This is a genomic window from Pandoraea sp. NPDC090278, from assembly GCF_044772185.1.
Classification (GTDB): domain Bacteria; phylum Pseudomonadota; class Gammaproteobacteria; order Burkholderiales; family Burkholderiaceae; genus Pandoraea.
The window spans coordinates 57,672-115,342 of record NZ_JBIVYJ010000009.1; the positions used below are offsets into that span (position 1 = coordinate 57,672).

Here is a 57,671-nt window from a genome sequence, read left to right on the forward strand (position 1 = left end):
CCGACGCTCGTCATCAACGCCCGCAACGACCCGTTCCAACCCGCCAGCGCCCTGCCCGGCGAAGGCGACGTCGGCCGCTTCGTCCAACTGCTGCAACCGGCACATGGCGGACACGTCGGCTTCATGAGCGGGCCGTTTCCGGGCGGGCTGACGTGGATGCCGCATACCGTCGTCGACTACTTCCGTCAATTTCTGCCGTCTGCCGCGTAAGGTGTTCGCAAGGCGTCGGCACACATTAAGGGCTCCTAAGCTAATGGATGAGATCGTTCGACAAGCGATGGCCAAATGGCCCAATGTGCCGCACTGCTACGGCTGGCTCGCGCTCGATCGTCGCGGCCAGTGGCGCATGCGCGACGAACAGGCGCAGGCGGAAGGCACGGCTGGCGACCCGATTCGGCACACCGCGCTAATCGCGTTCATCGCCCGCAATTACGCCAGCGACGATGCCGGACGTTGGTACTTCCAGAACGGCCCGCAACGCGTGTACGTCTCGTTGGCTTACGCACCGTTCGTGGTGCGCCTCACGTGGGACACCGCAGCGAACGACGAACGAGGCGCGCCCGTGCTGACGGATCAGTTGGGCAAGACGTTCGTGCCGCAGGCCTGCCTGCTCGACGAGGATGGCAGCGTCGCCTTTGTGGGGACGAAGGGCTTGGGGGACATGGCGGACGCGACCGCGCCGCTGGCGCTGCTGCACGATCACGATATCGATCTGCTCACGCAGGTGTCGGATCTGGCGCAGGCATTCGAAGTGGCTGAGACGGCAGACGACACGGCGGACGCAAAGGCTGCGGTACGTCTGCATTGGCGCAATGGCGATTCGGAAGATTCGCTGCCGCTGTCCATCGTTCACGCGGGCACGTTGCCGCAGACGTATGGCTTCGAGCGTGACCCGCAGGCACCGGCCGCCTGATTTTCGGCCACACCCCGAAAGACTGCGTGACGGGACGCCCTCGGCGCCCGTCAGCCGAACTGCTTGTTGAATTCCTTCTCGTCTTCCTTATCTTCCTTGTACCGGCGCTGGAACTCGTGCAGTTTCGCGTCGATGGTCGACAGCTCGTAGAAGTCGGCATCCCCGGCGTCGCGCGCGAGCTTGAGCTGACTTACCGCCGCCATCCACTGACCTTGCAGGGCATATTGCTCGGCGAGCGCCTCATGCTGACGCGCCCGTTTGCCGCCCGCAGCCCATGCGCCAGCCAATGCGCGCCACCAGATCGGCTCGCTGCGGTAGCGCTCGACCTGCGATTGCAGGAACTTCGTAGCTTCGGGAACGCGCTGGCTAGCGATGAGCGCGTCTGCGTAGGCCATGTCCGCCGCCTGTGACAACGGGAAGGCTGCGCGCGCCTGCGTGGCGATGCGCAGCGCCTCGTCTGGCTTGCCAGACAGCCTTGCGAGATCGGACGCCAGCACCGCCAGACTCGGCGTGCCCGGCCCGGTGCCGCCGAAGGCCGTACGCGCGCGCTCAAGCGCGTCGCGCGCGGGCTCCCAGCGACGCTGCTTCACTTCGGCCAGCGCCACCGCATACCATGCCCCCGCCACGTTCGGTGCGGTCTGCGTCCGGATAGCGGTACGTTGCGCGTCGGCGATGGCGGCAAAATCGCTCGCCGACTTCTGCTGCAAGACCAGCGAGCGCGCACGCACGAACGCGTATTCCGGCGACTGCTCCGGCTGACGATAACCGGCGCTGCGCGAGCGGTTGAGCATATCGGCGATGCGCTCGGTCGTAAGCGGGTGAGTCCGCACGTATTCCGGCACACCGGCCTCGTTGATCGAATCGGCGCGTTGCAGACGCTCGAAGAAGGTCGGCATCGCATACGTGTCGAAACCGGCGGCCTGCAATAACTGGAAGCCGACCCGATCCGCCTCGCGCTCCGCGTCGCGCGAGAACCGCAGTTGCCGGTCGACGGCCAGCCCCTGCCCGCCCATGGCAATGCCCATCCCAAGGTCCGAGCTGCGCGCGCCGATACCGGCCAGCAAGCCGAGCAGCAGACCGCCCAGCGCAATCCACGAGTTCTGCGCCTGCTGGCCGAGCATGCGGGCGATGTGATGCTGAAGGACGTGCCCCGTCTCGTGCCCGACCACGGAGGCGAGTTCCGACTCGGTTCGCGTGGTGACGATCAGCCCGGTGTTAATGCCGATGAAGCCGCCAGGCAGCGAGAAGGCGTTGATCGCGGCGTCGCGCACGACGAAGAACTCGAAGCTCTGGCTCGCGTCGATGCCGATCTTGCGGGTGGCCGAGACAAGCTTGCTGCCCAGCGCATTGACGTAGTCGGAGAGCAGCAGATCGTTGACGTAATCGGGATCGGCGCGGATCTCGCGCATCACGCGCTCGCCCAGCTTGCGCTCCATCGCGGGCGAAAGGTCGGCGGCCGAACTTTGGCCGAGCGTGGGCAAGCCCTGAGCGACCGCTTGCGTCGGAATGATGGCGGTGGCGAACGTCGTCGCCGTCATCACCGGCAGCATCACGGCGGCAACGATGCGCCGCCAGCGGGCGACGCCATATGAACCTGAATCGAGGGAATTGGGATGACGGGCGTGCGTCGGCATGGACGTCATGGGCGTGGGCGCAGCGTGGCGCTGATCATTCGAGGCTGCTGCTATGATAGCAGCCAGACGCGGACGTTCCGCACCGTCGCCCGAACGATAAAAACATTGGCAAATTCACCGACGCGGGCCACATGATCGCGCACGATCCCAGCCCGGACTCAGACTGATTTCCCGCACTTTCTCAGCATCGACTCATGGCAGAACTCACCCACTTCGACACCGCCGGACAGGCCCACATGGTTGACGTCGGCGGCAAGGACAGCACGCACCGCATCGCGGTCGCGCGCGGCACCATCCGCATGAAGCCGGAAACGCTGGCGCTCATTCGCACCGGCACGGCCAAGAAAGGCGACGTGCTGGGCATCGCCCGCATCGCCGCCATTCAGGGTGCCAAGCGCACAGCCGATCTGATTCCGCTGTGCCATCCGCTCGCTCTCACGCGTGTGACGGTAGAGTTTCTCGTCGACGACGGCGCGAACGCCGTGCACTGTCGCGCGCAGGTCGAGACCATCGGGCGCACCGGCGTCGAAATGGAAGCGCTTACCGCAGTGCAAGTCGGTCTGCTGACGATTTACGACATGTGCAAAGCTGTGGATCGCGGCATGACGATGACCGACGTTCGCGTGCTGGAGAAGCACGGCGGCAAGTCGGGGGATTGGGTCGCGGCGGAGTAATCACGTCCGCGACGCCGTCCACTGCACCGCCAGAATGCTCGCGAAGACCATCGCAAGTCCCACAAATGCCAGTCCTTTGATGGTCTGACCGAGCAGCACCCAGCCGAGCACGACAGCCGTCAACGGACTAAGCAATCCCAGTGACGACACCGCCACCGGCGCAAGACGCGCGATGCCGCGAAACCACAACGCATACGCCAGCAAAGCCCCCGCCATCGAGAGATAGACATACCCTGCCGTCTGCCACCATGTGAGCGATGGCAGCGGGGGATCGGCCAGCAACGCCACCGGCGTCAGCATCAATCCACCCAACAGCAGTTGCCAACCGGTGAGCGCCAGCACCGGCATGCTCAGTCGCCAGCGACGCGTCAGATAGGTGCCTGCCGCCATGCATGCCGCGCCAGCAAGCGCCGCTGCAATGCCGACCGGCTCGAACACCGTCCCCGGCGAAAGCAGCAACACCCCCATCCCGACGACACCGGCAATTGCCGCCCACACCGTCGCCATCAGCGGCCGCCGCTGATCCACGCCCCACGCCAGCCCCATGACCAGCAACGGCTGAATCGCGCCGACGACCGCCGCCAGACCACCCGGTAACCGGTACGCCGCGACGAACAGCAGCGCCTGAAATGCGCCGATGTTCAGTGCGGAGAGCGTCAGCAATCGCGCCCAGTCGCTGCGCGCAGGCCAGCGTCGCGCGTAGAGCAAGAGCAGCAATCCCGAGGGCAGCACGCGAATCAGCGCCGCCGTGAATGGCCGGTCGGGGGGCAACACCTGCGTCGTCACGATGTAGGTCGATCCCCAGATCATCGGGGCGAGTGCCGTGAAGAGCACATCCAGCCACGCGGTGCTCGTCGTCTGTGCAGAAATTCGGGTCATCGCAATTTATCTTCAATTCAAGATAAATCGAAGTTTGGTATCATTTTGTCTTGATGTCAAGATAAAAGGAGTTAGCAACATGACGAAGCGATCACCGGGGAATGCGGGGAATGAGATTAACGGCGACGCGGTCGACAGCATCCTCGCGCAGTGGCATCGCGAGCGTCCGGATCTGGACGTGTCGCCCATGGGCGTGATTGGCCGCCTCAAACGGTGCGCGGCGCTCGTTCAACAGCAGCTCGACGCCACGTTTGCCGAGTTCGATATGAGCGGGTGGGAGTTCGATATGCTGGCGACGCTGCGTCGCTCCGGTGCACCTTACCGGCTCGCGCCGACGGCGCTCTTCTCCACGCTAATGGTGACGTCGGGCACCATGACGCATCGGTTGCAGCGTCTCGAAGCGCGCGGCTGGATCGCGCGCGTGCCGAACCCGGACGATGCGCGCAGCACGCTCGTCCAACTGACCGGCGACGGCTTCGCCCTGATCGAACGTGCGGTCGAAGCGCACGTGGCCAACGAACACCGCATGCTCGCACCGCTCACCAAAGCGACGCTGATCAACGTTGAGTCCGGGCTGAGCGACTGGCTAAAGGCGCTGGAAGGCGTGAAGTGAGCTGCTAAGTCAGGTTGTCTCGACGTCAAGAAAAAGGCTCGCGATGGCGAGCCTTTCGAGTTGTAGCGTATCGCTCGGATCAGGCCGTTGCGACCTTGCCGACGCTCTGGCGTTGCGGCCAGAAGTACCACACCGCACCGACCACTTGCAGCACGATCAGTACCGTCCACGCCGAGAAGTGACCCTCCGGGCTATGCGCCGCGTACGCGCCGAGTACCGCGCCGACGCCGACCTGACACAGGAAGATCAGCAGGAAGATGACGAGGGTGAGCGACGTGTTGACGCGTCCGATCAGCGTGCCGTGGAAGTACTCCGCGAGCACAGCGTAAGACAGAATGCCCGTACCGCCGAAGATGCCGTAAGCGGCCCACAGCCAGACCGGCGGAATCGGCGTGCGCAGCATCAGCAACAACTGCACCACGACGAACAGCACCATGCCGACGCCGGAGAAAGCGAACACGCTCACCCCCCGACGCTCCAGCGAGCGAGCAGCCGCCCCGAACACCACGCTGCCCGCCATCATCGCCAGCCCCACGACCGACACGAGCGACGCCGCTTCCGCCGCCGACAACCCCTCGACGTCACGCATGAACGGCGCCATCCACAGCGACTGCATTGCGTAGAACACGCCCTGCGTGATACCCGAGAGCGACGTCACTTTCCAGAACATCGCGCTGCCGAGCACCTGACGCACGCCCTGCAACGCCTCCGACAAGCCGCCCTGCGCATGCGAACCGGGCTTCTCCGGCGCACCGAACCATAGTGCGACAGACATGAACACCGTGAGCGCGGCCAGTCCGAACGACACCACGCGCCAGTCCGTCAGCCCGAGCAGCCAGTTCAAAGGCGTGCCGACGACCACACCGCCCAGACCACCTACGGCCATCACCAGCCCGTTAAGCAACGGCAGACGCGCCACCGGAAACCACTGCGCCAGCGCCTTGAACGCGCTGCCCAGACACACCGACACGCCCACACCAATGAGCAGACGACCGACCATCAGCGCGCCAACGCCGTGTGCCAGTCCGAACAACGCCGCACCGGCCGCCGCGAGCAGCAACACCAGCGACGACACCCGGCGCGGCCCGAACTTGTCGAGCAGCACGCCCGCGGGCAATTGCGCACCGGCAAAACCGAGGAAATAGAGGCTCGTGAGCAGGCCGAGATCGGCAGACGAGAGACCGAGGTCGCGCGTCATGAACGGCGCAAACCCGATGTTCACACCGCGGTACACGTATGAGACGAAGTATCCGCAGGCGAACAGCACGAAAATTCGAAGTGCTTTCGACATGGAGTAAACCCTAGTGAATTGCTTGGGTATCGATTGTCGGTGCAAGCGCGATGTGAAGCCAACGAAACCTTTGTGCTCGCATTGTGAGTAAAATTTGACATCATGTTCCAACACCTCCCTCCCCTCCAATCCCTGCGTGCGCTTGAGGCCGCCGTGCGTCACCGGAGCTTTACCCGCGCCGCCGAGGAATTGAATTTGACGCACAGTGCTGTCAGCCACCACATGCGCTCGCTGGAGCAGCAATTGGGCACGGCGCTGTTCCGGCGGGTGGGCGCGCGAATGATTCCGACGAGCGTCGGGGCGCGTCTGGCCGAGCGGGTGCGCATCGGCATGACGGAACTGGACGAGGCGATGAACGAAGCCAAAGCGGGCATTACGCCAGACGCCACGCCCGCCATCGTCCGTCTGGAAATCAGCGTGATGACCGATCTGGCTGCGCAATGGCTGATTCCCCGGCTCGACCGCTTCAGCAAACTTCACCCGGGCATCGATCTGGTCGTGCGCATTCACGCGGACATCTCGGCCCCGGATCCTTATTCCGTCGACGTCGGCATCTGGCATCAACGCGTGGAAACGCCGGGGTTCGTCACCCGAAAATTGCTCGACGACTTCGTCATTGCCGTGTGCAGCCCGGAACTGATCGCCAGTGTCCCGGGTTTCACGGTCGCCGATACGCCCAAGCTGCCGATGCTGCGCTTCGCCTACCGATCCTGGCGCGACTGGCAAGTGGCTGCCGGATTACCGCCGCATGAGCCGACGCGCGGACCGATCTTCGACGATTCGGGGCTGCTGTTGCGCGCAGCGCTCGCAGGACATGGCGTGGCCACGGCGCGCAGCTTACTGGTGCGCGACACGCTGGCGTCGGGGGAGCTGGTGCAGATCGGCGACGTGCGGATTCCGCCGAGTCTGGAGTACCACGTGAGCTGGCGGGAGAATCATCCTCGCGAGCGGGCGATTCACGCCTTCTGGGACTGGATGCAGGACGAGATCGCGGCCACGGTGCCGTTGATGCCGTCGCCGATCAAATCCGCGTAAATCAACACGTCTGAAGCGCGCATAAAAAAACGGCAACGAATTCCGAGGAGTTCGTTGCCGTTTCAGGCGTAGGCTTCGGTGCGCGGATCGAGATCCTTGCGCGAAGCCCGACAGCCGGGCATTCGGGGCGCCTTGCGGCACCCCGGTCATGCAGTCTCTTGCGAGACTTACATGCCCATGCCCATGCCGCCCATACCGCCCATGTCGCCCATACCGCCGGCCATCGGAGCATCTTCCTTCGGCAGTTCGGCAACGGCGCAGTCGGTCGTCAGGAGCAGGCCCGACACCGAAGCGGCGTTTTGCAGTGCGGTGCGGGTGACCTTGGTCGGGTCCACAACGCCCATTTCCACCAGATCGCCGTACTCACCCGACGATGCGTTGTAGCCGTAGTTGCCCTTGCCTGCAACAACGTTAGCCACGACGACGCTGGCTTCTTCGCCACCGTTGGTGACGATCTGACGCAGCGGCTCTTCCATCGCGCGCAGCACGATCTTGATACCGGCGTCCTGGTCAGCGTTGGCACCCTTAAGGTCCGACACGGCCACGCGAGCACGCAGCAGCGCAACGCCGCCGCCCGGGACGATGCCTTCTTCCACGGCAGCGCGGGTAGCGTGCAGCGCGTCTTCCACGCGTGCCTTCTTTTCCTTCATTTCGACTTCGGTTGCAGCACCGACCTTGATCACGGCAACACCGCCGGCCAGCTTGGCCACGCGCTCTTGCAGCTTTTCACGGTCGTAGTCGCTGGTGGCTTCTTCGATCTGGGCGCGGATCTGCTTGACGCGCGCTTCGATGTTCACGGCTTCACCGGCGCCATCGATGATGATGGTGTTTTCCTTGCCGATTTCGATGCGCTTGGCTTGACCCAGCTCAGCCAGCGTAGCCTTTTCCAGCGTCAGGCCGATTTCTTCGGCGATGACCTGGCCGCCCGTCAGGATGGCGATGTCTTCCAGCATGGCCTTGCGGCGGTCGCCGAAGCCCGGTGCCTTGACGGCGCAGGTCTTCAGGATGCCACGGATGTTGTTGACCACCAGCGTTGCCAGGGCTTCGCCCTCGACGTCTTCGGCGATGATCAGCAGCGGACGGCCAGCCTTGGCGACTTGCTCGAGCACCGGCAGCAGGTCACGGATGTTCGACACCTTCTTGTCGAACAGCAGGACGAACGGGTTCTCCAGGATCGCGACTTGCTTTTCCGGGGTGTTGATGAAGTACGGCGAGAGGTAGCCGCGGTCGAATTGCATACCTTCGACGACGTCCAGCTCGTCTTGCAGCGACTTGCCGTCTTCGACGGTGATCACGCCTTCCTTGCCGACCTTGTCCATTGCCTTGGCAATGTAGTCACCGATCGAGGTGTCGCTGTTGGCCGAGATCGAGCCGACTTGAGCGATTTCCTTGTTCGTGGTGCAGGGCTTGCTGATCTTGCGCAGTTCTTCGATAGCAGCGGCGACAGCCTTGTCGATACCGCGCTTCAGGTCCATCGGGTTCATGCCCGAGGCAACGTACTTCATGCCTTCGCGAACGATCGACTGAGCCAGCACCGTTGCGGTGGTGGTACCGTCGCCGGCGTTGTCGCTGGTCTTGGAAGCCACTTCCTTGACCATTTGCGCGCCCATGTTCTGGAGCTTGTCCTTGAGTTCGATTTCCTTGGCGACCGACACACCGTCCTTGGTCACGGTCGGGCCGCCGAAGCTGCGCTCGAGCACGACGTTACGACCCTTCGGGCCCAGGGTCACCTTGACGGCGTTAGCGAGGATGTTGACACCCTCAACCATCTTGGAACGAGCGGCATCGCCGAAAACGACTTCTTTAGCTGCCATTGCATTAACTCCTTGGATTCTTTACGTAGATGTCTGGGGGCAGACGGTCTTAGGCGGCCACGACGGCCATGATGTCTTCTTCGCGCATGACCAGCAGTTCCTGGCCATCGACCTTCACGCCTTGGCCGGCGTACTTGCCGAACAGAACGCGGTCGCCCACCTTCACGTCGAGTGCGATCAACTTGCCTTGATCATCGCGCTTGCCCGGGCCGACGGCCAGGATCTCGCCCTGGTCCGGCTTTTCGGCGGCGGCTTCCGGGATCACGATGCCCGATGCCGTCTTCGTTTCGTTATCCAGGCGCTTGACAATAACGCGGTCATGCAAGGGACGAAGGTTCATTACAAGCTCCTCTTTCTCTCAGTGAGATCGTCAAAACTAAATATGCAAACATTTGCATATTTGGTGAATTCATGGCGTTAGCACTCTGCGCCAACGAGTGCTAATTATAGGGACGGGGTTTTACGATTTCAAGACGCGGGGTTTTCCCGGAGGCAAAGAAAATCCCGAACGAACGCCATCAATGGCCTAAAACGCCCCGACTGGCGGAAACATTTATTTATTTGGACGGGAAAATCCGGCGGCCTGAATGGCGGTGACGCACGCCGAGTCTCCCGGGCAACCCCTGACTTGCCGGGGTATTGCGCACGGAGTAAAAGTCGGATCACCCACTCACCGTCCCGAGGGTCGTGCGCCGATGGACCAGCCCGTCAAGCTCAACGCCGATTCGCTCGGGATCACCGAGTCCGTGATCATGGGGATCGCCGGCACCGCACCGGCATACAGCATCGAGATCACGACATCCACGATCATCGGCACGGCAGGTACCCTGTCGCCCGCGAGCATTCTGGTGTGCGGGCTGGTCATGTTCGGCATTGCCTACGCATTCATCAACATGAATCGGGCGCTGGCGAGCGCCGGGACGTCCTACTCGTGGGTCAGCATGGTATTCGGGCGCACGCTGGGCTTCTTCGCGGGCTGGGCGCTGCTGGTGTTGTGCTGCGTGTTCATGGTGTCGGCCATGATCCCAGCGGCGAATGCCACACTGCTCATCTTCGACCGGCCCATGATGAACAACGTCCACTACGTGACGCTCATCGCCGCGGCGTGGCTCACCTTCGTGAGCGCGGTCGTCGTCAAGGGCATCAAGCTGACGAGCCATGTGCAGGTATTGATGACGATCGTAGAAGGCGTGATCCTGTTTGCGATCATTGTGGCGAGCTTCTTCGTCTTCCCACATGCGCCACAGCACGCGTTCTCGCTGTCCTGGTTCTCCCCGCTAGCTTTCACACCGCAGGCCTTCGCCAACAGCGCGCTGGTGTCGATCTTCTTTTTCTACGGCTGGGACGTCACTATGAATCTCAGCGAAGAAACACGCGACTCGAATCGCACGCCGGGACGTGCGGCGTTCTGGTCGATGGTGTTTCTGATGATGTTCTTCCTGATCTTCATCGTCATCGCGCTGCTGGGGCTATCCGATGCCGAAATCCAGCACTACAACACGAACATCATTTTCGCGATTGCGGAAAAGCTCTTCGGGCCGACGTGGGGCTATGTGGCAATCGTCGCAGTTTTGCTAAGCACGGTGGGGACGGTCGAGACGCAGGTGCTGCAATTCACGCGCACCCTTTTCGCGAAGAGCCGCGACGGTGCGCTGCACCAGCGTTACGCGCGGTTGCATCCACGCTGGCAGACACCGCACGTGGCCATCTTCTTCATCTGGGTCGCCGGGATGGTGTTGCTACTGATGTCATCGTATCTGCCGACCATCAACGTCATCCTGCAGGATTCGATCACCGCCATCGGCTTTCAGATCTGCTTCTATCTTGGGCTGACGGGGATGGCGTGCGGATGGTACTACCGCAAGACGCTCACACAGGGCCCGTGGGTGGCCGTGATGCATGTTGTCTGGCCAGTGGTCAGCGGTGTTTTTCTTTTCTTTATTGCGCTCTACAGCGTGCCGACGTTCGACTGGGTGACGAACATCGTCGGCATGGGCGGGATCGCAATCGGCGCAATCCCGCTCATGTTGAATCGAAAGAAGATCTGGGGCGCCCGCGCAGCGTAAGCTCAGGCGAACTTTTCCTTAAGGAACGCGACGATGTAAGGCGTTGCGGCGGCCGCCACGGTCGACGCGGTCGCCGGATCGATGCCCATGCGTCCGGCGAGCGATTCGGCCACACGTCCGGTCAGCATGCCTGCGCCGCCGTCCTCGATGGATTTGAAAAAGCCGTCGCCTCGCACCAGACCGGCAGCAAACCCCGCCAGAAAGCTCTTCCCGGCGTGATCGCCCATCAATCCGCCGCCCTCACCGCCCTGTTCCTGCACACTTTCGTGGGCGGCTTGCGTCGCCTGACTCAGCATCTGCTGGGCGTCATCGCCACTGATGCCTTGTGCGGTCAATGCCTGCGTTGCCTGGCTGCCGTGCTCCGAGGCCAGGAATTCGGAAACAAGTTGTTGAACGTCCATGGAACACCTTCGTGCAAAGGGGAAAATCGGATGCCCCATCAGGGCGAAAAATGGGAACGCAGCATCCATCGGAGACCACCGGACACTGCTGTCGCCACTATATGAAATCCGACTCCCCCCTGCCAGCGAAATACGGTAACGATCCGTAACGAATCGCAGCACCGAAATTTCACGATGTTACATGCGACGAAACGCGTTGCTTTGGCACCCGCGCCGCCCGACCTGAACCTGCGCGAACCTGCGATCAGAAGCGGGTCCGGATACCGCCGGTCAGCTCCACCTGATTATTCGCGCCATAGGTGCCAGCCACGGTGTAACCACTGTGGAGCTTCATATAATCGCCCGCCACATACACCTCCGTGCGCTTGGACAGGTGATAAAACACCGACGCGTACAACGTCTCCTTATAGCCACTCCCGACACCGTTGGTCAGGCTGAATGCGCCGACGTTCGCGTTCGGCACATTGCCGTCGGCGTCATACGCCACATTGCTCGCGTGCATTTGCTGATAGCCCAGCTCGTAATCGAAGCGTCCTTGCGGCGCCAGCTTCATCGACACTGTCCAGGCGTTGTCGCGACGTTGACCCAACGCCCCCTGATCCCCGGTGTAGTGGAAATACCCGGCGTTCAGCCGAACAATACCGAACGTGTAGTTGCCGCCAACCGAGTACGACTGATTGGTGTAGCCAGCACGATTCCCATGACTGTAGAATCCCGACACATTGAACGGCCCGCCGTTGTAGCCAAGTGCCACCTGATAGTTCGAACCAACGGCAAAGTTGGTGGTGTTACCGAACGCGTAGCCAGCGCTCATGAACACGCCGTTATTGAACAACTTCTTCCACGCGACACCATTGTTATAGCGAGTTCCCGTTGCACTCGCCGCGTAGAAAATCATCTGCTTGAAGTTGTTCGAATTCGTCCAGCCGCCTTCTTCAGTCGTCAATGCCGCAGCGCCATACGGGTCTCCGTAAATTGTCGACGCGTCGCGCGCGATCGTGTTCTGGAAGCCTATCGTGAGCTTGCCCAACGTCGGGTCTTCGACACCGACCCAGGCATCGCGATCGAAAATCTGCCCTGGATCCTCCGCATTGCCGTTGGAAACCACGAACTCACTCTCCAGCCGGAAGATGATGTGCGTGCCGTTGCCAATGTCCTCCGAGCCTTTCAGGCCCCAGCGCGACCCGCTGAACCACGGTTCGCCGTCGTTGCCGATACCGACGGTCTTCGCGCCGTTCGGTCCGGCATTGCTGCGATACGTCGGCACGCTCACGTCCATCAAACCATACAGCGTGACGTTCGACTGAGCTTGTGCCTGCCCCGCGCCAACGGCGCAAACCGCCCCAGCGGCGATGGCCGCAGCCATCGTTGTGCTTTTCAAACGCATCTCCTTGTCCCTCTCTCTTATGGTTAGGTAGCCGATCTGACGTCGTGTCAGTCGTGATGACGGCGGACGCCTCTCGCGAAGTCACTCCATCCGTTGCCGTGCCATCGAAAACCATCGTAGCCAGCGCGACCTTTCACGAACCTGTCGCGCCACCAGGGGACAACTCGGGGGAAATGCCTATTCCCAGACTGGGGGCATCAAACGTCGTCGGGCGACGGCTTCGCGCGCAGCACGTAACCAAACCCACGCAACGTCAGGATCTGAGCGGATGAGTGCATCAGATGTTTGCGAAGACGATGGATGTAGGTGTCGATCACTTCGCTGCCGGCATCGTCATCCAGGCTGAACACGCTTTCCATCAGTTTGAGCTTCGGGACAGTCTTGCCCTGACGCAGCATGAGGGTTTCGAGAATGGCGTGTTCGCGTCGGCGAAGCACTAACGCCACGCCGTTTTGATGAAATTCCCGGGTACCAAACCGGTAATGAAGATCGCCGCAAGTGAGCGCTTCTGCCCGCTCGCTCGAATGACGCCGGATCAGCGCCTTCACGCGCGCGACCAATTCGCGCGCATCGACCGGCTTGACGACGTAGTCGTCGGCGCCGGTATCAAGGCAACTCACCTTGTCGTCGGTCGAGCCGTGTGCAGTGAGCATCAACACGGGGACGTTGTCGCGCCGCCGCCTCAGACGCGCCAGAACATCTTTACCGCTCATACCGGGCAAGCGCATATCGAGCAACACCGCATCGTAATGCTGCGTCGTCAGCACCAGATCGGCGCCCTCGCCGTCGCCGACACAATCCACGACGAAGTTTTCGTCACGCAGCAGCGCGACCACCCAATGCGCGAGTTCGGCGTTGTCTTCTACAAGCAAGAGTTTCATGCGAGCCCTCCCTGCCATGCGCGCATACGCACCGTCGCGACGAGTCCCACGCCATCCGCACCGGCGTCGAGCCGTACAGTGCCGCCGTGAGAGTGCGCTATTTCCCGCACAATCGCCATGCCCAGCCCCGTCCCCTCGGCCGTCGTTTCACCGCGGTAGAAACGCTGAAAGACACGGTGCAACCTGTCCGCCGGAATGCCCGGCCCGTTGTCGGCGACCTGCATCACCACCTCGCCTCCTTCGCGCCGACAACTGGCCGTGACGCGCCCGCCACACTGGGTGTAGCGCAACGCGTTGTCGACGAGGTTCGTCATCAGCGCCGTAATCAGGCTGGCGTTGCCTGCGATAAACGTGTCGACGGACAAGTCCGCCCCGAGATCGATGCGACGTTGCTGCGCGATCATCAGCAACTCGGCGAGCATGTCCGACATGACCGCCGCCACATCCACCTTGTCGCGATAGCTATGCGACGACGCCGATTCCGCCTGCGCAAGCAGAAGCAATTTCGACGTGAGTTCCGCCATCCGGCGGCTGCTGCGTTGCATGCAACGCAAGGTGTCCGCAAGATGGGGATCGGGGTTGTGACAGCGGCGCGCGACCTGAATCTGCGCATCCAGTACCGACAGCGGCGTGCGCAACTGATGCGCCGCATCGGCAATGAACTGGCGTTGTGTCGCCGCGTGAAGGTGCAGCCGGTCGATGCACTGATTGATCGCGTCGACAATCGGATGCAACTCAACGTGCAGGCGTTCGGCGCGGATCGGCAAAAGCTGCATCGGCTCACGATTCGCAACATCGTTCTTGAGCTTCATCAACGGGCGCAGCTCGAACGTGAGGCCTAACCAGACGAACAACGCGGCAATCGCCAGCATGATCGCTTGTCGCAGCAACTGCGGATGCCACAGCGCCTGAATCATCGCGCTGCGCGACGCCTGAGTCTTGCCGACGACAATCGTAATACGCGTCGTCCTCCCCTCGTCGTACAGCTGACGGTCGTACGCCACGGCCCGGATCGGCCGTCCATCCAACGCCGTGTCGTAATACACGGGCTGCGGCGAATGCGTCGACGGCAACGCGAGACCGGGGTTACCCGCCAGCAGTTGCCTCCCGTCGGCCACGACCTTATAAAACACATGATCCTGCTCCGGCGACTCGAAGATTTCGAGCGCGGCCGGTGGGATCGTAGCGTTGACAACGCCATCCTCCCAGTCGATGTCCTCTCCGATCGTTCTCACCGATGCCAGCAGCGCACTGTCTTCGACCAGGCCCGCCGTTTGCCGCGCCGCATCAAACGACATCAGCCCGGACAATACGGTGAAGAGCGCCAACGGCAGCAACAGCCACCAAAGCAGGCGATAGCGCAAACTCATCGCGGCCCCCTCGCTCAATCTCCGCCGGTGACTGGCGCACAACGGCAACGCGCGGCGGAACCCGCGCGACGAGGGGTCGATGGCATGAGACTGTCTCCGTCGTTATCGTATTTTTGGTTGTTCGTCCTGCGAGCGCTGGCAAACACCGGGCATCGCGCCGGCCAGCTTCACACGTCCGAAAAAAATTATACGAATCCCAAACCTTCAACCAGCTTTCATCAACGGGTGGACGCGACAGGGGTTTTCCCGGAGGTGAGATTTATGCCATCTTCCCCTGCCGCCTGCCGTCCAGCCCCGGAAACCGGAGCACAAACGTGGTTCCCCGATCTTCATGACTTCGAGCGCTGACCGTTCCGCCATGTAGTTCCATGATGGATTTGACGATGGCCAGGCCAAGCCCCGTGCCGGTGCTCTTGACATCCCCCTCGCTGTGCCGGGACGCATCGACCCGATAAAGCCGGTCGAAGATTCTGGGCAAATGCTCGGCCGGGATGACGTCGCCGTCGTTGTGGATATGGATTTCGCTCGATTCTGCGGATGAGACGCACACAACCTCGACAACGGAACCGGTGCGGCAGTGCCGCATCGCGTTGACCAGCACATTGGAGAGGGCCCGGCGCACCAATCCCCGGTCCACGTCGGCAGTCGCTCGCCCACTGACCTGGATCGTCACGCCAGCGTCCTCAGCCATCGGGGCGAAATCGTCGGCGAGCGACGTAGCAATGCCCTCCAGTTCCGTCCACTCCCGTCTGATCTCGGTATGCGCGGATTCCGCGCGCGCCAGAAAGAGCATCGCCGAAATCATGTGCGACAGGCGCTCGCACTCTTCGATGCCCGACACCAGTGTCGCCCGGTACTCGGCAGGGGTGCGCTCACGCGTGAGCGCGACCTGCGCCTCGCCCATGAGATTGGAGAGCGGCGTGCGCAGGTCGTGTGCGAGGTCGGATGAGAACTGGGAAAGCCGGGTGAACGACTCGTTCAGTCTCGCCAGCATCCGGTTGAACGCATGCGAGAGGTCGTGGAGTTCAGCGGGGGTGTCGTCATCAGTCAACGGCGCGCCCAGCCGCTCGCTCGATACCTGCTCCGCCGCCAGCGTCAATTTACGCAACGGCCGAAGTCCGATGGTGACGAGCCAATAGGCCATCGCGCCCACGAGCAGCGTACCCATGATCTGCGCAGCTACTGCGCTCAGCGCAAAACTCGAGAGCACGTTGACCTGATCGCGCGGGTCGAGCTGGACTACGATCGCGACACGCTCTCCACTACCGCCGACCACACCGTCCGCAGCAACGTAACGCAGCCTGACGCCGAGTTCCGCATTGCCGATCTTCTGCACATCGCGGTCGTGGGGGTCATGGGTGTTGCCGACATGACGCAGCGAGCCTGTTGGCGTCCGATATCCGCGGCTGGCAATAAGCGTCTTGCCCGCGCTATCAAGCACCGCGAAATCCAGATTCTGATGGCCGTGTGTCGCGTCATACCAGCGGCGCGGGTCTTCGCCGATCTGACCTTTCGTCGCAACACCGCTGAGCTCCGATCGCAACGCGTTGACGGTCCCCAGCAAATCCTGATTGGCGCGCGCGCGCAGCTGTTCGGCCAACGCGAAGTACTGATACGTCATCACGAGCGCCAGCACGCTGAACATGCATCCGGCGATGAACAGCGTCAACCGCGCACGCAGGGATCGAGCCCGGCGTCGGCCATTCACCGTCGTCATGCGGCCCCCGTCTCACGATGCTCCAGCACGTATCCCATCCCTCGCACGGTATGAATCAGCTTCGTGTCGAAGGGGTCGTCGATCTTCGCCCGCAGACGCCTCAGCGTCACATCGACGATGTTGGTATCGCTATCGAAGTTGACGTCCCAGACCTGCGACGCAATCAGGCTTCTCGGCAGAATCTCGCCCTGGCGTCGCATGAGCAGCGCGAGCAACAGGAACTCCTTGGCCGTCAGCGCAATACTGATTCCCTGGCGGGTCGCTTTGTGCCCCAACAGATTCAACTCCAGATCGCCGACGTTAAGCACATCGGGCTCACGCGTGCGGCCACGGCGCAAAATCGTCCGGACCCGGGCCAGCAACTCGGCGAATGCGAACGGCTTGGTCATGTAGTCGTCCGCACCGAGGTCCAGCCCTTTGACCCGATCGCCGAGATCGTCGCGCGCAGTCAGGAACAGCACGGCGGTATGGCGCTGTGTGCGCAACGCCGTCAGCACTTCCCATCCGGTCTTGCCCGGCAGCATGACGTCGAGCACGACAAGGTCGTACGCCACTGTCACCGCCATGTGCAGCCCGTCGATGCCGTCGCTTGCGACATCGACGACGTAGCCCGCCTCGGAAAGGCCCTTCTTCAGGTACTGACTGGTCTTGTATTCGTCTTCGACGACAAGAATGCGCATTTCAACAGGTCCTTACCATTCATCGATCAAGTCTGCTCAGACGCCCGACGGCGCAGCCCCTGCATCCAGCGCCCGACACCGCCCTGCCGCTCACGTCGGCACACCATCCGGTAGAGCACGGGGAGCACCAGCAGCGTGAGCGCCGTCGAAGACAAGATGCCGCCGATGACGACCGTCGCGAGCGGGCGCTGCACTTCCGCACCGGTACCGGTGGCAATCGCCATCGGCACGAAACCAAGCGACGCAACGAGCGCGGTCATCAGCACCGGACGCAGGCGCGTCAGCGCTCCCTCACGGACGGCCTCGTCCAGCGAACGGCCCTCCTCACGCAGATTTCTGATGAAGGATATCAGCACGAGTCCGTTGAGCACGGCGACGCCCGATAGCGCGATAAAGCCCACGGCGGCGGTGATCGATAGCGGGATGCCGCGCAACCAGAGCGCTACGAGGCCGCCGCACAGCGCGAACGGAATGCCGGTGAAGACGATCAGACCGTCGCGTACGTTGTTGAACATCGCGAACAGCAGCCCGAACACCAGCAACAACGCTACGGGCACCACGATCTTCAGGCGGTTAGACGCGGACTGAAGCTGTTCGAACTGCCCACCCCATGCCGTCCAGTAGCCGGACGGCACGCTGACCTTGTCGATCTCGACACGCGCGTCCTCCACGAACGACCCCAGATCCCGCCCGCGTACGTTTGCGCTCACGACAATCCGTCGCTTGCCGTCTTCCCGGCTGATCTGATTAGGGCCCGGGGCGAGGTCCAGGGTAGCGACCTCAGACAATGGAATGAACGTGGGCCGGAGCGCCGAGCCGTCTGCAAGGGTCGTGTCCCCCGATGCGCCCGCAGCAGCAACTGCGGGCAACGCAATCGGCAGACGGCGAATCGCATCGATGTTTTCGCGCAAGCCGTCCGGCAGCCGCACGACGATGCTGAACCGGCGGTCGCCCTGGAACAAGGTGCCTGCTGTCTGTCCGCCGAGTGCGGCGGCCACCGTGTCTTGCACATCCGCGACGTTCACCCCGTACCGCGCTATCTTTGACCGGTCGACGTTGATCGTCAGCATCGGCAACCCCACCGTCTGCTCGACCTTCACCTCCGTCGCCCCCGGAATTGTCTGAAGACGGGTGCTGATACGGTTGGCAACGTCGTTGAGCACGTTCATGTCGTCACCGAAGACCTTCACCGCCACATCGCTTCGAACCCCGGAAATCAGCTCGTTAAAGCGAAGTTGAATGGGCTGAGAGAACTCGTAGTTGCTCCCCGGAATCGACTGAGCGATGCGCGTGACTTCCTCGATGAGCTGCTCGCGAGACTTGTTCGGGTCCGGCCACTCGGATTTCGGCTTGAGCATGATGTAGCCGTCGGAAATATTCGGCGGCATGGGGTCGGACGCCACTTCCGCCGTTCCCGTTCTCGCAAATACCCGCGCAATCTCCGGAAGCTGCGACACCAGCGCCTTCTCAAGTTGCTGCTGCATCTGCACGGACTGCGTCAGACTGGTTCCCGGGATACGCAGTGCCTGAATGGAGAGGTCGCCCTCGTTCAGACTCGGCATGAATTCACTGCCAAGCCGCGTCGATAGCCCCAGCGTCAGCACCACCGTGACGCTCGCCCCCAGCAGCACCGTGCGGCCATTCGCCAGCGCCCAATCCAGCGCCCGCGCATAGGCCCGCCTGGCGCCCTCCATCATGCGGTTCTCTTTCTCCGCCACGCGGTTACCGATAAACGCTGCGACCGCTGCGGGGATGAACGTGACGGACAGCACCATTGCGGCCGCCAGTGCCATCACAACCGTCATGGCCATGGGGTGGAACATCTTTCCCTCGACGCCGGTCAGCGCAAAGATCGGCAGATAGACGACCATGATGATCGCCTGCCCGAAGAGCAGAGGCCGTCGCGCCTCACGCGCGGCCGCGAACACCTCGTCGAGCCGCTCCCGCAATGAGAGCGGACGCCCCAGCGCCTGCTGAGCATGCGCGAGACGACGGACACAGTTCTCGACGATCACCACCGCGCCATCGACGATAATGCCGAAGTCGAGTGCGCCAAGACTCATCAGATTGGCGCTCACGCGCGTGGCAGCCATACCCGTGAACGTCATGAGCATAGCCAGCGGAATCACCATCGCCGTAATCAACGCAGCGCGCAGATTTCCCAGGAACAAGAACAGGATGGCGATGACGAGTGCCGCCCCCTCAAGCAAGTTCTTCTTGACGGTGGCAATCGCTTTTTCCACAAGCACAGTGCGGTCGTAGACCGGGATGGCGGAGACGCCGGGGGGCAGACTCTTGTTGATCGCGTTCATCTTGGTCGACACCGCACGCGACACCGTCCGGCTGTTTTCGCCGATCAGCATGAAGACCGTGCCGAGCACGACTTCGCGACCGTTTTCCGTGGCTGCGCCCGTGCGGAGTTCGCGACCGATGGAAACGTCGGCGACATCCTTCACCCTCACCGGCACGCCACCCACGTTGTTCAGCACGACATTGCCGATATCGTCCGTATTGCGGACCTGCGCGGGCACGCGAATCAGATACTGCTCACCGCGCCGCTCGATGTAGCCCGCGCCCACGTTGGCATTGTTTCGCTCGAGCGCCTGTACAACCGCCGCGAACGTCAGTCCGTAGGCATTGAGCCGCGCGGGGTCGGGCGCGACCTGATATTCCTTCGCGAAGCCGCCAATCGTGTTGATCTCCGTCACACCGGGCACGCTGCGCAATTGCGGTTTGATGACCCAGTCCTGGATCTCGCGCAAGTCCGTCGACGTATAAGGCGTGTTATCCGGCTTGCGAGCCTCCGGACTCGCCTCGACGGTCCAGAGGTAAATCTCGCCGAGTCCCGTCGAAATCGGCCCCATCTCGGGATTGATGCCATCGGGCAATTTCGCCTTCGCCTGCCCGATACGTTCATTCACCAGTTGCCGCGCGAAATAAACATCGGTCCCGTCCTTGAAGATCACGGTGATCTGCGACAACCCATATCGCGACATGGAGCGTGTTTGCGCCAGACCCGGCAGGCCCGACATGGCCGCTTCGATGGGGAACGTGACGCGCTGCTCAGCCTCCAGCGGCGAGTAGCCCGGCACGTTGGTATTGATCTGCACCTGAACGTTTGTGATGTCGGGTACGGCGTCGATGGGCAGTCTTTGATACGAAAACACGCCCGCGAGCGCGATGGCCAGCGTGACGATGAGCGTCAGCCAGCGGTGCGAAATTGCGAATTGAATAATGCGTTCGAACATACGTCGTGTCCCGTCGATCAGTGGCCATGCTCTGCGGTGCTCTTGCCGAGTTCCGCTTTGAGAACGAAGCTATTCGCTGCTGCGTACGGCGTGTCCGCCTGCAAGCCGCTGACAATTTCGACAGACTCGCCGTCCTTGCGTCCGGTCTCGACCGGGGTGGCTTTGAAACCTTCACCGGTTTTGACGAACACCACAGTGCGCCCTTCGACGTTCTGGATCGCGTCAGCCACCACGGCAACCGGCACCTGCGCCTCGCGCGTGCCGATGACGACATTGACGAAAACGCCCGGCCGCCACGTCCGGTCCGGGTTATCGAGAACAACGCGCGCTTTCGCCGTACGCGTCTGTTCGCCCAGCAGCGAGTCGACGTTCGCGATGCTGCCCTTCGCTTGCGAATCGAACGCCGTCGCCCGCACGAGAACCGGTGTCCCGACACGCACGGCGCCCAACGATTGAGCGGGCACGGCGATCTCGGTCCAGACCGTGGCGAGATCGGACAGCGTAAACAGGTTGGTCGCCTCCGTGACGGCCTCCCCCAATGCGGCATGCTTGGCGACGATCGTGCCGTCGAATGGCGCGCGCAGTTCGAAGCGGCTCAAACCGCCTGCGCCCTGCGTACCGGCCCCGACAGCGTCCAACTTCTGACGGGCATTTCGCAGCGTGATGTCGGCCTCTCTAAGCAATTGCTGCGCCTGGAGGTAATCCTGCTCCGCCGAAATCTTCTCTTCCCACAACAATTTCTCGCGCGCGAGCGTCGTTGCGGCGGCGGCACGTCTTTCTTTCGCCGTAAGCAGTTCGGCGCGCTGCTCCGACACCTGGGTGCTCGACAGCACGGCAAGCACATCTCCCCGCCTGACCTGCTGGCCAAGCACGACATTGACGCGCTCGACGATGCCACTCACACGCGGCACGATATGCCCCGTTCTGTCCTCGTTGAAGCGGATCTCCCCTGGCAATTCCATTTGCTCCACGATGCGAGCGGTGCCTGCGGTCCTGATGTCGATGCCAGCGGCTGCACGTTGCGCATCGGTGAGGCTCACCGCACCTTCATCGTCATCGTTCGCATTGGCATGTACCGCCGCTTCGGTCCCCTTCTTGCCGCCCTCCTTGCCACGATCGGCGTGATCGTCGTCGGCGTGCACCTTCGCAGATGGGGCGGCATCGACCGCCGACTTGCCTTGTGTCGCGACAGCAATGCCAACGCCGACGCACAGCGCAACGGCAGCCCCCACGGTCAACAGCTTTTTCTTTCCTTGCACGTTGAATCCTCACTGAACGTAGGGTTGCGTCACGACGTCGGGTGACAGTAGCGCGACGCCGTCGACGGTGCCACCGACCGCCACACTCACGGCGGCATAGGCGTTGTAGACGTTGGCGACGGCGGCAATGTATTGGGAACGGGCCTGCGAGAGCGTGCGCTGTGCATCGAGCACATCCAGGAAACCGAACTTGCCCAGGAGGAAGCCCTTGCGCGTGGCGTCGTACGCGCTTTGCGCCTGAGGCAGAATCTGGTCGCGCAGGCGCACACTCGCCTCCCGCGTCGACACAAATTCGGCATTCGCACTTTGTAATGCCGCCTGCTGTTGCTGACGCACGCCGATGTACGCATCGCGCGCCATTTCCGAACGTTGCGCTGCCTCCATCGATGCGCCTCGCCGGGCATCGAAGATCGGCAGCGGGATCGAGAGACCGACGACGGCCTGATTGTCCGTGCGTCCGCTATCGGTCACACGCTTGAGTCCGAGCGTAACGCTCACGTCGGGCACACGTTGCGCGCTCTCCAGCCGGGAAAGCGCGTTGCGACGCACGATCTCTTCACTGGCCGACTGGAGGGTCGGCGTCGTATCCAGCGCGGTGAGGAGCGAGGACCACGCAGGCAATCTTGGCAGTGTCTCCAGGTTGCCCTGAAGCGTGCCTGGCAACTGCGTGTCGGCAATGCCGAGCGACTGCGCGAGTCGGGCGCGCGCCCGCGCGAGCGCCGCCTGCGCGGTGGCGAGTTCGATGCTTGCGTTAGTCGCCGCGATTTCAGCGCGCCCTTCGTCCACCGGCGAAACCTTCCCCGCCTGCACCCGGCGCTGCGCAGCAACGTGCGTTTCCTCGGCGATCTTCGCCGTTTCGGACGCCAGCGTAACCAGCTCCGTGGCCGCTAACGTCTCGAAATAGCGCGCGATCACCTCGCTTCTGATCGTGACCTCGCTACTCTGCGCGTCGAGCGTTGCAACACGCTGTGCTGCGGCGGCCGCTTCGATTCGGTAGCCCCGCTTTCCGGCGAGCTCGATGGGTTGCGTCAACTGCGCGGTGGTCGTACGCGAGTCCTTCCGGAAGTCCTCCTGAGTCACAGAGAAGTCCGGATTCGGACGAGCACCGGCCTGGAGGAGCGCGCCGGACTGCGCATCGATTTCCCGGCGAGCCAGTCGAAGGACGATGTTGTTCTCCAGCGCGAGGCGCATGGCCCGTTCAAGCGTGAGCCCCGATTCGGGCGACGGCGTTGCGGCGACGACCCGCTGGGCGTGAGCGGCAAAGGGGCTGACGCCGCCCAGCACGACGCACATTGTGACGATCAGTTTCTTCATGGAGATACGCGCAATCAGTTCGTTGGCAGGCGCGGGTACACCGAATCCGGCTGATTGAGCTGACCTTGCTCCAGCGCTGCCTCAAGTTCCTGACGAACCTGCGCTCGCGTCACTCGTGAAGTCGATTGCGTCGATTGCAACGCTTTGAGCGTGGAGGCCACCGGCACACCGTTGGCGTGCGACGCATTGCGCTGCGCCTCGACGTCAGCGCGGCTCGTCGACGGGCCAGACTCGAACATCGGCGAGTTGTCGTAGCGGGCCGTCGCCTGGACCGACGAGGAGATCAGCAAGCCCATGCCAATCACGGTGGAAAGAAGAAGGCGGTTATGCATCAGGTACCCCTTTTGTTGAAAAAACCAAGGAAACATCAAGCATTCAACGCTTGATGGGTACCATCGTAGAAAGCGCACGCCAACGCCAACATTAAGGCTGGATTACATTTTTGTAATGTGGGTGCCGACGCCGCCCCAGACGTAAAAGCCACCTCTGCGGACAGCATCCGCGTACCGCAATGCCCCTCCCGGTCGGCGTTCTCACCACGCAGCACTGCGTATGAGCGATTTCCTAAGGCACCTCCTAAAGATCCGTGGCATCAAAGGCGGACGCGCGCGTATCGGCTATCGGCTGACGGTTTGTCTGCCGACGATCATAGGCAGCGTCGCCCCCCTCGCGTAGCTTGCTACGACGGGAAGCTCTACGAAGTACAACTGCATACCGAGGTACCAGGAGATGACCGAACTTGCTGCAACCGTCACCCGGCAATGGGCGATGTCCGCCCGCGATGCGTGGGTGCTGCTGGCCAATGCCATCCTGATGGTGGCGCTCATTGCCCTTTTGCCGTTCGACGAGAAAACCAACCGTGGACTCGCACTCACCGTCTTCATCGCCGTGTTGTGGCTGTCCGAAGCCGTCCATCTGACGGCTACGGCGCTAATGGTGCCGGTCCTTGCCGTGCTGCTCGGCATTCTCGAAGTCCCCGTCGCGTTGACGTCATTCGCCCATCCGATCGTCTTCCTATTCTTCGGCGGCTTCGCGCTGGCCACCGCCATGCGTATTCAGGGCCTCGATCGCTTCCTCGCGAACCGGCTCCTGAAGCTCGCCGGCGGACGCATGAATCGGGCGGCGATCGTGCTGTTCCTCACCACGGCCATGCTGTCGATGTGGGTCAACAACACGTCGACGACCGCCATGATGTTGCCGCTGGCGATGGGCATCCTCTCGAAACTCGACGCCAGTCGCGACCGCCGCACGTTCACCTTCCTGCTGCTCGGCATTGCGTACAGCGCCAATATTGGCGGGCTCGGCACTGTCGTCGGCAGTGTTCCCAACGCCATGGTCGCGTCACATCTGGGCATCGACTTCCTGACGTGGGCCAAATTCGGCGTGCCCCTGGTCGCCCTGCTGCTCCCGCTCATGATTGCCACGATGTATCTGGTGTTGCTCCCGCGTCTGGACCAGAGAGTCGACCTCGACGTCGAGCCGATGACGTGGACCGGCCCGCGTATCGCCGCCGTCGGCATCTTCGGATTTACGGTCATGACCTGGATCTTCAGCCAGCAGATATCGGTGTGGCTCGGCGGCGTCAAGCAGCTCGACACGCTGATCGCCCTGCTCGCCGCCATCCTCATCGCGACCACCGGCGTCGCTTCGTGGAAGCAGATTCAGGCCCACACCGACTGGGGCGTGCTGCTGCTGTTCGGCGGTGGCCTCACGCTCAGCGTGGTCTTGCGCGACTCGGGCGCCAGCGTCGTGATGGCGCAGGCCGTGTCAAGCATCTTCGCCACCAGTCCGACCCTTGTGGTCCTGCTGATCACCGCCGCGTTCATCGTCTTCCTGACCGAACTGACGAGTAACACGGCCAGCGCAGCGATTCTCGTGCCGATCTTCGCCGCCATTTCGGTCTCGCTGGGCATGCCCGAAGCGCTGCTGACGATGGTCATTGGCATCGGCGCGTCGTGCGCCTTCATGCTGCCGGTGGCCACGCCGCCCAACGCCATCGTGTTCGGCACCGGCTGCGTGCCGCAACGCTCAATGGTCGGCGCAGGATTCGTCATCAATGTCGTCTGCATCCTTGTGATCACGGGCTTCGCGTGGACGCTCTGGCGCTAATGGCGTGAGCCGGGGGCGACCCTGCGTCGCCCTCTCGCGCCCCTCCCCTCGGCCGCTCAGACAGACTCGTCACACGGAGCCGGTACAATCTAGGAAAAATACCTCCGGCAATCCGTTGCGATGATGTCTGCTTCACCTGCCCGAACTGTCCAATCCATGCTTTCTTTACGTCCTGTGCGCGGTGCTCTGGCACTCGCCGCACTCACCGCCGTGCTTGCCGGTTGCGCAGGCACGCGCCCCGGCGGCCTCTCGGCCTCCCCGGCAAGCTCGCAGACGCCCCGCGCTGCGACGACGTCGCCGATGAGCACCACCTCCGCCGCGCCGTCCACCGAAACACCGCAGGCCGCAGCACCACTGCCGTGGTGCGTGCAAACCTCGCTGCGTGAAGAAGACGACCTCATGCGCAACTTTGGCGGCATTCCCGCCGGTGTTCGCAAGATCGAGGAAACGCGATTCATCGCCAGCTACGACCGCGTCACCGGCAAAGTCGGCCCGCTCGATAACGGCAATCGCTTCGTGATGGAATTCGATGCGCAGGGTCACCTGCTCGCCAGCACCGATCGCGGCCGCTACACCTACGACGCAGATGGCCGCCTGCACAGCATCAACGGCAGCAGTGTCGACTGGCAAGGGCCGGACGAGTGGATCGTGCACGCAACGCGGCATCCCGCATGGAAGGAACAGGTGCGTCAGGAAGACGGGCATCTCGAATGGACGCGCACGCTGGTGTCCAGCTCGAACAGCCTGCGCCACCGCCGCCCCGGAACGCTTCAGGCGCGTCAGTTCGACGACGAATGCTTCGCGCTGTCGCGTCAGTGGGAAGCGCCGAACGAGGCGCGTCAGGTGATTACCGCCGACGGGCGTGCGCGCCCGGCACCGAAGATGGTGTCGTATCGCACGTTCGCCAGCGTGGAGCGCAAGCCCGATGGCGGACGCATCGTGCGCGATAACGGCGCGGCGGCCTTCATCGACGGCCAATGGCTGCCGCTCGCATGGGACAACGAGGTCTCGGAGTACTCGCCGCGTCACGAACTCACCCGCGTGACCCGCACCGACGCGGCTACCGGCGAGCGCCACGTCTCCGAATATCACTACAAATACGACGGACACGGCAACGTCGTGCGCATCGTGATTACCGCGCCCGGCGACAGAGTCGACCCGTTCGCAAATGTCTTCGTGCGCAAGCTGACGTACTTCGATACCACGGTGGCAGCGCCCGCTATACCAGCGGCACCGGCCGCTGCATCGATCGCACCGGCCGCCAGCGACAAACTTACGTCGGCAAAGTAAAGCGGAACGTCGCGCCCTGCGCTGCCTGACCGGACGAACCGGACGTATCCACCAACGTGATACGCCGGTCGTGCAGTTGCAGGATGCGATGCACGATCCGCAATCCCAATCCGCCCTCGCGGCGCGCCCCGCCGACCGTGAACGGCCGCTCGAACAAGCCCTCGCGCGCGTTCTCCGGAATCCCCGGCCCCGTATCGCTCACCCGAACCTCGATCTCCGAACCGGCCGGTGCCACTGCCACGGTGATCTCGCCGCCGGACGGCGTATAACGCAGCGCATTTTCCAGCAAGTTCGTGAAGACCCGTTCGATCAGACCGAGATCGCCCCGCGCCGCCGGAATCTGTGGCGCGAGTTGCGCGCGCAACACCACGCCGCGCGACTCGGCGCTCAGTTCGAATTTCTGGAAGACGTCCTGTATCAGGTCCGTCACGGAGAACGGCTCCAGCTCCGGCTGCACAAATCCATGCTCAAGACGCGCCAGTTCGAACAACGACTGCGCCAGCGCGCCGACCTTGCGACTCTGATCGAGCGCAATGCCGAGATAGCGCCGCCGCTCGTCGGGCGTGAGTGTCGCGTCCTTGAGCGAAAGCGTCTCAAGATAGCCATGCAGCGACGAGAGCGGCGTGCGTAAATCGTGCGAGATGTTGGCGATGAGCTCGCGCCGCTCCTGATCCTGACGTGTCAGCGTGCGCCATTGCGTGCCCAGACGCTCGGCCATCTGACGGAATGCCCGCTCCAGCACCGTGATCTCGTCGCTCGGCCGCGCCTGCTCTGCCGCCAGCGCTTCCGTCGATAAGGCAGGCACCGGTGGAGGTGCGGCGTCGATGTCGAATTCGCGCACGGTCTCCGTCAGACGTCGCAGCGGGCGTGTAATGAGCGCAAACGCCGCCAGACCCGCGATCAGGCAGAGTGCCGCGACGAGACCGATCGACCACAGCGCCGTGTTGAGTGCAGCACTCGTCGCCCCGCGTTCGGCGAACCGGTCGTGCGCCTCGCCCAGCAGCACGACGTAGACGTAACCCACTTCGCGCCCGTCCACGCGCAACGGCGCGGCGCTGAAGACTTTGCGCACGTCGGCGTTGCGCGGGTCGTCGCCGTAGATCGGCAGCGCCTCGCCGTCGATCAGACGATGCACCGGTCCGAGATCGACCTGCATGCGACGCACGCGCCCTTCCGGCGCAGCGTGTCCGGTGATGCGTCCCTGCTCGTCGAGCAGATAGACTTCCACGCTCGGATTCACAACCATCAGTTGCCCGAACAGACGTCGCACCGCATCCGGCTTCATGCCGTTCGCGTCCATTAACTGCGCGTTGGCGGCGATATGTTCGGCCAGTCCACGCGAGAGCCCCTGAATCACTTCGGCTTCGTGCATGCGGTTCGCCTGCACCTGCATCCATGCCGACGTACCGCTGCACACGATCAGCAGCACCGCGAACACGAGCGACAGGCGTTGGGTCAGGGAGAGATTCCAGCGACGCATCATGCAGCTCCTGCGTCAGTGCCGCCGCCGGTGCCCGAACCCTCTGGTGCACCGTCGTTCGCGAACTTGTAACCACGCCCCCAGACCGTGAGGATGCGCGTGGGCTGCGCGGGATCGGCTTCGATCTTGGCGCGCAGCCGGTTGATGTGCGTGTTCACAGTGTGTTCATACCCTTCGTGCTGATAGCCCCACACGGCGTTGAGCAGATCCATGCGCGAGAACACCTTGCCTGGCTGACGCGCGAAGAAGTACAGCAGATCGAATTCGCGCGGCGTGAGATCGAGCAGCTTGCCGCCAAGGGTGGCTTCACGCGCAATCGGATCGATGAACAGCCCGGCAATCGCCAGACTGCCCGCCTCCATGCGGGCGTTGCGAGCCAGCGCGTCCACCCGGCGCATCAGCGCCTTGACCCGCGCGACCAGCTCCAGCACGGAAAAGGGCTTGGCGAGGTAGTCGTCTGCCCCCAGTTCCAGTCCGAGAATCCGGTGGACCTCGCTGGAGCGGGCGCTGGTGATGATGATGGGGGTGTAGCGGGTCATCTGCCGCGCTTGTCGGCAGATTTCCAGCCCGTCGACGCCAGGCAGCATGAGATCGAGGATCAGGGCGTCCCAGCCGCCTTCGGCCAGCCGCCGCAGGCCCTCGTTGCCATCGGCGCAATGCACGACCTCGAACCGCTCGTCGCGCAAATGCAGCGTGAGCAGGTCGGCAATATGCACGTCGTCTTCGACGAGCAGGACACGGCGCGGCGATTCCATCGGACGGGAAGCTCCCGGAAAGTGAGTCTTGAAGGCCCCATTGTGCGCAGATCGCGCCCCTGGAGGTATCACGAATTGTTTAATTTTACGTGAGGACTTTGCCATCCCCGGAGGACTAACCTTCAGTCATCGATCCGGCACGGATCCCCTCTGTGCCGTACCACCGCCGTCGCGCTCCCCAGGCTCCCGAGCCTTGCAGCGGCGGGGCCAGCCCGCGCCGGATCGTCCTACTGACCGGAGGATGTCATGAGATTGTCCGATTTGTACCCGCCCAAGCCCCGGAAGCCCGCCACACCGGCGACAGAGTCGGCACGTGCCGTGGCGGCCAGCGCCACCCCGACACCCGCACGCCGTCTGTTTCTGCTGAGCGCGACGGCCGCCGCCGCTGCCGTCGCCGCCGGGCTGGTGCCGCGCCTGGTGCGTCCGGCCGTGGCGGCCGAAGGCGCCAACGCCACCGAACACTTCGAGGTGGCCTTCAGCGACGCCGAATGGCGTAAGCGCCTCTCCGCTGGCCAGTACGAGATCCTGCGTCAGGAAGGCACCGAACGGCCGTACTCCAGCCCGCTCAACGACGAACACCGTGCGGGCACGTTCGCCTGCGCAGGCTGCGCGCAGCCGCTGTTCTCGTCGCGCACGAAGTTCGACAGCCACACCGGCTGGCCGAGCTTCTGGACGCCGCTCGACAAGGCGGTGGGCACCCATACGGACCGGAGCTTCGGCATGGTGCGCACGGAGGTGCATTGCAGCCGCTGCGGTGGCCACCTGGGCCACGTCTTCGACGACGGTCCCAAGCCGACCGGCCTGCGCTACTGCATGAACGGGCTTGCGATGACGTTCCATCCGCAAGCTGCCTGATATCGGCCCACCACGACGCCAACCCCAATAAAAGCTCGCAGCGTCCGGCTACCGGACGCCGCTCAAGGAGCGCTTCATGACTTTGCTCATCCTTGCCTACCTCGGTGGGATTCTGACGATCGTCAGCCCGTGCATCTTGCCGGTGCTGCCGTTCGTGTTCTCGCGTGCCGGTCAGTCGTTCTCGCGCAGCGTGCTGCCCATGCTCGCGGGCATGGTGCTGATGTTCGCGCTGGTCGCCACGCTGGCCGCCGTCGGCGGCAGTTGGGTCGTGCAGGCCAACCAGTACGGCCGCTGGCTCGCGCTTGCGCTCGTCGCCGTGTTCGGTGCGACGCTGCTCTTTCCGAAGCTGGCCGAGCGCCTCACGCACCCGCTTGTGTCGCTGGGTAACCGTCTGACGCAATCCGCTCAGGGCGACGACACCGCCGCCGGAGAATCCAAGGGCACCGGTCCCGGCGCGTCGTTCCTGCTCGGCATTGCTACGGGCCTGCTCTGGGCACCGTGCGCAGGTCCGATTCTCGGTCTTGTGCTGACGGGCGCCGCACTGCAAGGCGCGAGCGTCGGCACGACGCTGCTGCTCGTCGCATACGCCGCAGGGGCTGCCACGTCGCTCGCACTGGCACTGCTCGTCGGTGGACGCGTCTTCGCCACCATGAAGCGCTCGCTGGGCGCAGGCGAGTGGATTCGCCGCGTGCTCGGCGGTCTGATGCTCGCGGGCGTCGCCGCCATTGCGCTCGGCCTCGATACGGGCGTGCTGGCGCAGGTCTCGACGGCTTCGACCGGTGGCATCGAACAGCGTCTGGTCGATCAGTTGGGCGCGCGCCGGAATGCCAATGGCAACGACAGTGGCAACGCACCGCAAGCACCGCAAACGGATGCGAACAACGCCGCCAACGGCTCGGCCATGATGGCCGCGAACAATGCGATGGTCCGCACCGCTGCGAATGAACCTGCACCGCTGCCGGTCGAAGGGCAGTTGCCTTCGCTCGACGGCGCGGTGCAATGGCTCAACTCGCCCCCGCTCACGGCACAGGCACTGCGCGGCAAGGTCGTCCTGGTCGACTTCTGGACGTACTCGTGCATCAACTGCCTGCGCACCCTGCCGTACGTAAAGGCGTGGGCGCAGAAGTACCGCGATCAGGGGTTGATCGTCATCGGCGTGCATGCCCCCGAATTCGCCTTCGAGCGCGACATCAACAACGTGAAGAAGGCAGTGAACGATCTGGGTGTCGACTATCCGGTCGCCATCGATAACAACTACGCCATCTGGCGCGGCTTCAACAACCAGTACTGGCCCGCGCACTACTTCGTCGACGCTCAGGGTCGCGTGCGCTATCACCACTTCGGTGAAGGCAATTACGCCGAGTCGGAACGCGTGATCCAGCAATTGCTGCGCGAAGCCGGAGCGAAACAAGTCGCCGACGGCATCGCCGACGTGAAAGCAGCCGGTGTTCAGCAAGCGCCCGACATGAGCGACGTGCGCTCGCCAGAGACGTATGTCGGGTATGAGCGCGCCGAAAACTTCACGTCGCCGGGCGGTGCGGTGAAGGACGCCGTCACCGACTATCGCGCGCCGACCTCACCGTCGCTCAACAACTGGGGGCTCGCCGGACGCTGGAATATCGGCCCGGAACAAGCCACGGCCACGCAAGCCGGTGCACGCATCGTCTATCGCTTCCATGCGCGCGATCTGCACCTTGTGCTCGGGCCGGACGCCAACGGCAAACCCGTGCGCTTTCGTGTGACGGTCGACGGTCAGGCCCCGGGCAACGCGCATGGCACCGACGTGGCGGCCGACGGCACGGGCACCGTGACCTCGCAGCGTCTTTATCAACTGGTGCGCCAGACGGGCGACGTGCAAGACCGCACGTTCACCATCGAGTTTCTCGATCCGGGCGCATCGGCTTACGCATTCACGTTTGGTTGAGCGAGTCAATATTTCCGATATTTCCGCTAACGCCGGGAGCTTGAAATGATCCAGTCCAATTCGAAGCATCAAAGTCAGAAGTCGCCATCATCCCGCCTGCGGCGCGTACTGCTCGGCGCAGCCGCCGTCGCCTCCGGGGTCTTCGCGTGGCAAATCGGCGCATACGCCTTCGGCGGCGCGGAGCCGTCCGTCGTCATCGCCGCACCGAAGCTCGACGAACCGTCGACCGGCGCCCGCACCGAAACGGCCGTCTTCGCAGGCGGCTGCTTCTGGGGCGTGCAAGGTGTCTTTCAGCACGTGAAGGGCGTGACGAAGGCCGAGTCCGGCTACGCCGGGGGTACCGCCAAGACCGCCGATTACGAAACCGTGAGCAGCGGCTCGACGGGACACGCCGAGTCGGTGCAGGTGACGTTCGACCCGCAACAGGTGTCTTACGGCAAGCTGCTGCAAATCTACTTCTCGGTGGCTCACAACCCGACGGAAGTGAACCGTCAGGGTCCGGACAGCGGCACGCAATACCGCTCGGCCGTGTTCCCGATGAGCGACGCACAACGCCAGGTTGCGACCGCCTACATCGCGCAGCTCGACGCCTCACATGCCTACAGCAAACCCATCGCGACGAAAGTGGAGAAGTACACGGGTTTCTACGCCGCCGAGACCTACCATCAGGACTTCCTGACGGAGCACCCGAACTATCCGTACATCGTGATCAACGATCTGCCGAAGGTGAAGGACCTCAAGCGTGTCTTCCCCACGCAGTACCGCGACACGCCGGTGCTCGTGAAGACGGCGTCGGCGAAGTAATCGGAGCCTCCAGCGCACAACCGGTCATCACACCGGCTGTGCGCTGGCGATGTGCTGGCAAAGCACATCACCTCGGCCCGTTCGCCGTGGCAGTCGTCGCCCCAACCCTTAGCGCTCGTCCGACAGCTTGTACACGCGCAGACGATGACCGTCGGGGTCCGACGCCACGAACGTCCGGCCGAAGTCCATGTCCGTCGGTGCCTGCAAGATCGTGATGCCGCGTGCGCTCCAGTCTTCCCACGTCGCATCGACGTGTGCTTTGGACTGCACAGGAAACACCACCTCGCTGCCGCCCGGCGGCGCGATGACCGTCGGCGCGACCGAATAACGCGCCCACAATCCCAGCTTCATGCCCGTAGGCAGCGTGAACAGCGCAAACCCCGGCGACGCTTCGACCGGCTCCATGCCGAACAGCTCGGCGTAGAAACCTGCGCTTTCGGGGGGACTCGCGACATACAAATTGACCATATCCGGATGCAGCATGACAAGCTCCTGTCGTTCGTTATCAATGACGCTCTCATCGACAGCACGGCATCGGTCACTCCGAGAATGAAAGCCGTTGCGCGCTGCCATGGACGCCATCGTACGAAGCGATGCTGTCAGATTTTGTCAGTAGTCGAACGCCGATTTCAAACGTGAATTCGATGCATCCGAAGGTGGATTTTTCTCATGCTTCGGACGCGTCGGATCGCCGTGGAAACCGCGTCAGGTTCAACCCTTTCCGGACGTCTCGCGCCACGCCTTGAGCAAGGTGCGGCGTCCGCGCGGATAGCGGGTTTCGGTGACGGTCATGCCTTCGATGCGGTCGGCGCGAAAGCTGCGGAAATCGTCGCGCAGCTCGCACCACGCGAGGATCATGCGAACGCGGTCGAAAAAGCCCAGCGCGAACGGCCAGACGACGCGCTCGGACAGGCGTCCGGCTTCGTCGCGATAGGACAGATGAAGTTTGCGCTCGGCGCGAATGGCCTCGCGAATGTCGGTCAGATCGACGATCATCGGCGGCAACGGATCGCCCGGCCCGATGAGCAATGTCGACGCCTCAAGCGATGTGCGCAGGTCCGACGGCAGCACCGCCGCGATCTTCGCCAGCGCATTCGCCGCCGCGTCCGCCAACGCCCCGTCGGTGCGTTTGGCGACCCAGCGCGAGCCAAGCACGATCGCCTCGATCTCCTCCTCCGAGAACATCAGCGGCGGCAACATGAAGCCCGGTTTGAGGACGTACCCCAGCCCCGGCGCTCCCTCGATATGCGCGCCCTGCGACTGCAATTCGGCAATGTCTCGATAGAGCGTACGCAGGCTCACGCCGAGTGAGTTGGCGAGCGCGGCCCCCGGCACCGGATAGCGGTGACGGCGCAGCAATTGCATGAGGGAGAAGAGACGTTGTGTGCGGGACATGGCGCGTCATTATGCGCCATGTCCCCTTTGATGCGTTTGATACGGTGCGTCGGATCGGCCTCCGACTTAAACCGTCCGCATTACTTCTGACGAAGCTGTTTGACGATCTCGGAGTTCACGTCGCCCGCCTGCCCGCCGTAGGCCACGCGCAGGTAGTTGGTCAGCTCGGAGATCTGCGCATCGGTCAGACGTTTGTCGAAGCCCGGCATGTCCTGCATCGCTTCCAATCCCGGGAATTTCTGCGCTTCGACGCCATCGAGAATCGTGACGATCAGATTGCGCGGATCCTTCTGACGCACGGTCGAATTGCCCAGCATCGAGACGGCCACGTGCGGCTTGCCGGTGCCGTCCGCCGCGTGGCATCCGGCGCACACCGCCAGGTACATATTGCGTCCCGCCATCAGCTTGCCGGTGTCGGGTTTCTCCGGCAGCGGCTTCGGTGCGGGCGGCGCATCGCCGAGCAGGTACGTCGAGAGCGAACGCAGATCGTCCGGCGTAAGGTACTGCGTGCTCAGATGCACGACCGGATACATCTCCCCGAACGCCGAGCCTTGCGGCGCAATGCCCGTGCCGAAGAACGTTTGCAGGTCCTTCACCGTCCAGCCCCGTGCAGCGAGTGCCTCAGGCGTCAGATCGGGGGCGGCAATACGCGCGAGCGCAGCGCCGCCGAGCGGCTTCGCCTTGTCCAGCTGACCGAACGTGCCGCGCGGCGTGTGGCACTCCGCGCAGTGGCCCAGCGCGTTGGCGAGATACCGCCCGCGCAGCCAGTCCGCCGATTGGCCTTTCGACGCATCGGGCAGCGTGTCCTTGAGGAACATCCAGTCCCACGCGCGCATGGCCATACGCACGTTGTACGGGAACGAAAGGTCGTGCTTACGGTTGGGCACGGCGGCCGGTTTCACCGACATCAGGTAAGCGTAGATGGCATCGCTGTCCGCGCGCGTCATCTGCCGGTAGGACGTGTACGGCATGGCTGGATACAACGCCTTGTCCGGCGCGATGCCGTCGTGCAGCGCGCGGTAAAACTCCTCGGCCGTCCAGCCGCCGATGCCGTTCGTTTTGTCCGGCGTGATATTCGTGCCGTAGAACGTGCCGAACGGCGACTTGAGCGGCACGCCACCGGCGAACGGCGCACCGTCCGCACTCGTATGGCACGCCGCGCAGTCCGCTGCGCGCGTCAGATACTTGCCGCGAGCGACCAGCTCGGACGGGGCGGCTGGTGTCGTCGCAGGTGCTGCTGTCGCGGCCGGGGCCGACGATGCGGACGATGCCGGGGCCGACGCCGCAGCAGGCGCATCTGCCGCCATCGCGCTCGTCACGAGCGACGGCACCATCGACGTCTTCGGCTGCGGCGGCTGGCCGGGCTCGGGCGGCTTGGGCGTCGTCGAGTCGTTGCACGCGCTCATGAGCATCACGGCGACGAGACACGCCGCGCGAACGCTCCATCGGGTGACGCGCGTCAGGTGCATAGCAGTTTCCCTCATTTCGCGCCCCTCACTTCGAGTCCTTGATGCAACCGGGCGTCTTCAGCACGACGTCGCGCACGGCCTCGTAATAGCGCACATAGCCCGTGCACCGGCAGATCTGATCGTTCAGCCCTTCGGTGATCGCGGCTTCCAGATCGGCGCGCGCAATCGGGTTGCGCTTGAGTCGCTCGATCAGCACCGTTGCCGCGTTCACGAAGCCCGGCGTGCAGTAGCCACACTGAAAACTGAAGTGATCGAGGAATGCTTGCTGGATGGGGGCAAGCGTGACCTTACCGTCGGTGTCGCGCGTCGCATGGCCTTCCACCGTACGCACGGTCTTGCCGTCGAAATAGTTCGCTCCGGTGATGCAGGTGCGTACCGTTTCGCTGGTGCCGTCGGCGTGATCGACAATCACCACGCAGGCGTGGCAGATGCCCTGACCGCAGCCCAGCCGCGAGCCGGTCAGGCCCAGCGTCTCGTGCAGGAAGTCGATCATCATGAGACCGGCGGGCACGTCCATCGGACCGTGCGACTCGCCGTTGACCTTGACCGTGACGGGCAGCGTCTCCCACGGCTTCTTGCCACCGGCGGGTGCAGGCGATGCCACCGGGACAGCCGGTGATGCCGCAGCGGCACTCGCCGCGCTAGCGTTGTAGGTTGGGGCGTCGGCACCTGCGGCCGCGTTCGCATTCGACGCGGCCTGTGGTGCGCTACTCGTATCCGTCATGCCAGTACCTCCTGGATTTTCTCCGGCGTCACCGGCAACTCTGTAAATCGATGGCCGATCGCGTGCGCGAGGCCGTTCACAATCGCACCCACCACGGGGATCATCACGACTTCGGCAATGCCCTTGGGCACGTCCGTCTCGGAGATCGGAGGCAGGACTTCACCTGTCTGCGTCCACACGGCGACGTCCACCGCGCGCGGCAGGTGATAGCGATTGAAGTTCCACGTGCCATTGCCGGGGCCGTCTTCATACAACGGCAGGTACTCGTGCAAGGCATGACCGATGCCCATCGCCAGACCACCCTGCAACTGGCCTGAAACGAGTTGCGGCGAGATCTGATTGCCGCACTCCATGATGGAGTGGTGCGTGAGCAATTCGACCTTACCCGACGCTTCGTGCACGGACAATTCGACGAGCGTGCCCACGGCGCTGTAATACGTGACGGCCGCATTGTTTCGCTGTACCGGCGGGTAATACACGCGCTTGCGGTCCATCGTGCGATAGCCGGTCGCGGGCGTCGGAGCCGCCACTTGTTGACCCGCTGCGGCGTTCGGCTGCGGCGCGCCCTTCGCTGACGCAGACTTCGTCGGTGCATTACCACTGCGATGCGCGCTCTTGGCAGCCGGAGTCTGCGCGGCAGGCGCTTGCGCAGCAGCGGCCGACGGGTTGGCGCCGCCCTTGCCGAAACGCAGGGCGATGCCGTCGACCGGCAGACGCTGCGTCACGCCATCACCCAGATCCCAATCCGCTTCGGCCCACTGCCAGCGGTTGAAGACATGCACCGTCGCGCCCGTCACAAAGCCCTGCTCATAGGCCGTCTTCGCCAGCATGCCGAACGGCAACGCTTCGAGCCCGGCGGCGGAGAGCTTGCCGTCGACCCAGCGGGCATCTTCCGCACGCACGACGAGTGGCGCGGCTTGTCCACCGCCCATTCCACGACGCCAAATCGACAGCGCCGCTGGCCATAGCCCTTGCAGGAACAACAGACGCGCTGCTTCGCGCGTGCTGTGCGTGAAATAGAACGCCGAGTTCGTCGCGCTCGACGGCGACGCATACCCCGGCGACCAACGCGGATTGGCCGCGAGTTTGTCCTGATCGGCCTGTGACATCAAATACGGATCGCCGCTGGTCACCACCGGCAATTCGGGCCAGTCGGTGATGGCGATGTGCACCTCGGTGGCGGGCATGCCGAGCCATTTCGCCACGGCCACGGCCTGCGACGTCGACGTACCCGTGCCAATTTCGGCCGCCGTGTGATGCAGCGAAATCTTGCCGGTTTCGTCGAACTCCACGCGCGCGAACGACGTCTCCGCGCCCGTGCCGAAGTCCTTCTGCACGCAAGCGAAACCCACGCCGTAGCGATGGCCCGGATGCGCCGCTTCGTACTCGGCCTTTTTCTTGTCGCGCTGCGTCCACAACGGATGCGCCTTTGCGCGGGCGAGCACTTCGTCCACGCGCACAGCGCCCGCAGGAATCGCGCCCTGCGTGTTCTTCATGCCCGAGCGCAGCGCATTCTTGAGACGGAAGTCGATCGGGTCGACGCCGAGTTGCGCCGCCATCTCGTCGATCATCATTTCGGTCGCGGCCATCGACTGCAACGTGCCGTAGCCACGCGCCGACCCCGCGTCGATGGCGCGCGACGCAATCGCCACGCTCGCCAGATCGCTCTGCGGGAAGTAGTAGATGGACTGAGCCGCCGTTGCGCCCACCATCGCTACCGACGGGGAGAAGTTCATGCGTCCGCCGCCGTTGCACTCCATGTCGGCCGTGAACGCTTGCAGCATGCCGCTCTCTTTGTCGACGCCGATGCGATAACGCATCGTGAAGGCGTGACGTTTGAGCGACGTCTGGAACTGCTCGTAACGATCGTTGGCGAGGCGCACCGGCAGGCCGTCGCCGTACATCGCAGCGGCCAGCCCGTAGAACGGCATGTTGTAGTGGTCCTTCGAGCCGTAGCCCACCGTGTAGCACGGATAGACGATCAGCCGCTTCACCGGGAAATGCCCCTTCGCGGCCATCGCTGCCGCGTTCTCGGCGACTTCGGACGGCGACTGCGTGGGCACCACCATGTGCAGCGTTTGCGTGGCGGCGTCGTACCAGCAGTTGGCGTTATCGGGTTCGAGCGCCGCCGTGTCGACGGACTGCGTGCGGTACTCGCGCGACATCACCAGCCAGTTCGCCGGAGGATGTGCGAGCGATTCGCCGATCTTGCCCGCGTACGCCATGCCCTGCTCGTCGAGCTTGCCGTGATCGTTACCGTCGGGCCACACCGGCAGGTGCTTACGCATCATGCTCGGGAAGATCGGCGCGTCCTTGAGACTGGAGTAGACGTCGTCGTCATACGCGGTCTTGCCGCCCATGCGAACGAAACGGAAGCTGCCCCAGGGGTCGCGCTCCAGCGGCCCCGTGACGTCGCCATAGCGAATGATTTCGTCGTGGAACTTGAGCTTGTCTTTGGCGAAACGAAAGCGTGCGAAGTCGTGATAGATGAGGATCGCGACCGCGTGACCGAGATACGCGGGTGTCTTACCGACGGGCAACAGCATGTCGTCGCCGTAGAACTCGGGGAACGCGACGCCGTCGCGTGCGAGATCCTCGGCCGTCACCAAGCGGTCGGGTTGCAGACCGTCGTCCAGACGTGAGAGATCGAAACCGAGATACGGACGGTCGGCGAGCGTCGCGCGCAGCACGAACGCATGCGCCTGCTGCGCGGGCCAGCCCGGCATGTCGCGCGCGCGCACGTCGCGTGCAAAGATCTTGCTGCCGGTGACTTTGGCCGTGCCGTCGATACGGAATTTGGCTTGTCCCTTGGCGGCGTCCCACGCCACAGGCGTGAGGTTCCTGTCCTCGAAGAGCGCCGCGAACGCGCGACTTCCCATCGGCGCGACGTACACGGAGATGCCCGCGACGACCGACGCCTTGAGAAAGCCGCGACGCGTCATGGCGAAGCCAGCCGGTGTTTCGGGGGCTTCGGGATTGGCGGAATTCGGGAGTGTTTGGGGTGTTGCGGAAGCAGCGTCATGACGAGCGTCATCGCTCGACACAGCCGCTGTCGGACAGTGTTTTCTTGGCAGGCGCGGCATATGCGTTCCGTCCGTCTTGTTTTGGGGGGACGTGCCACGATCACGAAGGCGGCCCTGCAACTCCCGAACGACAAAACGGCACTGCAACGATTCACGCGGTCACGACGAAAAACACGACGACGCCGTTGACCCACGATGCATGTTCACAATGCGTGACATTCGCGTGCCGTGATGTGCTCGTGAAGTTCTATGAGAACACGCTTCATGAGTGACACCGGACGTTTCAAGGCTACACGCCACCTCTGAGATTGACAAGATTGGACATGACGCACTGCGTGAGAACGCATGCGATATGCAACGTACGGCGCACCGTGCGACGGGCGCGTGCGGGCGATATTTGCTTCGCGTGATGTTGCCTATGCCCAATGAGAAATGCCGCTATATCCGACGGGACACAGCGGCATCGAAACGATGGTGCGGTGCAGTTTTTTTCTCAGGCGATACGCAATTCCATACACGTCAGATCGAGCCAGCGGCCGAACTTCGTGCCCACTTCGCTGAAGGTGCCGACCATCCGAAAGCCCAGCTTCTCGTGCAGACGAATCGACGGCGCGTTCTGGGCTTCGATAGCCGCAATCATCACGTGGACGTCGAGGGCACGGGCACGCTCGATCAGTGCGCGCATGAGCGCCTCGCCAATGCCGCCGCCGCGCGCGTTCTTGTCGATATAGATCGAGTGCTCGACGGTGTGACGGTAGCCGTCGAACGCGCGCCAGTCGCCGAACGATGCGTAGCCGACCGTCTTGCCGTCACGCTCGGCGACGATCACCGGATAGCCGCGCTTCAGACGTGCAGCCAGCCACTCACGACGATTGTCCAGATCCACGAGGATCTCGTTCCAGATGGCCGTCGTGTGCTCGACGGCATCGTTGTAAATGTCGCGGATCACGGGAAGATCGGCATCGAGGGCGTCGCGAATCGCGAGTGGCGTCAGGGCAGTCGTCGGGGAAGTCATATCAGTGGTCCTGCAAGCAAGGTGGGCAACGCATCAAGTAACATCCATTTTACTAGAAATTAACTTCCAGTAAACTGGATGCCATGGATATCAACGAACGCATTGCCCGTCGGGTGCGCGACCTGCGCAGCGAGCGCGGCTATTCCCTGGATACACTGGCCGAGCGTAGCGGCGTGAGTCGCTCAAGCATCTCGCTCATCGAGCGCGCGCAAACGAGCCCCACCGCCAACGTGCTGGACAAGCTTGCCACCGCGCTCGACGTCACGCTGGCGTCGCTCTTCGACGACCAGTCGCAGGACGACGCGCCGCCCTCGCCGCTCGCCCGTCATGCGGATCAGCCGGTGTGGACCGATCCGGACTCCGGCTATGTGAGACGTAACCTGTCGCCAGCGCAACCTTCGCCGCTCCAGTTCGTGGAAGTGCAGTTCCCGCCGGGCGAGCGTGTCGCCTACGACACCGGCGCGCGGGACAACGAAGTCTGGCAACAGATCTGGATCGTCGACGGCACCATCGAAATCACGCTCGGCGACACCACGTGGCGACTCGATACCGGCGATTGCCTCGCGATGCGCCTCGATCAACCGATCGGCTTTCACAATCCCACGTCAGCCACCGCCCGCTATCTCGTCGGGCTCGTGACGCTGCCGTTCGTCGCTCCCCGGAGAACGCCCTGATGTCCAATGACGCCGCCCTTCCTGCAAGTCTCGTTATCGAACAACTCGATGGCGATCAGGCGCTCGCCGCCGTCGATTCGCTGTCCGACGTGCTGATCGATTGCGTCGAAGGCGGCGCGTCGGTGAGCTTCATGTTGCCGCTCACGCGTGAGCGCGCGACGGCGTTCTGGCGCAAGGTGGCAGCAAGCGTCGGTCGTGGAGAGCGGGTCTTGCTCGTGGCACGCCATAAGGCGTCCGGTGCGCCCGGTATGCAAGACGACGGTGCAATCGTCGGCACGGTGCAACTGATCCTGGATCTGCCCGAGAATCAGCCGCATCGCGCCGACGTCGCCAAGATGCTAGTGCACCGTTCGGCACGACGTCAGGGTGTCGCGGCGCAACTGATGGCAGCACTGGACGACGTCGCGCGTACCTTCGAGCGCCACGTGCTGGTACTCGACACCGTCACCGGCGGCGATGCCGAGCGCCTCTACCAGCGCAGCGGCTGGCAGCGCGCGGGCGACGTGCCGAAGTTCGCCCTCATGCCTGACGGCGCCTTCTGCGCGACAACGTTCTATTACAAGCACCTCTGACGCTGCCCTGCCATTTGCGCGTCGATCAGTTCAGCGCCGCCAGTCCTGCGAGCAGTGCCTTGTGGAACGCCGCCGGGTCTTGCATCTGCGGGGCGTGCCCCAGATCGGGGAATTCGACGAGCGTGGAACCGGGAATTCGGGCGTGTGTCGTTTTGGCCAGCTCGGCGTAGTGCCCGATGCGCGCCTGCACCTCCGGTGGCGAAAAATCCTTGCCGATGGCGGTGGTGTCCTTGTCACCGATCATCAGCAACGTCGGCACACGAATCTGTCCGAGTTCGTACACGACCGGCTGCGTGTAGATCATGTCGTAGAGCAACGCCGAATTCCACGCGACGATGCGCTTGCCAGGCCCGCGATACATGCCCGCGAGCATCTGCACCCACGGCTCGTAGCGCTCGTTCCACTGCCCCGCGTAGTACGTCGCTTGTTCGTAGCGACGGATGCCCGGTGCGCTCGTGCGCAACTCGCGGTCGAACCACTCGTCCACCGTCTTCGACGGCACGCCCAGCGCTTTCCAGTCTTCCAGACCGATCGGATTGACCAGCACCAGTTGCTGCGTCTCGTCCGGATACATCAGCGCGTAGCGCGCCGCCAGCATGCCTCCCGTCGAATGACCCACGATGGTCGCCGTCTTGATGCCCAGCGACGCGAGCAACGCATGCGTATTGTTCGCCAGTTGCTGGAAGCTGTACTGATACTGCGCGGGCTTGCTCGATTTGCAGAAGCCGATCTGATCCGGCGCAATGACGCGGTAGCCTGCGCCCGATAACGCGTCGATCGTCTCCTGCCAGGTCGCCGCGCAGAAGTTCTTGCCATGCAGCAGCACGACGGTGCGGCCATTCGGCTCGGACGGCTTCACGTCGAGATAGACCATGTGCAGCGGTGTGCGCTGCGACGTGAAGTCGAAGCGATTGACCGGATACGGATAGTCGAAGCCCTGCAATTCCGGACCGTAGGCGGGACCGGCGTTGCTGTCGGGACTTGCTGCACTCGCCCCACTCATTGCGACGAGCGAAGTGAAACCGATGAGCGCACCGGCGCGCAGCGTCGCAACGGCATATTGCGACAGACGGTGCATGCACTGGGAAAGCGATGAGGGCATGGGTCGATGAGTCAATGAGACGGGAAAACGAAGAAGACGAAGCAGACGAATGCGGCTGCGTCGATTCTGCCATGCGACGCCATTTCCCGACGGGCAACGCCGACGGGGTGCGCCATTCGGGGTCAGGTGCAATCGGGCATCTGCGTGTTCGACGGGGTTTGCACCGATTCCGCCAACAATCGCACTGAATTATTCTCATTTGCCCGTTTTCACAAACAAATCGCCGTCATTGATCGCTGATCGAGCGCATGCGGCGTCGGCCAAATCCCGCATGCTGGGAAATACAGACGAAAACGGGCAAACGCAGACGGAAGCCCCGACGATCCGGCTGGCGAATACCCATCATTTTTGAGGGGTTATTCGAGGTGCTTGCTTCACATCTTCAGCAGTTTTCCAAAGCCGCTGCGCCTCGCATGTTTCGGTACCCGCAACGCTATGACGGTGGGCGCTCACACTACAAGTGAGTGAGCGCGAACCCCGCCACGTCTGGCGTTATGGTACTTTTCCAACGCTTCAAACGTGCGTATAAGCGAGCCCTCGCTTCGGAAACCAAAAGAATTGTGCAAAACCGGACCGGCGTCATGCCTGTCTCGCATGACTGGCTTGACTTTGACCTTTTGGGAACGGTTTTCGGGGCGCCGAAAGAAACTCGGTAAAATCCGCAGCGGCATGGGGGATGGGGCGCACGACGCGCCCATATGCATGCATGGCGCCTACATCGTGCAGCCTCATGCATGAGCAGTCCGGCGAGACCGGCAACGCTCACCGAAGTCGAAGTACACGGCGCACGCGCCGGCTCTAGGGAAGACACAAGCATCAGATGAAAGCGCCCAGCAACCTGATTACCGGTGAAGTGCGGAGCAAGATCCGCGGAATGATTCTCGCTTCGGAGCTCAAGCCGGGGCAGCGTCTCATCGAGGACGATCTGATTCAATTGCTGGGGGTTGGCCGCACGCCGGTGCGCGAAGCGTTGCTGATCCTGCAAGGTGAAGGCTTTATCGCCCGTAACCGCGGCTGGGAAGTTCAAGGCGCCGATCATCTGCCCGTGCGCGCCATCTTCGAGAGCCGTATCGCCATCGAATCCGAGACCGCCCGCCTGGCAGCACGCAAAATCTCGCCCGAGATGTGCGACGCGCTCGATGCCCTCATCGAACAGATGGAGCCGACGGCCAATCTGCCGCGACTGGCGCTCAATCGTCTCAACACGGAATTCCACGACCTGATCGTCAAGGCGGCAGATAACGTCGTAATCGCGCAGTTTCACGAACGTACACAGTTCTATTACTGGGCGCTGCGCGTGCCCGTCATGTTCTCGGACGAGCAACTGCGCACCACCAATCAGCAGCATCGCGAACTGGTCGCGGCCCTGCGCGCACATGACGAAGCGCTTGCCGAACAGATCGCGCGCACCCACGTCGAGACGACGATGGACATCGTCGAGCCCGCGCTGCCGCGCTAAATCGCTCCGTCGCCGAACTTAGCGCACCAGATAACCAGCGACGCGCCAGCGACCGTCGAGACCGAAGACCATCGTGACCATTTCATGCGCTTCGGCCTTGTGCTCGAACACGGTCCCGTACTGAATCACCACGTACTCCCCGTCCGGCTGCCCAGGCAAGGTGCGGGTAAAGACAGCGTCCAGCGTTTTGCGTGACTTCACTTTTCCCAACGGCCCACGCGCGGCTTGCAGATTCGCGGCCCAGTCTTCGGCCGAAATCGCCCGCTGAAACACCGGCGCGGCCTGATCCCAGCTTTGTTGCCCACGGTTGATGTCGGCCAACCCCAACCACAGGTTGGCGGCTTCGAGCGCCGGGCGCACGTCGCGATTGATGTCGGCCGCCGGTGCCGTGCCCGCCTCTGCACCACTCGCGGGCGTGGCGAACAATGGCGGCTGCGCCGCACGGCGTCGCATCGGCTCCTGCTGCGCGTGCACCGAAACGGCGCTGAATCCGGCGGCCACGCCGAGGACAAGCGCGGTCGCGCGAATCGCGAAGCGGTGGCGGGAAAGGAGGGAACGGCGGGAATGACGGGATGCGTTGAATCGGGTCGTCGGCATTGACGAGGTTCCTCGAAGCGGAAATGACTAACCCGGTCATTCTACTGGCGTCGCCCTCATTGGAATGTAACGCGCGTCGCGGCGTACATTACAATGCTCAACACATGTCAGCCCCCACGCATTGGCCATTGCCATGTTGACGACGTCCCTGCTCGCGATCACCTCACTCCTCAGCTTCATGATGTTGCTGATCGTGGGTTCCCTGCTACGCTCGCGCGTGGCCGGTGTTCGGGAATGGTCGCTCGCCAACGTTGCCGTTCTCGTCGCGCTACCGCTGTTCGCACTGCGCGGCGTCGTTCCCGATTTCCTGTCGATCCCCGTTGCGAACCTGACGCTGGCGGGCGGCATGCTGCTCTACTTCGCCGGATGCGCGCGCTTTCTCGGCCAGCGGCCACACTGGCACGCGCTGGGGGCGTCGCTCGGCGTGCTCGCGGCGGCGATCCTGTTTTTCTACTACGGCATCGACAATCCGCAACTGCGCGTGGTGATCGTCTCGGCGTATCACGCGATCTGGTTGCTCGCCGTGTCGGTACTGATCCTGCGTCACATACCGCCGCGCCGTCATCGCTACAACTATTGGCTGACCGCCGCCATGGCAGCCGCGTTCGCCGTGGCACACATCGTGCGGGGCGCGGTCTTCGGATGGACGCCCGCACCCGGTCCGGAAGTGTTCGCGCCGACGGTGTTCAACACCATCATGCTGACCATCGGCACGATCGTGATGCCCGCGATGACGATGGGCGCCGTGCTGATGATTCACGATGCGATGCTCGCCACAGCCGAAGAAGCCGCCAACCGCGACTATCTGACGGGCGCGCTCTCACGCAAGCATTTCGATCTGCTCGCGCGTCAGGAGATGGTGCGGGCGGTGGCGCGCGGCTGGCCGCTGTCCATCGTCGTCATCGATCTGGATCACTTCAAGTCGATCAACGACACCCACGGCCATGCGGGTGGCGACACGGTGTTGCGCGAGTTCGTGAAGCTGGTGCGCGACAGTCTGCGCGAAGGCGACGTCTTCGGGCGACTCGGCGGCGAGGAGTTCGCGGTGCTCTTGCCGGGCACCGACACACCGGGGGCGATTCGTATTGCGGAGCGGCTGCGCACGCAGGCGAGCCGTCATCTGGTGGCGGGACCGTTCGGGGTGTGCCACTACACGCTGAGCGGCGGCGTGGCAACGTGGCTCGAACGCGAGAGCCTCGAAGCCCTGTGCATGCGCGCCGACCGGGCGCTGTACGCCGCGAAAATCTCGGGGCGCAATCTCGTGCTCTCCGACGTACTGCCCAGCGACGAGACGGCGTCCGAAGCGGGTTGACGGCGCACGCATCCGATGATGCGGGAGGCGCACCGCCGCGCGGGCAACGCTCAAACAGGTTCAGGCAAGCTCAGGGAAAAACTCACCACGCATACGCGCTACGTAAGCCGTCAGATTCGGATGGTGCTCGATCTCGTTGCGCAGCGGCATACGGAACGACGGCGTCATCGCGCCTGAGATAAAGGCGAACGCGGTGGCGTCGGCACTGCACGGCTTGTCGCCGAAGAAGTAGGGCTTGTCGCCCAGCATCTGCGCCGCCGCCTGCGCACCGCGCGCCAGTATCCGGGTCGCTTCCTCCGGCTTGTAACGCCCCGTGCCCTGCCCGTGCAGCGTGTTGCGGATCTTGCGACGGATCACCGCCTGCGCGACAGGACGCACCGGCCACGGAATCGAACGGAAGAACGATGCAGGCCCTTTGGCGAAGTTCTCGTCGTCGCACCAGCGTGCCTGCACGACATACCAGTAGAAGTGATCCTCCAGCGCCTTCTCGAACATCCACGCCGCGCCTCGCTGCTCGGGCGTGAGACTCCCGTCGAAGTCGAACCCGTACTTCTGTTCGATGTGCAACCGGATCAGCGTCGAGTCCGCGATGATCTCGCCGTCGTCCTCGATATAGGGCAGCTTGCCCTTGGGCGCGCGCCGAAAGCCGCCACGGTCGGTGCGGTACGGCACCCCCGCGAGCTTGAGCAGCATCTCCGCCTTGACGACGAACGGACTTGCATCGGGCAGCCCGAATGCCGGGCCGAAGGTGTACAGAGTCAACATCGGAGGCGTGCTCCTGTGCGGGAAGAATGGCGCAGAGTATTACACGACGGAACCGTCGCGACGAGCCTGTCCCCATCCCCCGCTGTCTTCACTGCGTTCACCCTCCGGATACGTGGCGTGCGCACTGTGATTTTATACAGTATTATGTCTCCCAATCGAGGAGCATCTCATGGAAACCATCGACTGGGATCAACTGGCGCTGAGCGCCGCCGAACGCGACCTTGCGGGCATCGTCCGAGAAATCGCCGCGCGCTACGTGCAGCAACGTCAGACGGCCGTCGTGCCGGGCGACGCCCACATCGACACAATGTCGCTCGACTGGCGTACGCTGGTCGCGATTGCCGACGAAGCGGAAGCGGATATCGGACTTCAGGCACGGCACGAGCCGTGGGTGCTCGCGCGCCTGCTGCGTCTGCCCGGCGACGAAGCGCTACGTCGCGATGGCGAGTTGCCGTCGCTCGACGACGCCGTCGATCTGCAATGGCCCAACGCCCCGGCACCTGCCGTCTTTCGCGCCATCGTCGCCACATTCACCGATATCACCGATGCCGCCGACGACGAACTGACGGCAGACGATGCCACCGCGTCATCGTTCATGGCCGGTGCATCGGCGCTGATGTCCGCGGCCCCCGCCGGTGGTTCGGCGTGTCCGGCTTGAGCGCTGAGTAGCACGCACCGGAAACGAGGTCCTGCAAGTGTTCGAGAATGTGGTCGAAGACGCTAATGCCGTGTTCATCCCGCCTGAAGGGATCGATCCGGACGCGCTCGCCCGTTCGCTGCCCGCACCGATGGTCTTCGTCGATCTGGAGACGACCGGGGGCAATGCGCTTGAGGACCGCATCACCGAAATCGGCGTGGTCGAAGTGGGCCCCCACGGCATCGAACAGTGGAGCACGCTGCTCGACCCTGCCGAGCCGATCCCACCCTTCATTCAGAAGCTGACGGGCATCACCAACGAGATGGTGCGCGGGCAGCCCTCTTTCGACACGCTCGCGCAAGGGCTTGCCGAGCGTCTGCACGGCAAGCTGTTCGTCGCCCACAACGCCCGCTTCGATTACGGCTTTCTCAAGAACGAATTCCGCCGCGCAGGCATCGGCTTTCAGGCAGATGTGCTGTGCACGGTGCGTCTGTCGCGCCTGCTGTTTCCGTCGGCCGCGCGGCATGGGCTGGACGCGCTGATTGCCCGCTTCGGCCTCGCACCGCAAGGCCGTCACCGCGCACTGGCCGACGCCGACCTGCTCTGGCAGTTCTGGCAAAAACTCCACACGCTCTATACACCCGACCTGATCGGACAAGCGGTGCAACGCGTGACGAAGCGGTCGAGCCAACCGCCGCAATTGCCGGACGAAGCCATCGACGCCCTGCCCGACAGTCCCGGCGTCTATCTCTTTTATGGCGAAGGCGACACGCTGCTGTATGTCGGCAAGAGCATCGACGTTCGTGCGCGCGTGCGCTCGCACTTCTCCAGCGATCATCAGGTTGCGAAAGATCTGCGCATCTCGCAGGAAATCCGACGCGTCGAAGTGCGGCGCACGGTCGGAGAACTGGGTGCGTTGTTGCTTGAATCGCAGTTGGTCAAACAGTTGCAGCCGGTGCACAACCGGATGCTGCGCCGTTCCGCAAGTCTCTACAGTTGGCAGTTGACGCAGGACAGCGATACGCCGCAACTCGTAAGCGCAAAGACGGTGGACTTTTCCGGTGCCGAATCGCTGTACGGCACATTCTCGTCGCGCAACGGTGCGGAGAGCGCGTTGCGAGCGCTGGCCGACGAACATCGTCTGTGTTGCGCGCAACTGGGGCTGGAGAAGGTCGCGAAGGGGCGTCCGTGCTTCGGCTATCAGGTCAAACGTTGCGACGGCGTGTGCGTGGGCGACGCGCCGCTAGCGGACCATACGGAACGCACGCGAGAAGCCCTCGCGACGCTGCAACTCGAAACGTGGCCCTACGACGGCCCCATTGCCATCGAAGAGCATGGGGACAACGACGTCGAATACCACGTCGTCGACCGGTGGCAGTACCTGGGCAGCGTAGCGTCGCGCGATGCATTGGACGCGCTCGTCGACAACATGCCTGCCGCGACGGGCTTCGACCCCGACATCTACCGCCTGCTGGGTCGACGTCTCGCTGCATTACGGGCTGCTGAATCCACGGCCCCCCGCCCCGTTGACGGTGCTGCACCTCACCCGACCGGCGTTTCGTCTGAGTCACGTCGAGCGGCCCGACGCTGCGCCGAAGAAGCCGCGAAGTGTGGCGCTTTTGCGTCGCCGTCAGCCGCGCCCAGAAGATCCCGACCAGCTTCGGCTGCCGTTCGACGTCCGGTAGCGCCCCACGCGTCGCCCACGCGGCATCCTCGCCGGAATCACGACGCGCCCCTCGTCTTATGCGATGAGACGAGAAACCCCACATCCAGCATGCCCAATCGGCTGAATCGGCATGCCGCCGTCTCACCCGGCGAGACGCTCCCCAAGGCCTTCCGGCCCGCTCAATTTCTTTTCCCCCTTGCGTCACCTAGGCAAAACCCTCCTTTCCACTTCGGGTCATGAGCATATAAATATTAAGTATTTGCAAGACGCATGCTGTAGGTCGAAGAATACGCAATCCGAATACAACAGGTTGCGGTATCGACGGCCCTGGCGTCGTCGATGACCGGAGACGGGGCGCGTAGGGGTACGCGCTCCGTTCTCATCCCCACACCGAGCCAGATGGAATTACGCCAACTCGAAGCCTTCGCGGCAGTCATGTCGACCGGCAGCATTACTGCAGCCGGGCGTCTGCTCGGGCGCTCGCAACCTGCCATCACCCGCATGATCCAGGAGCTCGAAGCCGAGATCGGCTACGCCCTGTTCACGCGCAGCGGCCCCCGCGTCACGCCCACGGAACAAGGCTTTCTCCTGTTTGAAGACGTCGAGCACGTGCTCGCCGGTTTGCAGCAGATTCGCGCCCGCGCCGACGAGATCGCGCGCGGCCAGACCCGCCCGTTGCACGTAGCCGCCACCTCGGCGCTCGCCGCTGGGCTGGTGCCCGCCGCGCTCGCGCTGCCCGGCCTCGCACACGACGCCCAGCAGATTCAGATGCGCAGCACGTCGCCCGAGCAGGTCGTGCATGCCGTGCTGACCGGCGCGGCCGACATCGGCGTGACCAGCCTGCCGCTGGAGCATCGCGGCATCGTCGTGCACTGGATCGGCGAATCGGCCTGCGTGGCGGCTGTGCGCAGCGACGACCCGCTGGCCCTCCATGACCGTCTGCCGCTGGCCGAGTGCGCCGGACGTCGCATCATCACCATGCAGAACCCGTATCGTCTGCGCCGTCGCCTCGATCAAGCGTTCTCGCAGGCGGGTGTCGCACCGGCCGGTCTCATCGAGACGAATGCGTCGATCAATGCGATGACCGCCGTGCGCGCTGGCCTCGGCGTGGCCGTTCTCGAACCGGTGACGGCCTACGGTCTGCCGCTGGCCGACGTCGCTGTGCGGCCCATCGACGCCGACATCCCCTTCTTCTTTGGCGTCATCACGCGCGACGCCCGTGCGCCGTCCCCCGCCGCCCTCGCCTTCGTCGACGCGCTGGCGGACGCCGCCCGTGCGCTGCTACCCGATTTCGTGCAACGCGCCGCCACCGAACACGCTCAAGTCTTGCAGTCGCTTTACGGCGACTTGCCCGCTCCCAAGGAAGCTCAGTCGTCATGACCCTGTCCACGACCACCCCGACCTCCGCCACCGGCCTGTCCGCGCTCGAAGCGCGTCTGCGTCAGGATCTCGCCTGGCTCGAATTGCCCGCCAAGCGCTGGGTACCCGAGCGCTCGTACAACGGTCAGCCCGTGCTCGACGTCGCCATCATCGGCGGCGGTATGGCCGGACTGGCGGCAGCCACGTCGCTTACGCACCTCGGCGTGGGCGCTGTGATCTTCGATCAGTCGCCACGCGGCTTCGAAGGTCCGTGGGCCACGACCGCCCGCATGGAAACGCTTCGCTCGCCCAAGCAGCTCACCGGCCCGGCACTCGGCTTGCCCGCACTCACCTTCCGCGCATGGTTCGAAGCGCAATTCGGCATCGACGCCTGGGACGCTCTCGACAAGATTCCGCGTCTGCAATGGATGGACTACCTGCGCTGGTATCGCGACGTCCTCGCCATCGATGTGCGTAACGACCATCGCATTACCGCCATCACGCCGCGCGGCGAAGACGGTCTGGTCGAACTGTCGGTGACGTCGCCCGCAGGCGAAAGCAAGGTCTACGCGCGTCACGTGGTGCTCGCGACTGGACGCGATGGACTCGGTGGCCCGACCGTCCCCGCGTTCGCACGCGAATTGCCGCGCCACTTCTACGCGCATTCGTCCGACGTGATGGATTACGCAACGCTGCGCGGCAAGCGCGTCGGTGTGATCGGTGCGGGTGCCTCGGCGATGGACAGCGCCGCCACCGCGCTCGAAGCGGGTGCCGCCAGCGTCGACATGCTGATCCGCCGCGTGGACATTCCGCGCGTCAACAAGGGCAAGGGCGCAGGCAATCCCGGTCTCACGCACGGTCACGTCAATCTGCCGGACGACTGGAAGTGGCGCATCCGTCACTACGTCAACGTGCAACAGGTGCCACCGCCGCGCGGCAGCACCTTGCGCGTCTCGCGTCACGACAACGCACGCTTCAACCTCGGTGCACCGATTCTCGACGTCACTCCGGTGGGCGACGAACTGCACGTGCGCACGGCCAAGGGCACGTTCGTGCTCGACTTCCTCGTCTTCGCGACGGGGTTCCGCATCGATATCGGCGGCCGCCCCGAGTTCGCCGCCTTCTCGAAGTTTGTGCGCAAGTGGAGCGACCGCTATACGCCCGCAGCGGGTGATGAAGACGTGGAACTGTCGGACTCGCCGGATCTCGGCCCGACGTTCGAGTTTCAGGAGAAGACGCCGGGCACCTGCCCCGGACTGGAGCGCATCCATTGCTTCTGTGCACCGGCCACGCTTTCGCATGGCGCGCTGTCGGGTGACATCCCGGCCGTGAGCGAAGGCGCAAAGCGTCTCGCGCAAGGGCTGGCAGGCACGTTCTATCGTGAGGACGTCGAGCACCATTACGCCAACATGGAGGCGTATGAGGAGCCCGAAGTCTACGGCGACGAATGGACGCCTGCGCCGCCACCGCCCGCAGTGGTCGATGCGGCTGTCGCGCCTACCGACAAGGAGCGTCTCGCATCATGACCGCATGGATTTTGCGCCGCGTATTGCAAGCGGTGTTAGTGGTGTGGCTGATGACGCTGATCGTGTTCGTCGGTCTGCACGCAATCGGCAATCCGATCGACATCCTGATCGGTCAGGACGTCGACCAGATCGACCGCGCCCGCATCATCGCGCAGCTCGGCCTCGACCAGCCGTTGTGGCGTCAGTACCTGTCGTTCATCGCGGGCGCACTACACGGCGAGTTGGGCAATAGCTACGTGTACAACGTCCCGGCCATTCAACTGATTCTGCAACGCCTACCCGCAACGCTCGAACTCGCGTTTGCCGCACTCATCCTCGCGGTGTTCATCGGCATTCCGCTCGGCCTGTTCGCCGGTCTCTACCCGCGCAACCCGATCTCGAAACTGTTGATGACGGGCAGCATCGTGGGCTTCTCGCTGCCGACGTTCTGGGTCGGCCTGATGCTCATCATGTTCTTCTCGGTGCATCTGGGCGTGCTGCCTGCGAGCGGTCGCGGCGAAACGGTGCGCCTGTTCGGCGTGGAATGGTCGTTCCTCACCGTCGACGGACTGCGTCACCTGATTCTGCCCGCGCTCAATCTGGCGCTGTTCAAGATTTCGTTGGTGCTGCGACTGACGCGCGCCGGGGTGTCCGAAGTGCTGCCGCAGGACTACGTGAAATTCGCGCGCGCCAAGGGCTTGTCGCCGCTGCGGGTCGTGCTCGTGCACGTGCTGCGTAATACGCTGATTCCGCTGGTGACGGTGCTGGGTCTCGAATTCGGTTCGACCATCGCCTTCGCTGTCGTAACGGAAAGCGTGTTCGCATGGCCCGGCGCGGGCAAGCTCATTCTCGACAGCATCAACGCGCTCGACCGCCCTGTGATCGTGGCGTATCTCATCGTCGTGGTGTGCCTGTTCGTGTCGCTCAACCTGATCGTGGACGTGCTCTACAAGTGGCTCGATCCGCGTGTGCGCGTGGAGGCCGCTGCCTGATGTCGCTGACCCCATCCCCCAATAACGCGCCCACGCCAGCGCTCACCGTCGAACCCGTGCCGGTGCGGCGCGAATCGCCGTGGCAGCAAGGGCTGCGCGAGCTGCTGCGCTCGAAGAGTGCCGTGCTCGGCCTCGTGGTGCTCGTGGTGCTCATCGTCGCCGCGCTGACTGCGCCGTGGATCTCCCCGCAGAATCCCTATGATCTGGCGCAACTCAACGTGCTGGACAACCGGCTGCCGCCCGGCTCGGAAAACGTCGACGCACATTACACCTACTGGCTCGGCACCGACGGTCAGGGACGCGACCTGCTCTCCGGCATCATCTACGGGCTGCGGATCAGCCTGGGCGTGGGCATCGGCTCGGCGCTCGTCGCCGGGATTCTCGGCACGATCCTCGGTCTGGTCGCCGCCTATGCAGGCGGTCGCGTGGACGCCTTCATCATGCGTCTGGTCGATCTGCTGCTGTCGTTCCCGTCGATTCTCGTCGCACTGATGATCCTCGCGTACGTAGGCAAGGGCATCGGCAACGTGGTGCTCACGCTCGTCGTGCTCGAATGGGCCTACTTCGCGCGGACCGCGCGCGGGCAGGCGCTGGTCGAGTCTCGTCGCGAGTACGTCGAAGCCGCGCGTTGCCAGGCGATTCCGAACTGGCGCATCGTGCTCGGTCACATTCTGCCGAACTGCCTGCCGCCGCTGATCGTCGTCGGCTCGTTGCAAGTGGCGCGCGCCATCACGCTCGAAGCCACGCTGTCGTTCCTCGGACTCGGTGTCCCGGTGACGGAGCCGTCGCTCGGCCTGCTCATCGCCAACGGCTATCAGACGATGCTCTCCGGCGACTACTGGATCAGTCTGTATCCGGGGCTGGCGTTGCTCATCACGGTCGTCGCCATCAATCTCGTGGGCGACCGCCTGCGCGACGTGTTCAATCCAAGGTTGCAGAAATGAGCGGCGCAGTGACTTCCTCCCCTTCATCCGCCAGCGCACCGCTCACGCTGGAAGTGCGCAATCTGCGCACGCAATTCATCACGCGCGCCGGTACGCTTCCCGCCGTGGACGACGTCTCGTTCTCGCTGCCGCCGGGTCACATCATGGGGCTCGTCGGCGAGTCCGGCTCGGGCAAGTCGGTGACCGGTTTCTCGATCATGGGACTGGTCGATGCGCCGGGCCGCATCGTTGGCGGCGAAGTGCTGTTCCAAGGTCGTGACCTCACCAAGATGTCCGCCGCCGAATTGCGTCACCTGCAAGGCAATCGCATCGCGATGATCTTTCAGGATCCGATGATGACGCTCAACCCCGTGCTGCGGGTCGACGTGCAGATGATCGAAGCCGTGCGCGCGCATCAGAAGATGTCGAAGTCGCAGGCGCGCGATCTCGCACGCGACACGCTCGGCATGATGGGCATTCCCAGCCCGGACGAGCGTCTGCGCGCGTATCCGCACCAACTCTCGGGCGGCATGCGCCAACGTGTGGCGATTGCCATCGCCATGCTGCATCGCCCGGATCTGATCATTGCGGACGAACCAACCACGGCGCTCGACGTCACGATTCAGGCGCAGATCCTCTCCGAAGTGCAGAAGCTGGCACGTCAGAACGGCACGGCGCTCATCTGGATTACGCACGATCTGTCGGTCGTCGCAGGTCTGGCCGATACGCTCGCCGTGATGTACGCGGGACGCATCGTCGAACAAGGTGCGGTCGACGCGGTCCTCGACGCACCTCAACACCCCTACACCGCAGGCCTCATCGGCAGCCTGCCGAGTCTGAACAAGCGCGGCCAGCGTCTGCGTCAGATTCCCGGCATGACGCCAAATCTGATGAACATGCCAGCGGGATGCGCCTTCGCGTCGCGCTGCGCCTATGCGACGACGGTCTGCGGCGAGCGTCCCGAGATGACGCAGACGTCGCCGGGTCGCCTCGTGCGTTGCTTCCACCCGGGCGCTGCGCTGCAAAAGGAGATGGTATGAACACGCCGCTGCCGCAAAGTCAGCCGGCCACCGCCGGTTTCGGCAAATCGGTCAGTCCCAGCGCCACGCTGCCTGCGCCCATCGTGGCGCTGCGCGGGGTAAGCAAGCGCTTCGGTGAGCGTCACGTCGGCCCTGCCGGACGCCTGCTCGAGCGCGCCGGTCTCGCGCATCCGCCTGCCGTCGTGCGTGCGGTCGATAACGTCGATCTCATCGTCAAACCCGGTGAAGTGGTCGGTCTCGTGGGCGAGTCGGGCTGCGGCAAGTCCACGCTCGGACGCATGCTCGCGGGCTTGCTCAAGCCGTCTTCCGGCGAAGTGCAGATTCATGGACGTCCCGCTGAAGCGTTGTCGGCGGACGAGCAACGCGATGCGCGTCTGAAGATTCAGATGATCTTTCAGGATCCGTACGCGAGCCTGAACCCGCGACTGCGCATCGACCGCATCGTCGGCGAAGGTGCGCTCGTGCACGGGCTGACGGATCGCGCCGGGTTCGACGATTACGTGAGCGCGCAGCTGCAACGCGCAGGTCTCGATCCAGCACTGCGTCATCGTTATCCGCACCAGTTCAGCGGCGGACAGCGTCAGCGTATCGGCATCGCCCGCGCGCTCGCGGTCAATCCCGATCTGCTCGTGTGCGACGAAGCGGTCGCCGCGCTCGACGTCTCGATTCAGGCGCAGATTCTGAATCTGTTCATGGACCTGCGCGAACAACTGCGTCTGACGTATGTGTTCATCAGCCATGACCTCGGCGTGGTCGAGCATCTCTCGGATCGCGTGGTGATCATGTATCTCGGACGCATCGTCGAGAGCGCGCCAGTCGAAGAAGTCTTCCGCCGCCCGAACCATCCGTACACGCAGGCGCTGCTCGCCGAGATTCCACGCATCGACGTGCGTCACAAGACGTTCTCCGCGATTCGTGGCGAGATCCCGAGCCCGATTGCGCCGCCGAGCGGCTGTCACTTCCATCCGCGATGTCCGCACGCCATGCCGCGTTGCCGCACCGAGGTGCCGACACTGCGCGGGGTGGCCATCAATCACGTCAGTGCGTGTCATCTGAACGACAACTGACCCGCAACTTACCGATAGCTCACTGAAAGCTCTCCTTAACGAATCACCAACGACCAGGATCGATTGATAATGAAACGCTTCTTGTTGTCCTCTCTGGCGGCTGCCCTGCTCGTGACGAGCGCAGCGGCCTCCGCGCAATCCAACTCTTCGACGCTGCGTATCGCCTTTGCCGACCCGCTCTCGTCGCTCGACCCGCAGTTGAACAACCACGCGGGCGACCGCTCGGTGGATCTGCATTTCTGGGATCTGCTCGTCGAGAACAAGTGGAACAAGCTCCAGCCGGGCCTTGCCGTGTCGTGGAAGGCGCTCGACGCGAAGACGTGGGAATTCAAGCTGCGTCCGAACGTGAAGTGGCACGACGGTCAGCCTTTCACGGCTGCCGACGTCATCTACTCGTACCAACGCGCGCGTAACGTGCCGGGCAGCGTGGCGACCTTCGCGGGCTACCTGCGCACCATCGACACGATGAGCGCGCCGGACCCGCTCACGCTCGTCGTCAAGACGAAGATTCCGAACCCGGATCTGCCGCTCAACCTCGCGTCGGTGCACATCGTCAGCAAGCACGTGGGCGAGAAGTCGAACACCGACGACTACAACGCCGGACGCGCCATGGTCGGCACCGGCCCGTTCAAGTACGTCTCGTACACGCCGGGCGATCGCGTGGAGATGGTTCGCAATGACAGCTACTGGGGCGGAAAGTCGGAGTGGGAAAAGGTCGACTATCGCTACATCAACAACGGTGCGGCACGTACGGCCGCGTTGCTGGCCGGTGACGTCGACGTGATCGACAAGGTCTCGGCCTCGGACATTCCGCGTCTGAAGAAAGCGCCGAACGTGACCGTGTACCCGTATCCGGGTCTGCGCGTGATGTTGCTGCAACCGACGTTCCGTGAAGGCACAAATCAGTACATCACCGACAACGCCGGTAAGCCGCTCGCGAAGAACCCGCTGCTCGACGTGCGTGTGCGTCGCGCGCTGTCGCTCGCCATCAGCCGCGAAGCGATCGTCTCGCGCATCATGCAAGGCACGGCCAGCGTGGCCAACCAGTGGATGCCGAAGGACACCTTTGGCTACAACCCGGACGTGAAGGACATTCCGTTCGACGCCGCACAAGCCAAGAAGCTGCTGGCCGAGGCGGGCTTCCCGGAAGGCTTCAAGCTGACCATGCACGTGCCGAACGACCGCTACCCGCAAGGGCCGGAGACGGCGCAGGCCGTGGCGCAGTTCTGGACGCGTATCGGCGTGAAGACGCAAGTGGAAGTGGTGCCCTGGGCCGTGTATTCGGGCCGCGCGAACAAGAACGAGTACGCCATGACGATGCTGGCTTGGGGTAACGGTACGGGTGAAGCGAGCTACGCGCTTGTGAACGTGCTGGCGACGGTCGACGCAAAGAAGGGGCTGGGCGCTTCGAACTGGGGTCACTACAGCAACCCGGCCATCGACAAGGCGCTCGATGCCTCGACGGCCGAGTTCGACGAAGGCAAGCGTGAAGCAATCCTGCGTCAGTCGGTGAAGGTCGAGACGGACGACGTCGGCACGATCCCGCTGTACCACTACCAGAACATCTGGGCCGCAGGTAAGGGCCTGAAGGTCACGCCGTTCACGAGCGATCGCACCGTCGCGATGCAAGTGACCAAGGCCGCGAAGTAAGGCGTCGACGCGTTATGACGTCATCGATGACCTCATCTCTCATACTGACGGCAACGCCCGCCGATGCGTTGATCGACGTGCCGCGCCACCTGGTGGTGCGCGGCGCGACGCCCGGCGCACAGGTCACGCTCACCGCTCGCACCGCGCGGGCGGGTGGCGTGGTGTGGCATGCGCAAGCGACGTTTGTGGCCGATGCCGACGGCACGGTCGACGTATCGCGCGACGCCCCCGTTAGCGGCAGCTACCAGGGCGTGTCCGCGATGGGCCTCGTTTGGTCACAGGTGCCTGACGACGGCAAGAGTCGCGACGTCTTCCCTCAACCGATCGTCGCA

At 63.6% G+C, this 57,671-nt stretch carries 51 protein-coding genes (2 of these 51 cut by a window edge); 25 read left to right on the top strand and 26 right to left on the bottom strand.

Features of this window, described 5'->3' with window-relative positions:
• Positions 1-210, top strand: partial view of a YheT family hydrolase gene (locus ACIQWO_RS25755; RefSeq protein WP_402830266.1) — the final stretch only. The gene continues 822 nt to the left of window position 1, outside the view; the window shows 210 of its 1,032 coding nt (coding positions 823-1,032); the start codon falls outside the window, past its left edge; its stop codon occupies positions 208-210.
• A 43-nt stretch (positions 211-253) separates the two neighbouring features.
• Positions 254-913 (top strand): DUF2946 family protein, encoded by a 660-nt coding sequence (locus ACIQWO_RS25760; RefSeq protein WP_402830268.1) that lies wholly within the window; start codon positions 254-256, stop codon positions 911-913.
• A gap of 50 nt (positions 914-963) precedes the next feature.
• On the opposite strand, the gene ACIQWO_RS25765 is transcribed toward ACIQWO_RS25760, so the two are convergent.
• Entirely contained in the window at positions 964-2,556 is a 1,593-nt protein-coding gene (locus ACIQWO_RS25765; RefSeq protein ID WP_402830270.1) for a M48 family metalloprotease, read from the bottom strand.
• 185 nt (positions 2,557-2,741) lie between these two features.
• Between ACIQWO_RS25765 and moaC the strand changes: the two genes are divergently transcribed.
• On the top strand, positions 2,742-3,221 hold the full coding sequence (moaC, locus tag ACIQWO_RS25770; RefSeq protein ID WP_150665936.1) for a cyclic pyranopterin monophosphate synthase MoaC: 480 nt from the start codon (positions 2,742-2,744) through the stop codon (positions 3,219-3,221).
• On the opposite strand, the gene ACIQWO_RS25775 is transcribed toward moaC, so the two are convergent.
• Entirely contained in the window at positions 3,222-4,100 is an 879-nt protein-coding gene (locus ACIQWO_RS25775) for an EamA family transporter (RefSeq protein WP_402830272.1), read from the bottom strand.
• 79 nt (positions 4,101-4,179) lie between these two features.
• On the opposite strand from ACIQWO_RS25775, the gene ACIQWO_RS25780 reads away from it, so the two are divergent.
• Positions 4,180-4,713, top strand: coding sequence for a MarR family winged helix-turn-helix transcriptional regulator (locus ACIQWO_RS25780; protein ID WP_402830274.1), 534 nt, complete (start codon positions 4,180-4,182; stop codon positions 4,711-4,713).
• A 79-nt stretch (positions 4,714-4,792) separates the two neighbouring features.
• Here ACIQWO_RS25780 and ACIQWO_RS25785 read toward each other — a convergent pair whose 3' ends face one another.
• The gene (locus ACIQWO_RS25785; protein ID WP_402830276.1) at positions 4,793-6,004 is read right to left on the bottom strand and encodes a nitrate/nitrite transporter; all 1,212 of its coding nucleotides are present in this window, start codon (positions 6,002-6,004) and stop codon (positions 4,793-4,795) included.
• Positions 6,005-6,106: 102 nt separating this feature from the next.
• Here ACIQWO_RS25785 and ACIQWO_RS25790 point away from each other — a divergent pair, with 102 nt between their 5' ends.
• Positions 6,107-7,039, top strand: coding sequence for a LysR substrate-binding domain-containing protein (locus ACIQWO_RS25790; protein ID WP_402830279.1), 933 nt, complete (start codon positions 6,107-6,109; stop codon positions 7,037-7,039).
• 167 nt (positions 7,040-7,206) lie between these two features.
• On the opposite strand, the gene groL is transcribed toward ACIQWO_RS25790, so the two are convergent.
• Positions 7,207-8,853: a chaperonin GroEL gene (gene groL, locus ACIQWO_RS25795; RefSeq protein ID WP_150577223.1), complete on the bottom strand. Its 1,647-nt coding sequence runs from the start codon at positions 8,851-8,853 to the stop codon at positions 7,207-7,209.
• A gap of 49 nt (positions 8,854-8,902) precedes the next feature.
• Positions 8,903-9,193 (bottom strand): co-chaperone GroES, encoded by a 291-nt coding sequence (locus tag ACIQWO_RS25800; protein WP_039396568.1) that lies wholly within the window; start codon positions 9,191-9,193, stop codon positions 8,903-8,905.
• Between the two features lie 355 nt (positions 9,194-9,548).
• On the opposite strand from ACIQWO_RS25800, the gene ACIQWO_RS25805 reads away from it, so the two are divergent.
• Complete coding sequence (locus ACIQWO_RS25805; protein WP_402830282.1) at positions 9,549-10,919, top strand: APC family permease; 1,371 nt, start codon at positions 9,549-9,551, stop codon at positions 10,917-10,919.
• A gap of 2 nt (positions 10,920-10,921) precedes the next feature.
• Here the strand turns inward: ACIQWO_RS25805 and ACIQWO_RS25810 are convergent, their stop codons facing one another.
• From ACIQWO_RS25810 to ACIQWO_RS25855, 10 genes are all read right to left on the bottom strand, one after another.
• Positions 10,922-11,320, bottom strand: a complete 399-nt coding sequence (locus ACIQWO_RS25810) for a hypothetical protein (RefSeq protein ID WP_402830284.1) — start codon at positions 11,318-11,320, stop codon at positions 10,922-10,924.
• Between the two features lie 244 nt (positions 11,321-11,564).
• The gene (locus ACIQWO_RS25815; RefSeq protein ID WP_402830286.1) at positions 11,565-12,707 is read right to left on the bottom strand and encodes a porin; all 1,143 of its coding nucleotides are present in this window, start codon (positions 12,705-12,707) and stop codon (positions 11,565-11,567) included.
• Between the two features lie 197 nt (positions 12,708-12,904).
• On the bottom strand, positions 12,905-13,588 hold the full coding sequence (locus ACIQWO_RS25820) for a response regulator (RefSeq protein WP_402830288.1): 684 nt from the start codon (positions 13,586-13,588) through the stop codon (positions 12,905-12,907).
• A complete protein-coding gene (locus ACIQWO_RS25825; protein WP_402830290.1) occupies positions 13,585-14,958 on the bottom strand; it encodes a sensor histidine kinase in 1,374 nt (457 codons plus the stop codon). The genes ACIQWO_RS25820 and ACIQWO_RS25825 overlap by 4 nt, the downstream gene beginning before the upstream one ends.
• 259 nt (positions 14,959-15,217) lie before the next feature.
• A complete protein-coding gene (locus ACIQWO_RS25830; RefSeq protein ID WP_402830293.1) occupies positions 15,218-16,675 on the bottom strand; it encodes a heavy metal sensor histidine kinase in 1,458 nt (485 codons plus the stop codon).
• Complete coding sequence (locus ACIQWO_RS25835) at positions 16,672-17,355, bottom strand: heavy metal response regulator transcription factor (protein WP_402830295.1); 684 nt, start codon at positions 17,353-17,355, stop codon at positions 16,672-16,674. Before ACIQWO_RS25835 ends, ACIQWO_RS25830 begins: the two co-directional genes overlap by 4 nt.
• Before the next feature lie 26 nt (positions 17,356-17,381).
• Complete coding sequence (locus ACIQWO_RS25840) at positions 17,382-20,603, bottom strand: efflux RND transporter permease subunit (RefSeq protein WP_402830298.1); 3,222 nt, start codon at positions 20,601-20,603, stop codon at positions 17,382-17,384.
• A gap of 17 nt (positions 20,604-20,620) precedes the next feature.
• Positions 20,621-21,862, bottom strand: a complete 1,242-nt coding sequence (locus ACIQWO_RS25845; protein WP_402830301.1) for an efflux RND transporter periplasmic adaptor subunit — start codon at positions 21,860-21,862, stop codon at positions 20,621-20,623.
• A 9-nt stretch (positions 21,863-21,871) separates the two neighbouring features.
• On the bottom strand, positions 21,872-23,176 hold the full coding sequence (locus ACIQWO_RS25850) for a TolC family protein (RefSeq protein WP_402830304.1): 1,305 nt from the start codon (positions 23,174-23,176) through the stop codon (positions 21,872-21,874).
• Positions 23,177-23,190: 14 nt separating this feature from the next.
• Positions 23,191-23,508 carry a DUF4148 domain-containing protein gene (locus ACIQWO_RS25855; RefSeq protein ID WP_402830306.1) on the bottom strand — a complete coding sequence of 106 codons (318 nt, stop codon included), beginning with the start codon at positions 23,506-23,508 and terminating at the stop codon, positions 23,191-23,193.
• Between the two features lie 397 nt (positions 23,509-23,905).
• Here ACIQWO_RS25855 and ACIQWO_RS25860 point away from each other — a divergent pair, with 397 nt between their 5' ends.
• Positions 23,906-25,285, top strand: coding sequence for a DASS family sodium-coupled anion symporter (locus ACIQWO_RS25860; protein WP_402830309.1), 1,380 nt, complete (start codon positions 23,906-23,908; stop codon positions 25,283-25,285).
• A 156-nt stretch (positions 25,286-25,441) separates the two neighbouring features.
• Positions 25,442-26,575, top strand: a complete 1,134-nt coding sequence (locus ACIQWO_RS25865) for a hypothetical protein (RefSeq protein WP_402830312.1) — start codon at positions 25,442-25,444, stop codon at positions 26,573-26,575.
• Here the strand turns inward: ACIQWO_RS25865 and ACIQWO_RS25870 are convergent.
• Together ACIQWO_RS25870 and ACIQWO_RS25875 are read right to left on the bottom strand one after the other, a co-directional pair.
• Positions 26,559-28,058: an ATP-binding protein gene (locus ACIQWO_RS25870; protein ID WP_402830315.1), complete on the bottom strand. Its 1,500-nt coding sequence runs from the start codon at positions 28,056-28,058 to the stop codon at positions 26,559-26,561. The genes ACIQWO_RS25865 and ACIQWO_RS25870 overlap by 17 nt on opposite strands.
• Positions 28,055-28,810, bottom strand: a complete 756-nt coding sequence (locus ACIQWO_RS25875) for a response regulator transcription factor (RefSeq protein ID WP_402830318.1) — start codon at positions 28,808-28,810, stop codon at positions 28,055-28,057. The genes ACIQWO_RS25870 and ACIQWO_RS25875 overlap by 4 nt, the downstream gene beginning before the upstream one ends.
• A gap of 246 nt (positions 28,811-29,056) precedes the next feature.
• Between ACIQWO_RS25875 and msrB the strand changes: the two genes are divergently transcribed.
• The 3 genes from msrB to msrA all read left to right on the top strand — a co-directional run bounded on the left by msrB (position 29,057) and on the right by msrA (position 32,393).
• The gene (gene msrB / locus ACIQWO_RS25880; protein WP_402830320.1) at positions 29,057-29,665 is read left to right on the top strand and encodes a peptide-methionine (R)-S-oxide reductase MsrB; all 609 of its coding nucleotides are present in this window, start codon (positions 29,057-29,059) and stop codon (positions 29,663-29,665) included.
• 76 nt (positions 29,666-29,741) lie between these two features.
• Complete coding sequence (locus tag ACIQWO_RS25885) at positions 29,742-31,589, top strand: cytochrome c biogenesis protein DipZ (RefSeq protein WP_402830322.1); 1,848 nt, start codon at positions 29,742-29,744, stop codon at positions 31,587-31,589.
• Positions 31,590-31,634: 45 nt separating this feature from the next.
• Positions 31,635-32,393, top strand: coding sequence for a peptide-methionine (S)-S-oxide reductase MsrA (gene msrA, locus ACIQWO_RS25890; protein ID WP_402830324.1), 759 nt, complete (start codon positions 31,635-31,637; stop codon positions 32,391-32,393).
• Between the two features lie 108 nt (positions 32,394-32,501).
• On the opposite strand, the gene ACIQWO_RS25895 is transcribed toward msrA, so the two are convergent.
• The 6 genes from ACIQWO_RS25895 to ACIQWO_RS25920 form a co-directional block, all read right to left on the bottom strand.
• Positions 32,502-32,876 (bottom strand): VOC family protein, encoded by a 375-nt coding sequence (locus tag ACIQWO_RS25895; protein WP_039402439.1) that lies wholly within the window; start codon positions 32,874-32,876, stop codon positions 32,502-32,504.
• 228 nt (positions 32,877-33,104) lie between these two features.
• Positions 33,105-33,788 carry a helix-turn-helix transcriptional regulator gene (locus tag ACIQWO_RS25900; RefSeq protein ID WP_402830328.1) on the bottom strand — a complete coding sequence of 228 codons (684 nt, stop codon included), beginning with the start codon at positions 33,786-33,788 and terminating at the stop codon, positions 33,105-33,107.
• An 80-nt stretch (positions 33,789-33,868) separates the two neighbouring features.
• The gene (locus ACIQWO_RS25905; protein ID WP_402830391.1) at positions 33,869-35,122 is read right to left on the bottom strand and encodes a c-type cytochrome; all 1,254 of its coding nucleotides are present in this window, start codon (positions 35,120-35,122) and stop codon (positions 33,869-33,871) included.
• A gap of 160 nt (positions 35,123-35,282) precedes the next feature.
• A complete protein-coding gene (locus ACIQWO_RS25910; RefSeq protein WP_402830331.1) occupies positions 35,283-35,981 on the bottom strand; it encodes a (2Fe-2S)-binding protein in 699 nt (232 codons plus the stop codon).
• Positions 35,978-38,923 (bottom strand): xanthine dehydrogenase family protein molybdopterin-binding subunit, encoded by a 2,946-nt coding sequence (locus ACIQWO_RS25915; RefSeq protein ID WP_402830393.1) that lies wholly within the window; start codon positions 38,921-38,923, stop codon positions 35,978-35,980. Before ACIQWO_RS25915 ends, ACIQWO_RS25910 begins: the two co-directional genes overlap by 4 nt.
• Positions 38,924-39,497: 574 nt before the next feature.
• Positions 39,498-40,019, bottom strand: a complete 522-nt coding sequence (locus tag ACIQWO_RS25920; RefSeq protein WP_402830333.1) for a GNAT family N-acetyltransferase — start codon at positions 40,017-40,019, stop codon at positions 39,498-39,500.
• 83 nt (positions 40,020-40,102) lie between these two features.
• On the opposite strand from ACIQWO_RS25920, the gene ACIQWO_RS25925 reads away from it, so the two are divergent.
• Positions 40,103-40,693, top strand: a complete 591-nt coding sequence (locus tag ACIQWO_RS25925) for a helix-turn-helix domain-containing protein (RefSeq protein WP_402830335.1) — start codon at positions 40,103-40,105, stop codon at positions 40,691-40,693.
• Complete coding sequence (locus tag ACIQWO_RS25930) at positions 40,693-41,265, top strand: GNAT family N-acetyltransferase (protein ID WP_402830338.1); 573 nt, start codon at positions 40,693-40,695, stop codon at positions 41,263-41,265. The genes ACIQWO_RS25925 and ACIQWO_RS25930 overlap by 1 nt, the downstream gene beginning before the upstream one ends.
• Before the next feature lie 25 nt (positions 41,266-41,290).
• On the opposite strand, the gene ACIQWO_RS25935 is transcribed toward ACIQWO_RS25930, so the two are convergent.
• Positions 41,291-42,268, bottom strand: coding sequence for an alpha/beta fold hydrolase (locus ACIQWO_RS25935; protein ID WP_402830395.1), 978 nt, complete (start codon positions 42,266-42,268; stop codon positions 41,291-41,293).
• 919 nt (positions 42,269-43,187) lie between these two features.
• On the opposite strand from ACIQWO_RS25935, the gene ACIQWO_RS25940 reads away from it, so the two are divergent.
• Complete coding sequence (locus tag ACIQWO_RS25940) at positions 43,188-43,826, top strand: GntR family transcriptional regulator (protein WP_233326644.1); 639 nt, start codon at positions 43,188-43,190, stop codon at positions 43,824-43,826.
• Positions 43,827-43,844: 18 nt separating this feature from the next.
• Here ACIQWO_RS25940 and ACIQWO_RS25945 read toward each other — a convergent pair whose 3' ends face one another.
• Positions 43,845-44,423 (bottom strand): DUF4019 domain-containing protein, encoded by a 579-nt coding sequence (locus ACIQWO_RS25945; RefSeq protein WP_402830341.1) that lies wholly within the window; start codon positions 44,421-44,423, stop codon positions 43,845-43,847.
• 133 nt (positions 44,424-44,556) lie between these two features.
• On the opposite strand from ACIQWO_RS25945, the gene ACIQWO_RS25950 reads away from it, so the two are divergent.
• Positions 44,557-45,735 carry a GGDEF domain-containing protein gene (locus tag ACIQWO_RS25950; protein ID WP_402830343.1) on the top strand — a complete coding sequence of 393 codons (1,179 nt, stop codon included), beginning with the start codon at positions 44,557-44,559 and terminating at the stop codon, positions 45,733-45,735.
• A 60-nt stretch (positions 45,736-45,795) separates the two neighbouring features.
• On the opposite strand, the gene ACIQWO_RS25955 is transcribed toward ACIQWO_RS25950, so the two are convergent.
• A complete protein-coding gene (locus ACIQWO_RS25955; protein WP_402830346.1) occupies positions 45,796-46,500 on the bottom strand; it encodes a glutathione S-transferase C-terminal domain-containing protein in 705 nt (234 codons plus the stop codon).
• Positions 46,501-46,669: 169 nt separating this feature from the next.
• On the opposite strand from ACIQWO_RS25955, the gene ACIQWO_RS25960 reads away from it, so the two are divergent.
• From ACIQWO_RS25960 to ACIQWO_RS26005, 10 genes are all read left to right on the top strand, one after another.
• Entirely contained in the window at positions 46,670-47,158 is a 489-nt protein-coding gene (locus ACIQWO_RS25960; protein ID WP_402830349.1) for a DUF2471 family protein, read from the top strand.
• A gap of 37 nt (positions 47,159-47,195) precedes the next feature.
• A complete protein-coding gene (locus ACIQWO_RS25965) occupies positions 47,196-49,043 on the top strand; it encodes an exonuclease domain-containing protein (protein WP_402830352.1) in 1,848 nt (615 codons plus the stop codon).
• A gap of 159 nt (positions 49,044-49,202) precedes the next feature.
• Positions 49,203-50,183, top strand: a complete 981-nt coding sequence (locus ACIQWO_RS25970) for a LysR family transcriptional regulator (RefSeq protein ID WP_402830355.1) — start codon at positions 49,203-49,205, stop codon at positions 50,181-50,183.
• Entirely contained in the window at positions 50,180-51,688 is a 1,509-nt protein-coding gene (locus ACIQWO_RS25975) for an NAD(P)-binding domain-containing protein (RefSeq protein WP_402830358.1), read from the top strand. The genes ACIQWO_RS25970 and ACIQWO_RS25975 overlap by 4 nt, the downstream gene beginning before the upstream one ends.
• Positions 51,685-52,659 carry an ABC transporter permease gene (locus tag ACIQWO_RS25980; protein WP_402830360.1) on the top strand — a complete coding sequence of 325 codons (975 nt, stop codon included), beginning with the start codon at positions 51,685-51,687 and terminating at the stop codon, positions 52,657-52,659. The genes ACIQWO_RS25975 and ACIQWO_RS25980 overlap by 4 nt, the downstream gene beginning before the upstream one ends.
• Positions 52,659-53,603 carry an ABC transporter permease gene (locus ACIQWO_RS25985; RefSeq protein ID WP_402830363.1) on the top strand — a complete coding sequence of 315 codons (945 nt, stop codon included), beginning with the start codon at positions 52,659-52,661 and terminating at the stop codon, positions 53,601-53,603. The genes ACIQWO_RS25980 and ACIQWO_RS25985 overlap by 1 nt, the downstream gene beginning before the upstream one ends.
• A gap of 8 nt (positions 53,604-53,611) precedes the next feature.
• Positions 53,612-54,622, top strand: a complete 1,011-nt coding sequence (locus ACIQWO_RS25990; protein ID WP_402830366.1) for an ABC transporter ATP-binding protein — start codon at positions 53,612-53,614, stop codon at positions 54,620-54,622.
• A 68-nt stretch (positions 54,623-54,690) separates the two neighbouring features.
• The gene (locus tag ACIQWO_RS25995; RefSeq protein ID WP_150577305.1) at positions 54,691-55,689 is read left to right on the top strand and encodes an ABC transporter ATP-binding protein; all 999 of its coding nucleotides are present in this window, start codon (positions 54,691-54,693) and stop codon (positions 55,687-55,689) included.
• 69 nt (positions 55,690-55,758) lie between these two features.
• Positions 55,759-57,339, top strand: a complete 1,581-nt coding sequence (locus ACIQWO_RS26000; RefSeq protein ID WP_402830368.1) for an ABC transporter substrate-binding protein — start codon at positions 55,759-55,761, stop codon at positions 57,337-57,339.
• Between the two features lie 26 nt (positions 57,340-57,365).
• Positions 57,366-57,671: the beginning of an acyl-CoA thioesterase/bile acid-CoA:amino acid N-acyltransferase family protein gene (locus tag ACIQWO_RS26005; protein ID WP_402830371.1), read on the top strand. The gene runs 1,146 nt beyond the window's last position; only the first 306 of its 1,452 coding nucleotides appear in the window; its start codon is at positions 57,366-57,368; the stop codon falls past the right edge of the window.

Coding starts and splice junctions, on each gene's coding strand:
- ACIQWO_RS25850 (WP_402830304.1), bottom strand. CDS start 23,176: ATGAAGAAACTGATCGTCACAATGTGCGTCGTGCTGGGCGGCGTCAGC.
- ACIQWO_RS25975 (WP_402830358.1), top strand. CDS start 50,180: ATGACCCTGTCCACGACCACCCCGACCTCCGCCACCGGCCTGTCCGCG.
- ACIQWO_RS25955 (WP_402830346.1), bottom strand. CDS start 46,500: ATGTTGACTCTGTACACCTTCGGCCCGGCATTCGGGCTGCCCGATGCA.
- ACIQWO_RS25805 (WP_402830282.1), top strand. CDS start 9,549: ATGGACCAGCCCGTCAAGCTCAACGCCGATTCGCTCGGGATCACCGAG.
- ACIQWO_RS25855 (WP_402830306.1), bottom strand. CDS start 23,508: ATGCATAACCGCCTTCTTCTTTCCACCGTGATTGGCATGGGCTTGCTG.
- ACIQWO_RS25930 (WP_402830338.1), top strand. CDS start 40,693: ATGTCCAATGACGCCGCCCTTCCTGCAAGTCTCGTTATCGAACAACTC.
- ACIQWO_RS25790 (WP_402830279.1), top strand. CDS start 6,107: ATGTTCCAACACCTCCCTCCCCTCCAATCCCTGCGTGCGCTTGAGGCC.
- msrA (WP_402830324.1), top strand. CDS start 31,635: ATGATCCAGTCCAATTCGAAGCATCAAAGTCAGAAGTCGCCATCATCC.
- ACIQWO_RS25925 (WP_402830335.1), top strand. CDS start 40,103: ATGGATATCAACGAACGCATTGCCCGTCGGGTGCGCGACCTGCGCAGC.
- ACIQWO_RS25875 (WP_402830318.1), bottom strand. CDS start 28,810: ATGGAATCGCCGCGCCGTGTCCTGCTCGTCGAAGACGACGTGCATATT.
- ACIQWO_RS25950 (WP_402830343.1), top strand. CDS start 44,557: ATGTTGACGACGTCCCTGCTCGCGATCACCTCACTCCTCAGCTTCATG.
- ACIQWO_RS25865 (WP_402830312.1), top strand. CDS start 25,442: ATGCTTTCTTTACGTCCTGTGCGCGGTGCTCTGGCACTCGCCGCACTC.
- ACIQWO_RS25835 (WP_402830295.1), bottom strand. CDS start 17,355: ATGCGCATTCTTGTCGTCGAAGACGAATACAAGACCAGTCAGTACCTG.
- moaC (WP_150665936.1), top strand. CDS start 2,742: ATGGCAGAACTCACCCACTTCGACACCGCCGGACAGGCCCACATGGTT.
- ACIQWO_RS25765 (WP_402830270.1), bottom strand. CDS start 2,556: ATGACGTCCATGCCGACGCACGCCCGTCATCCCAATTCCCTCGATTCA.
- ACIQWO_RS25935 (WP_402830395.1), bottom strand. CDS start 42,268: ATGAGTGGGGCGAGTGCAGCAAGTCCCGACAGCAACGCCGGTCCCGCC.
- ACIQWO_RS25760 (WP_402830268.1), top strand. CDS start 254: ATGGATGAGATCGTTCGACAAGCGATGGCCAAATGGCCCAATGTGCCG.
- ACIQWO_RS25830 (WP_402830293.1), bottom strand. CDS start 16,675: ATGACGACGGTGAATGGCCGACGCCGGGCTCGATCCCTGCGTGCGCGG.
- groL (WP_150577223.1), bottom strand. CDS start 8,853: ATGGCAGCTAAAGAAGTCGTTTTCGGCGATGCCGCTCGTTCCAAGATG.
- ACIQWO_RS25825 (WP_402830290.1), bottom strand. CDS start 14,958: ATGAGTTTGCGCTATCGCCTGCTTTGGTGGCTGTTGCTGCCGTTGGCG.
- ACIQWO_RS25885 (WP_402830322.1), top strand. CDS start 29,742: ATGACTTTGCTCATCCTTGCCTACCTCGGTGGGATTCTGACGATCGTC.
- ACIQWO_RS25810 (WP_402830284.1), bottom strand. CDS start 11,320: ATGGACGTTCAACAACTTGTTTCCGAATTCCTGGCCTCGGAGCACGGC.
- ACIQWO_RS25920 (WP_402830333.1), bottom strand. CDS start 40,019: ATGACTTCCCCGACGACTGCCCTGACGCCACTCGCGATTCGCGACGCC.
- ACIQWO_RS26000 (WP_402830368.1), top strand. CDS start 55,759: ATGAAACGCTTCTTGTTGTCCTCTCTGGCGGCTGCCCTGCTCGTGACG.
- ACIQWO_RS25970 (WP_402830355.1), top strand. CDS start 49,203: ATGGAATTACGCCAACTCGAAGCCTTCGCGGCAGTCATGTCGACCGGC.
- ACIQWO_RS25800 (WP_039396568.1), bottom strand. CDS start 9,193: ATGAACCTTCGTCCCTTGCATGACCGCGTTATTGTCAAGCGCCTGGAT.
- ACIQWO_RS25780 (WP_402830274.1), top strand. CDS start 4,180: ATGACGAAGCGATCACCGGGGAATGCGGGGAATGAGATTAACGGCGAC.
- ACIQWO_RS25820 (WP_402830288.1), bottom strand. CDS start 13,588: ATGAAACTCTTGCTTGTAGAAGACAACGCCGAACTCGCGCATTGGGTG.
- ACIQWO_RS25900 (WP_402830328.1), bottom strand. CDS start 33,788: ATGTCCCGCACACAACGTCTCTTCTCCCTCATGCAATTGCTGCGCCGT.
- ACIQWO_RS25945 (WP_402830341.1), bottom strand. CDS start 44,423: ATGCCGACGACCCGATTCAACGCATCCCGTCATTCCCGCCGTTCCCTC.
- ACIQWO_RS25860 (WP_402830309.1), top strand. CDS start 23,906: ATGACCGAACTTGCTGCAACCGTCACCCGGCAATGGGCGATGTCCGCC.
- ACIQWO_RS25905 (WP_402830391.1), bottom strand. CDS start 35,122: ATGGTGCCGTCGCTCGTGACGAGCGCGATGGCGGCAGATGCGCCTGCT.
- ACIQWO_RS25985 (WP_402830363.1), top strand. CDS start 52,659: ATGTCGCTGACCCCATCCCCCAATAACGCGCCCACGCCAGCGCTCACC.
- ACIQWO_RS25895 (WP_039402439.1), bottom strand. CDS start 32,876: ATGCTGCATCCGGATATGGTCAATTTGTATGTCGCGAGTCCCCCCGAA.
- ACIQWO_RS25775 (WP_402830272.1), bottom strand. CDS start 4,100: ATGACCCGAATTTCTGCACAGACGACGAGCACCGCGTGGCTGGATGTG.
- ACIQWO_RS25785 (WP_402830276.1), bottom strand. CDS start 6,004: ATGTCGAAAGCACTTCGAATTTTCGTGCTGTTCGCCTGCGGATACTTC.
- ACIQWO_RS25840 (WP_402830298.1), bottom strand. CDS start 20,603: ATGTTCGAACGCATTATTCAATTCGCAATTTCGCACCGCTGGCTGACG.
- ACIQWO_RS25815 (WP_402830286.1), bottom strand. CDS start 12,707: ATGCGTTTGAAAAGCACAACGATGGCTGCGGCCATCGCCGCTGGGGCG.
- ACIQWO_RS25980 (WP_402830360.1), top strand. CDS start 51,685: ATGACCGCATGGATTTTGCGCCGCGTATTGCAAGCGGTGTTAGTGGTG.
- ACIQWO_RS25940 (WP_233326644.1), top strand. CDS start 43,188: ATGAAAGCGCCCAGCAACCTGATTACCGGTGAAGTGCGGAGCAAGATC.
- ACIQWO_RS25915 (WP_402830393.1), bottom strand. CDS start 38,923: ATGACGCGTCGCGGCTTTCTCAAGGCGTCGGTCGTCGCGGGCATCTCC.
- ACIQWO_RS25960 (WP_402830349.1), top strand. CDS start 46,670: ATGGAAACCATCGACTGGGATCAACTGGCGCTGAGCGCCGCCGAACGC.
- ACIQWO_RS25910 (WP_402830331.1), bottom strand. CDS start 35,981: ATGACGGATACGAGTAGCGCACCACAGGCCGCGTCGAATGCGAACGCG.
- msrB (WP_402830320.1), top strand. CDS start 29,057: ATGAGATTGTCCGATTTGTACCCGCCCAAGCCCCGGAAGCCCGCCACA.
- ACIQWO_RS25870 (WP_402830315.1), bottom strand. CDS start 28,058: ATGATGCGTCGCTGGAATCTCTCCCTGACCCAACGCCTGTCGCTCGTG.